Here is a 56,473-nt window from a genome sequence, read left to right as displayed (position 1 = left end):
CGGTCGGGGCGCGCGGCGTGGCACTCCAGATTGCACACGACCGTTACAGGCCGGGTTCGGTGGCGGACAAGTTCGGAGAGGCCAACAGTCGCTCGGCGTTCATCTGTCTGATCGAAACCGCCGACGGCGTGAAGAACATCGACGGCATCGCGGCGCTCGAAGGCGTCGACTGCCTGTGGGTTGGGCATTTCGACCTTTCGGTCTCGCTCGGCATTCCGGGCGACTTCACCAACCCAATATTCATCGGCGCCATCGACGACGTCATCCGGGCCGCTAAAAAGCACAACAAGTCGCTCGGGCGGCTAGTGCCAAATGTGCAGCAAGGGACCGACTACTACGGGCAGGGCTTCGATTTCATCTGTTATTCCGGTGACGTCTGGGTTTTTCACGACGCCATGTCGGACGCGCTCTCGAAACTACGCGCCGGGTGCAAGTGAGGGCGGGCGGGACGATGGCAAATACAAAGTTCAGGGTAGCGCTCTCCGGAGATTTCCGAAAGTCGGATGGTTCCCCTACCTATCCAGATTTCGACCTTGAGCCGCTGCGCAATGCTCCCGGCGTCGAGATGGTGTTTCTTGAAGCAAGCAATCCGATGCGCGCCGAACAGCTTGAAGATTTCGACGCGCTGATCCTGCTCGCTTATCGGTTCGATGCGACCAGCGTGCCAAAGAATGGGCGCCTCGGCGTGGTCGCCCGCTTCGGGGTCGGCTACGATACCGTCGATGTCGAGGCCTGCACCAAAGCGGGCATTGCTCTCGTGATAACGCCCGATGGCGTGCGGCGGCCCGTCGCGATATCGGTGATCACGCTGATGCTGGCGCTGACTGGCAAGCTGATGATCAAGGACAGGCTGACGCGAGGCGGACCGGAAACCTTCAACAAGCGGTCGGACCATATGGGGATCGGGCTGGTTGGCCGTACGCTGGGCTCGCTCGGGATCGGCAATATCGGCGCCGAAGTGTTTCGCATGGCCAGACCGTTTGACATGAAATTCATTGCGCATGACCCTTTCGCGGACAAGGCCGTTGCCGCTGAACTTGGGATCGACTTGGTCGGAATGGACGACCTTTTTCGTCGCGCCGATGTTCTGTCTGTGAGTTGTCCACTGACGCCCGAGACACGCCATATCGTCAGTGCAGAGCGCCTCGGTCTGATGAAGTCTGCGGCTTACTTAATCAACACGGCGCGCGGCCCGATCGTCGATCAGAAAGCGTTGACCAAAGTGCTTCAGGAGCGTCGGATTGCCGGGGCGGGACTCGACGTACTCGAGCAAGAGCCGCCGGACGCGGATGACCCTATCCTGACACTCGACAACGTCATCCTGACACCGCACGCGCTATGCTGGACCGATCAATGCTTTGCCGGCAACGGCGCGGCAGACGTCAAGGCGGTGATCGAGGTGCAACACGGCCGCGAGCCGCGCGGCGTGGTCAATCGCGAGGTGTTGTCGAGCAACACATGGAAGAAGCGGCTGGCTGGTTTTGCCGCCCGCCTGGGATCGTAGAAGGGAGAATTCGGCGCGCCGCCGCAATCGTTACGACGGTTAATGGAGGGGAGCTCGACCGCCGCGCCGCGGGCGAGTGAAGCAAAGGAAGCGGTCGCCGCGATGAACGCAGCCACCGAATGGGAGGAGCAAGACCATGAATGATCGTGATAGACGTGATTTTCAGGCCGGCCTCGAAGCAGAGGTCGACGCATTGCTAAAGGGTGAATCCACCCGCCGAAGCTTCATTACTCGTTTCGGCCAGATGACCGGCATGCTGGCCGCGTCCGGGCCGATCCTCGGCATGATGACTGACTGGGCGATGGCGCAACAGAAGCTGGAACTCGCCGATGCGGCTTCACCGCTCGGCCAGGCACAGGCCCTTGCGTTGAAAGCCTCTACTGAGGGGCCGGCCAACGGTTCGGCCTTCCGCGCTACCGAGGCCGCCAAAAAGTTTCCCGGTGTGACGATCAACATGACGTCCGAGGCAGGACTTCAGGCGCTCGACCCGCGCAACTTCAGCGGCCCGATGTGGGAACAGCTCACCGGCACGAAGATGAACGTCGTCGAGCTGTCCAATCCGGACCAGTATTCGAAGGCGGTCGCCGAACACATCGCCAGCTCGGGCGCCTACGACGTGCTCGACATCTCACCTGCCTGGACGCCTTCGCTGGCCGATGGTGGCGTGATCGCACCGCTCGACGACTTCATCGCGAAATACATGAACATGAAGGACTTCGAGGACTTCCATCCGCTCTATAAGTCACTGCCGACCTACAAGGGCAAGATCTGGGGCTTCTTCGACGACGGTGACATCTTTGCGCTCTACTACCGCAAAGACATCTTCGAAGATCCGAAGTTGATGGAGGCCTATCAGGCGAAATTCAACGCGAAGCTGGAACCACCCAAGACATGGGCCGAGTACAACCAGATCGCGCAGTTCATCACCGATCAGATGGCGCCGAACGTGTATGGCGCCGGGCATTTCCGCAAGGCAGGCAGCCCGGGCAACCAGTTTGATTTCCTTCAGCAGTTCCGCGCCAATGGCGGCAAGCTGTTCGGCGACGACATGAAGGCCGGGCTGGTATCGGATGCCGGCGTAGCAACACTGACGAGCATGAAGGCCTCCAACGCGGCCTCGATCCCGGGGAACAACGAACTCGACGCGGTGTCGCTCTGGGCCGCGTTTCTGACCGGCAAGGTGGCGATGATCTATTCGTGGCCGCCGACTGGCCGCATGGCAGGAAACTACTCGCAATCGGCGACCGCGATCAACTTCATCCCGAAATCGCAGATCGCCGGAAAGGTCGGGTATGCGGTCGTCCCAGGCAATCCGGAGCATGCAGTCGGCTACAATAAGGCGCTGGCGGCCGATTCGGCGAACCTCGAGGCGTCCTACCTGTTCATGCAGTGGGTCACCTCGCCTGAGGTCTCGCTTGCCCGCGTCATGCTCCCCTATGCGCTGCGTGATCCCTACCGCATCTCGCACTACAAGTCGGATCTGTATGGCGGGCTGTTCCCAGGGGCCAAGGAGTACCTTATCAACCTCAACAACTCGGCCAATGTCGGTCTCCTCGATCCGATCATGCCCGGCGCGCAGGATTATTTCTTAAGCCTCGACCGCATGTGCACGGCGGTCTGGGCCGGCGCCGATCCGAAAGCCTCACTTGAGACAGCGGCGGCGGAGTGGAACGAGACCACGGATAGGCTTGGCGTGGACTCGCAGAAGGCGTTCTACACAGAGTTCCTGAAACTGCCGGGAGCAACCGCGGAGAATACCGTGGAGAAACTCGGCTTGGCGGTTAAGCTGTAGCGGCAATCGGGAACGCTGGATGTTTTTCGTTTCGCGCCGCCCCTCACTCCTAGCCTCTCCCCCCGACGAACGGGGAGAGGGGTCCGCCAGCGTAGCCGCTTCGTCCTTCTCGCCGCCGTTTGCGGTGGGAAGGTGCCGGCAGGCGCATCAGGGGCAGTGCAGACGCACGAAACATTCCGCCTACCGCCAGTACGCTAGATAGTCGCGGTCCTCATGCAAACCACCACCATCACCCGGATGACTGCTGCTGGCGCGCCGCCAAAACTCTCTCGCTTCGCGCGCTGGGCCGACCGCAATTTCAAATGGCTGCTGGTCGCGCCTGCCGTCCTTTTGATTTTGGCGCTGTCGATCTACCCGCTGCTGTTCTCGCTCGTCGTGTCGTTCATCAACTATGATTTCCAGGTGCCGGGCCACGCCTTCGTCGGACTGAAAAATTTCTCACGGGTCATCTTCGATCCCGTTGCGCGCTGGTCGCTTTTCCTCACCGCTTGGCTCTCCGCAGTCAGCGTCGCCATCGAGTTCGTTCTCGGATTGCTCGTGGCGCTCACCATGGTGCGGAGCTTTCCCGGGCGCGGCGTAATCATGTCGATCCTAATCGTGCCGCTGTTCATCAGCCCGGTCATCGTCGGCCAGGCCTGGACGCTGCTGCTGCAGCGCCCGTTCGGGCCAACCAACTACATACTGACGCAACTGCTCGGACAGGAAGTCACGATCGGCTGGATGACCGAAAGCCCGTGGCTCTATTTCTCGCTGATCATTGCCGACGTCTGGCAGTGGACCCCGTTCATGTTCGTCATCCTGCTTGCCGGGCTCACTGCCATCCCTCCGAACTTATACGAGGCGGCGGAACTCGACGGCGTCAGCGCCTGGCAGGCGTTCTGGGCGATCACCGTGCCGCATCTCGGGCCCATGATCATGTTGGCGCTGACGTTTCGGCTGCTCGATGCGATCCGCATGTTCGATACGATCTTCATTATGACGGGCGGTGGACCGGGCACACAGACGTACACGGCGTCATACTATCTCTACACGGTAGGATTCACGCAGTTCCACCTGTCGCAGGCGACCGCCGGAAGCTGGTTGTTCCTGATCTTCACCGCTTTCGTCGTGACGCTGCTGGTTCGGCGTCTCCTGAAGACGGAGCCGGTCTGATGGCCGCCGTAGCACCCGCCCGTCGCAGGAAGCGCCGCTCGATCCCGTTCGGCCGTATCCTGCTGCTCGGCTTCTTCTTGATCTTCGTGTTGTGGCCGCTCTACTGGATGTTCAACACGTCGATCAAGCCGAGCGACGACTACCTGACAGTCCCGCCGGTCTGGTTCCCTAGCGCTCCGACGCTCGTCCACTACAAGGCGGCGCTGTTCACCTATCGTGGGCTCGACGGGCTGATCAACAGTCTGATCATTTCGCTTTCGGCCACGGTGCTGTCGGCGCTGCTCGGCACGCTGATGGCCTACAGCCTGGCGCGCTATAACACGGGCGGCCAGCACCTGTCCTTCTGGGTCCTATCGCAGCGATTCCTGCCGCCGATCGGAATCGTCCTGCCGGTGTTCTTGATTTATCGCCAGGTCGGACTCTACGACACGCATGTCGGGCTGATCATCGCCTACACCGTCTTCACGCTGCCGGTATCGGTGTGGATGATGTTCGCCTATTTCCGCGGCATGCCGAAGTCGATGGAGGAGGCCGCGCTCGTCGATGGCTGCACACGATGGGAAGCGTTCTGGCGCGTCGCCGTGCCGCTCGCCGCACCCGGCATCGTCGCGGCAGCGGTCTTCGCCTTTATCGCCTGCTGGACGGAATTCTTCTTCGCGCTGATCCTCACCAGCCGCACGGCCTTTACACTGCCGACCGTATTTCGCGCCTTCATCGGCTTCCAGGGCGCGCAATACGGCGAGGCTGCGGCGCTCGCCATTGTCTCCCTCGTGCCGTCGATCGCACTTGGCGTGCTGGCTCAACGACATCTGGTGCGCGGGCTGACGCTCGGCGCCGTTCGCGGTTAGGACCACCGACATGGCCGAAGTGAAGATCACCGGGCTGCACAAGCGCTACGGCACGTTCCACGCAGTGCGTGGCATCGATCTCGATATACGCGATGGCGAGTTCACCGTTCTCGTCGGGCCATCTGGTTGCGGCAAGAGCACGCTGCTGCGGACCATCGCGGGCCTTGAGGAGATTTCGGAAGGCACGATCGAAATCGGCGGCGAGGTCGTCAACGATTTCAGGCCGCGCGACCGCGACGTGGCGATGGTATTCCAGGACTACGCACTCTATCCGCACATGACAGTGGCCAAGAACATCGGCTTCGGTCTAAAGGCGCGCAAGATGCCGAAGGCCGAGGTCGAGACGCGCGTCGGCGAGGCGGCGCGGATGCTCGGCATTACCCCGCTGCTCGGGCGCTTTCCGCGGCAATTGTCCGGCGGGCAGCGTCAGCGCGTCGCCATTGGCCGAGCCATCGTCCGCAACCCGCGAATCTTCCTTTTCGACGAACCGCTTTCCAACCTCGATGCCCAGTTGCGCGACGAGATGCGCGGAGAAATCAAGCGCCTCCACCAGGACATCGCCACGACGATGATCTACGTCACGCATGACCAGATCGAGGCGATGACGCTGGCCGATCGCATTGTGCTGATGCGCGACGGGGTGATCGAGCAGCAGGGAACGCCTCTGGATCTGTTCGAGCGCCCGGCCTCCACCTTCGTGGCCGGTTTTCTCGGCTCTCCGCGCATGAACTTCCTGGCTGGCACGCTGGCTCTAAGCGGCAGCGTCGCCGCCATACGGCTCTCCGATCTTCTGCTGCCGGTCGCTCCAGGCCGCAACCTTGACGGTGCGACGGATGGCCAGGCCGTCCTGCTGGGGCTGCGGCCGGAACATATGACCCGCGCGCGGGGTGAGAAGCCGGCAGAGGGCATGTTCCGGCAGGAAGCGACGATCGACCTTCTACAGCCAACCGGCTCGCGCAGCTACGCCACCTTCCGGCTCTCGGGCGCGCCGGTGATGGCGGAACTGCAGGCTCATGACGTAAGCCGCCCCGGCGAAAGCCTGCCGATCGATATCAACATGAGCCGTGCTTCCATTTTCGACGCCCTGAGCGAACGCGCCCTATGACCGAGCAGCTAGCACAAGCATTCCGTCTATGTGGAACCGAACAGCCTAGCCCGCCGTCGCGGATACTGCGGGCGGGAACGCTGTCTGTCGAGTTCGACAATGGCGCACTTCGCTATGTGCGTGTCGGCGGCATCGAAGTCCTGCGGGGGATCGCATTCCTCGTAAGGGACGAGAACTGGGGAACCTACACTCCGGCTCTCGAAAATCTCCGGATCGACGAGAAGCCGGAAGCTTTCAGCGTTTCCTACCGAGGGACATGCGCAGACGCGAACAGCTGCATCGTCTATCAGGCACGGATTGAAGGTGCCAGCGACGGTACGCTGTCCTTCGTCGCGGAAGCGGACCCGCAGACCGATCTACTGACCAACAGAACAGGCTTCGTCGTCCTTCATCCCATTGATGTAGCGGGCAAGCCGTTAAAGGTTCTGAAGGAGGACGGCAGCGAGCAGCTGGCGGTGTTTCCTGACTACATCGACCCGAGATGTCCTTTTACCGATATCCGTTCGTTGTCGCACGAAATTGCCCCTGCGGTGTGGGCCACCTGCACCATGGAAGGCGATACCTTCGAAATGGAGGATCAGCGGAACTGGTCCGACGCGTCATACAAGACCTACGTGCGCCCGCTGCGACGACCCTGGCCCTACACCTTGACCAAGCATGAGAGGTTCACGCAGGCCATCAGGCTTCGCGTCTCGGGAGACTTTTCCGCCGGGACGTCTGAGGACCAAGATTCTCCTATCCGGCTCGCGATCGGCGAGGAAATCGGGGACATGCTCCGTATCGGCGTCGGCGTTTCTGCCGAGGCGGCGCAGCATGCGGTGGCCAACCTCGAGCTCATTCGGCATTTGGGCCCCCGGTGGATTGTCTGTCAGATCGATCTCCGGCTTGGACATGGCCAAACTGAACTAGAACGATATGCGGCCTTGGCAGGTTTGACCGGCGCGGGCGTCGTTCTCGAGATCATCACCCAAGGTAAGCTTGAACCCGAGGGCGAATTGCAGCCGGTTGCGGCGGCCGTCCATGCCATTGGCCTCGACCTGGAGGCGGTTTCCGTCTTTCCGGTACAAGACATGAAGTCGATGCAGCCCGACGCCGTGTGGCCGCCAATGCCTACCTTCGAGGAAACGTTTGCCGCCGCGCGACGGGCCTTTCCCGGTGTCGCTCTGGGCGGCGGCATGGCATCCTATTTCACCGAACTCAACCGCAAGCGGCCGCCAAGCGCTGCGCTCGACTACGTCACCTTCACCACTTGCCCAAACGTTCACGCCGCCGATGATGTCTCGGTGATGGAGACACTGCAGGCGCTGCCTCACACTATTCGCTCGACCCGCGCTTTCATGGGCGAGAACCTGGCGATCCGCATTGGACCGAGCCAGCTCGGCTGCCGGGAAAACCCTTACGGAAAGGCAACCGCGCCGAACGATGCGAATGGCCGCGTTTGCCTCAGCCGCATCGATCCGCGGCAGCGTGGACTGTTCAATGCGGCTTGGACCGTCGGCTATGTCGCGGCGTGTGCGTATCATGGCGTCGAGGCCGTTGCACTTGGTGATCTGACCGGTCCGTTCGGACACATCTACAGGCAGGCCGACTTTGTGCAGCCCTGGTACGACCAGCAACATGGCCCAACGATCTATCCGTCTTTCCATGTCATGGCCGGACTCTCGCGGCTCTGCGGGGCGACGCTCTTGTCCGTCGAGACATCGGTCGCCGGGACCATCGCGGCAATTGCCGCCAGGAAGGTCGGGCGGACGACGCTGTGGCTTGCAAACCTAACTCTTAGAACGCGGTCAGTGCAGCTTTCGGACACGACGATCAGCGCCCGCATTGTTCATCTTGCTGCCGGGCAGTTCGAGCAAGCGGCAACCGATCCGAGCTTCATGGAAAACTCTGTGCGTTCGTTTGAAGATCGGGTCATCACGCTTGGTGCCCACGCTGTGGCGCGGCTCGACTTCGACTAATCGTCCTGCTCGTCGCTTTTGGTCTGCGAGGCAATGCTTCTTGCCGAGATCCGATCTCGCCCGAAGGACTTCGCCACCGATCTTCCCGGCTGACTCGATTAACCGCTCCTTCGTCCGGTCGATCTTGCTGGCCAGAATTTGTAACTCGCCGTGTCTGAGATCGTGTGAAGGTAGACGGTAAGCGGTGTGCCGCCGCCACGTTGCTCTCGTCGCTCTAATCTGTGATCGCGTATCCATGGAATAGCACGGGAGTTTCTCCATTGAGACTACGTTGGAGGTTTCTCACGGCCAGGAAGTCTGGACTGGAGGTTCATCGGCATTGGCCAGACGACGTCAAGGCGCAGATCGTTTCGAAGAGCCTTCGGCCAGGCGCGATGGTGAATGAGGTCGCAGAGCGCCACGGCTTGAAGCCGAACCACCTTTCCACCTGGTGGACGATGGCGTGGCAAGGCAAGCTGGTTCTGCCTGCACCTGAGGATGCGGCGGAGTTCGCGGTGCTGGAGCCATGCCCCGCACTAAACGCTGATTTGCCTGGTTGGAAGTCCGTTGACGTTGGCTTCGGAGGTTCCCGAAGCGGCTTGGTGCTGACGCCCGTTTCAGCGCTGTTCCGGCAAAAATGACAGTATCACATACACCGCAAAAGTGGAACAGGGTGTGCTCTACTTTGTGCCAAAGACTCCGCACGAAACATCTCAGCTTGCAAGGGTGATTCGAATATGCATGATCCACTCGGCGCCTTGGGGAGGGGCTTAGGGGATGATGAAATTTGAATGTGCAGCGCTCGGCGCTGCGCTATTGCTTTGTGGGTGTGCAACGCCGCCCGAAAAGATCCAGGCGAGCTATGTTTCGCCAATTCTTTACCAAAATCTAACATGCGAACAGCTGGCACTAGAGGCCACGAATATATCCAGGCGGGCTTCAGAAGCCGCAGGTATCCAGAATAAAAAAGCAGGCCAAGATGCGGCGGTAGTCGCGGTTGGCGTGATTATTTTCTGGCCTGCGCTATTCTTCGCAAGCGGCGACGGCGCCTCGGCCGCTGAAGTGGCTCGGCTAAAGGGCGAGATGCAAGCGATCGAAGATGCATCGACGGTGAAAGGATGCGGGATCGTGTTTCAAAAGCCGACCCCGCCTGCTCCGACGAAAAGAAACTATCCGTGAAGGAAATCGGGGGCTGCGGCGGTCTTAGCGGCTGGCCGAGAGTTTTGGATAGCGTGCCGCCGGGGGTGGGGTAGGGTGAATTCGTCGGTTCTGTGCTGCCACTCGCCGTGTTCTTCGGCGGAGCTCAGGCTGTGAACGTCTACGAGTTCGGGAGTCGCTATACACTCTCTGCAGTTTTCGTAGCGGGCTGCTTCTACGTGCTCTACCGCAGCATGCTCGGGATGCAGGTTCAGCTAAACGATGCGAATAAGAGACTTTGGTATTTGGCGAACCCGGGACGATCGAGCGAAGACAACCCGTACCGGTAGCAGGGGCGCTGTCGTGCCTTCAGTTGGCGAACTTAGTTCCCCGCGAGCGCAGGAACTGCACCCTGCCGCGCCAGAACGGCCAGCACCGCGTTCGTGAACGGATCCGTTGCCCCGGTCGCTGCTTGGTTGCCGAGATGGGCTTTGCATCGGTCGCGACATCAACGCTCTGCCGGCGATGCGCGGTACGGCCATTCCCGCAATGATGCCCGGCAGACCGGCAACCATGAAAGGCGTCTTTTCAAAGATGCCCTGTTTCCCGTACCAGATCACCGTGTAGGCCATTGCTGCTATCCCCTGCAGGCGCTAAATGCAGAACAATCCAGCAACTCAGCGGGTGCTGCCAAGCCTTCCATGGCTCCGTACAGGGCAGCAGTCACTACAGCCAGACGGTCTTCCGGGTTGCCGTTGTCGTTGGCAGCGTCGGTGGCGACTTCATTCGTGAAGTATGCGCCCTCGGGACGGGGCAGGTCTACGGTTTGCTCGCCGAGCTATGCCTCAGGCTTCCTCTTAGCAGGAATCTTCTTGGCTAGCGCCTGTCGATCAGTAGGTGGAGCTGATGTGTCCGGCAGACGGTAAACTGCCATTTCGCCTGCGATCAAGACTGCCATTGTTAGCCAGCATGGTTGACGAAAGATTGATGCACAAGGGCAGACAACAATTTCGACAGCGGTCCTGTCCGAAGAACGAAAAAAATCGCGTCGGCTGGCGGGCGGCTTGCCGGCCACTGGTCCAGCTATTGGGTCTGGAAGCGGGCAACCGACAGGAATTGAACGGCGTTGCCGGCGAACCGGTTGGCTTCGACGATTTCGTTTCCGGTCTGGAAGCCGGTCATATAAATCTCGCTCGGCGAGGTGTGTACGAGATTATAGGCGTAACGCGGCGCTGTCGTTGGGCTCGATACAGTCGCGACTCGCTCGCCGCTGTTCAGTGCCCAGCGGGCGGCTTGCGGCTCGGCCGCGACAGCCACGGATTTCGGCCCGGGCTTCAGGTCGCGAGCGGTAGGCCTGGGTTCCTTAGGAGTCGTTTTCACGCCTGTGCCGAGTACAGCAGCCGGATCCGGTTCAACCTGCGCTGATATAGCCTTGTGCGGCGAAGCGGCTTCGACGCCCGACAGATTGGCGAAAGCCGAGCTCGATTCGGAGGGCATGGTGAGGGACGCGATTTGATATTGGCCGATTGCTAGGTTGGCCTCATCAAGAACGGACTTGACCCCGTCAGGTCGGGCCGGTGCAGGCGGCGAGGGGGGCAGCACAGTGCCAGTGGCCGTCTTGTCAAATTCGGCCGTACTGGCGAGCGCAAGCAATTCGCTCGGCGCCTGATAGACATTCGTGGGCCGCGGCGCAAATTCAGGAACCGGAACCGCGCGCGCGGGCAACGCCGCGATGATCGTTTCCGGCGTAACATTCTCCGGCTCCGGAACCTGCTCTTCGGCAATCTGTGAGCTATCGGCGTGCTTGCTCTTGGCGGTGCTCGCCAGTACCGGCTTCACGTCTCTCGGCTTGGGTGCGGGTGATGCGGACGCGACATCGCTGCTGTCGTCGGCCTCATCATCGCCGCCGCCGAAGAAGGCCGACAGCAGCCCACCGGATTTTTTCGACCCGCCGCCGGCGCTTGCCAATTCGATGGCGGCACCACCGGAGCCCTTGCGGGATTTGTAGGAGGCAAGCGCCTGCTGATAGCCGGGTAGCGGCCTGCCGTCGCTCGGCACATGCAGCGTCTTGCCATTCGGGAACAGGCTCACCAGTTCCTGGCGGCTGATGCCGGGCCAATGGCGCACATTGCCGACATCCAAGTGGACGAACGGCGAACCGGATGTCGGATAGTAGCCGACGCCGCCGCCCTGCATCTTGAGACCGATGTTGCGAAGCTTCTTCAGCGGCACGCCGGGAATATAGAAGTCCATCGCCTTACCAAGCATATGCTGGCTCTCTTTGGCGACACCCCGGCTGCGGCTGCGCAGCATCGAGTTCGTTGCCGGCGAGCGGTAGCCGCAAACGACCTGAATATAGTCGGTGGCGCGGCTTTCCCGATATGCTTCCCAGACCAGGTCCAGCAGACGCGGATCCATCTTGGTCGGCTCGTTGCGACGCCAGTCGCGCAGGATGATGTTGATCTTGCGCAAGCCCGCCTGGTCGTAGCGGCCATTGCGCTTGTAGACGATTTCGGCCTTTTCGCCCGTATGGAGATGATAGAGCTTGAGCGAACGTGTTTCGGCGCTGGCACCGGTCGCAGCCACGGCGAGGAAACCAAACGCAACAAGCACGGCTGCCAGCCATCTCGGCCAGACGCTCATGTAAAAATGCCGCCGTTTTTGCGTCGTTCGACTTTGTTCAAATCAAATGGCCTTGCGCTGCCGTTTGTCCCCGGATTTGCCCAAACGGATGTGTTGTTGTCACATCTGAATATCGACCCTGATGGTTAACCATCCCTTGTTGAGGCGGAAATGAGGTAACACCGTGGCGGCACTCCTTCAGAACCGCCTAGGGCCATTTGGGCAATTCCAGCAATGGGGCAAAGGCAACATACGACGGCGATCCGCCGCCTTATGGGTGGCCAAGATCGCTGACCACGGCCGCTCAGCAAGGCGTTAGACAGTCATCGATCCTTGCGGTAGCGATCTTCAGCGCGTCGGTATCTGGCTGCTTGAGCAGATCGTTGATGCGCTCTCGCTCGCGGTTGAAGGCGATCAGGTCGTCGCCTTTCAGCACCTTGCCGACCGGCAAGCGGACGCGCATCGGGTCGACCTTGGTGCCGTTGACGATCAGTTCGTAATGAAGGTGTGGACCTGTGGATAGTCCGGTTGTTCCGACATAGCCGATCACCTGTCCTTGCCGAACGCTGGCGCCTGGCTCAACGCCTTCGGCAAATCCCTTTTGGTGATTGTAGGACGTCTCGTAACCGTTGGCGTGGCGAATGATAGTCTGGTTGCCGTAGCCGCCAGCCCAGCCGGCCTTTTCGACGACGCCGTTGCCGGACGCGATGATAGGCGTTCCGCTTGGAGCGGCCCAATCTGTGCCTGTGTGCATTTTGACGTATCCAAGAATGGGATGGCGTCGAAGACCGAATCCGGAACCGAACCGGCCATTTGGCACCGGGTTGCGAAGCAGGAATTGTTGTGCGCTGGACCCGCCTTCATCGAAATAGTCGGTAGTGCCGTCCTGCATCTGGAAGCGGTAGAAATTGCGCGTCTGCCCGCTGAAATTTGCCGAGACATAGAGAAGTTCGGACTCGTCCGACGCCTGATTGTCGCCGTCCGGTTGGGAGAACAGCACGTCGAGTCGATCTGATGGATTGAGCCGTGACTGGAAGTCGACACCGGAGGCCAGCAGCTTGACCAGCCGCTGGGTCATGGCCTTTGACATGCCATAGGAATAGGCTGCGCGGTAAATGCCGTCATAGACGTTGGGCAGATTGCCGCGCACCACCACCGGTGGTGAATCTTCGAAAGCCGTGAGCAATCCGGGATTGGGCTCCGGCTCCTGCGCCGGCACGTACTGGCCGCGATCGTCGAGTGCGATGGTGACGATGTGCTGGGTCCGATCATAAACGCTGGTGCGCACCACCTTGGCGTCGTCGCCATGGACTTCGAGCCCGACGCGCAGCACAGTTCCCGCCTTGAGCACGGTCGCGTTCAACAGCTTGCCGATCGCCTCGGCCATGCCGGCGGCGTCTTCACCCGTATAGCCGGAATCAGCAAAAGCCTCGACGATGTCGAGATCTCTGGTGAAGGGAATTATTTCCTCGGCGAAGGCCGGCGCCTGGTCGTCGACGACCGCACGCGGCGTCACGGAGACGTTTTCCCGGACGATTTTAACGTCATAGGAGCCGGCCATGCTCTCGGCGAAGGCGTCGCCGAATCGCTGCGGGTCGACATAGTGGAGCGAAGCGACCTGGACGGCGCCGTCACCGAGATCGGTGCCGGCTTCGCGGACCACCTTTTCCACCTCATCGGCGGAAAGATCGCTCTTTTCGTCGAACGAAGCAGTCTCGAGCGGGAAATCGACGGTCTTCAGAGTCATTTCGCTTTCGACCTTGGCGCCGTAGATCTGGCCGGCGGGCACGGGCGCTGTCGGTTGAGGATCATCGCCGTCGTCGCCGAACACCTGCATCGGGTTGAAAGGCGGGTAGGGGCGATTGGTGGTGTGGCCGGCGGCCAGCCCCATCTTGATTTCCACAAATGGCATGGTGTGGATGACATCACGGTCACCAACCTTGGTGACCATCGGCACTTCCATGCGGCGCCGGTCCTTCGCCTTGGCGATCTGGCGCAGCGCCACCAGTCTGGTCGTCTTGGTGACCTCGCCGGAATCGCCGCCACCTTCAAGGTGGGTGAGCTCGGCGATCTCGGGCGGCGTCGCCAGTTGCTGGCGGCCGTCGACAGCGGCAAACAGCGCGACGCCCATCAGCACGCTCGATGTCACGCCGGTCAGAAAGGTTCCCGACAGCCAGCGCGCCGAAATCTCGCGGCGGTCGGGCGGACCGCTGCGGCCGTCGGCCACCAGCGGCGGCTCATTGCCGAGCATGGCTATGACGTCATCGGTTTTTGGCATGCGTGAGGGCGGCTTCTTCCCCGGCGGATCTGCTTGTCTTTTTGCGGCCAACATTTGCTTGCCGCGGTCAACAAAGTCAACGATGCGGCGTTGCCGAGGCTAACCAGTTGACGGTGTCATACGGCATTGAGGCCGCAGTTGGGTCCAATTGCGGCAATCCAAGCTTGCCGTGGCCACAACTTGGCGCAGCAGGCAATTTCGTGATTGAGACGCCCTAGCGGGCATTTTTGCAGGAGCCATTGCTGCAACGCTGCGCGCAGCGCAGTACACCGACGATTCTCCGCTGTTTGTTGCGACGTGGTATACGATCGCGATCTCCGGCCTGGCGGTGGTCGGCGCCATCGGTGCCAACATGGTCGCGCGCTGGTAGATGTCGTCGTCAGGACGAACTACGCGCGGACAGATGAGAAAGCATCGATCACATATCCGAGAGACAAATCCGCTTCGCTCGGCAGTCACCCGTTTTGGCTTGCAAAAGTCGCGTTTAAGGGTCAGCTTGCGCCCGATGACGACATGGTGGCGATCCGGGCGTCTTTTTGCCCTCCTTGTCGCGGTTCTTGTGACCGCAGGCCTGAACACGTCGGTGGTTCAGGCCAACATCATGTCGGTAAAGATGGCTGGGATGCAGGGAATGGCGGACGGTGCCAGCAACTGCGCTGCATGCCCGAAGAGTTCAGACGGCAGCGGGAAGCCCATTGTCTGCCCGCCTGTTTGTTTGGCCTCTGCGATCGCCTTGCCTTCGCAGGATGCCATTCCTTTGATGGCGATCCAGGTGGTGGATCCTTCTCCGTCGTTATTTTCGCCGCTTCACGGGCGAGATTTCCTTCCCGACCCATACCCTCCCAGACACGCAATTTGACCTGAAACGCTCTCAGCTGGTTCGCCACTGATTTGCGTCCGTTCGCGCGTGCTTGCCATGGCAGCAGCGCAGCGATGATCAGGATGACGGCGGTTTTCGCCGCCTCCCATCTGCCTCGCGGAAGGCCTTTGCGTTGGAACTCGACTTCAAATATCTCGTCTCGCGCCGAAGACTGCTTCGCGCAGGGGCATGCCTGGTCTCGACAGCGGTGATGGGCTCGCGCTTGTCGCTGGCATCCGAAGTCGATGAGCACGAGCTAAACGCAACACACGGCCGGGCCAGCCTCGCCGGCGCCGATGCTCCTTGGACCCCGGTCTGGGCTTATGACGGGATGGTTCCTGGTCCGACGCTCCGCGTACAGCAAGGCCGGCCTGTTCGCATCAGTGTCGTAAATGCGCTGGATGAGAGCACTACCGTTCATTGGCATGGTATCCGGTTGCCGAATGCCATGGACGGCGTGCCGGGGCTGACGCAGGCGCCGATCAAGCCCGGCGAAAGCTTCACTTACGAGTTCACGCCGCCCGATGCCGGCACCTTCTGGTATCACCCGCACGCCGACAGTCTGCAGCAGATCGGCCGCGGTCTTGCTGGCGCTCTCGTCGTCGAGGAGGCTGACCCTATCGTTGTCGACCGCGACCTCCTGTGGACGCTGCAGGACTGGCGGCTCACAAAGGATGGGCAAATCGCACCGGGCTTCGGCAGCATGATGGATGCGGCGATGTCTGGCCGCGTTGGCAACATCGTCACCATCAACGGAGCTCCGCCCGGTGACCAGACTGTGCGGGCCGGCGAGCGCGTGAGGCTGCGCCTGGTCAATGCGGCTCTCGCCCGCATGATGGCGCTGCGCTTCGAAGGCCATCGCCCGATCATCGTCGCTATCGACGGCCAGCCATGCGAGCCACGTGAGCCGCAGGGCGGCAGGATCGTTCTTGCCCCGGCGATGCGTATCGACGTCGTGCTCGACCTGCAGGGCGATCCCGGCAGCCGTCACGCGGTGACCGACGATTTCTACGACGGGCTTGCCTATACGCTGACCAGTTTCGTCTATTCATCCGAGCCGCCACTGCGGGCAAATCCGCTCGACGCGCCTGTGCGCTTGCCGGCCAACCCACTGCCAATCCCGAACCTGGCCGATGCCGTGCGCCAGGAGATCGTCCTGCAAGGCGGAATGATGGGCGGTGGCAAGCTGAAGGGCGTGGGCGGCATGGTGGGCATGGCCATGCCCGGCATGAATGGTGGTCCAGCATGGGCCATCAACGGAATGTCGATGACCGGCGATGGACACGCGGGCATGGCTCCGCTGTTCACCTTGCAACGCGGCGCGAGCTGCCGGCTCACCATGCGCAACGAAACCGCCTGGTGGCATCCCATGCACATCCACGGCTTCAGCCTCTCGCTGCTGGCCCGCAACGGCGAGTCCGTGCCGCACGGGCAATGGCAGGACACCGTGCTGCTGGCGCCGAAAGATACGCTCGAATGCGCTTTCGTCGCCGACAATCCCGGCGACTGGATGCTGCACTGCCACGTCACCGATCACCAGATGGCCGGTCTAATGACCGTCTTTCGAGTCACCTGAACCCTATCCGTTCAACAAAGGAGAACCGTAATGAAAATGACCTACCGCCTTGCCGCATTGGCCGTCGCAATCGCCATGCCGCTCCCGGCCGTTGCCGCGACGATCAATGCGGTCATGTACAAGAACCCGCAATGCAGTTGCTGCGAATCCTATGCCACCTATCTCGAGCACAACGGCTTCAAGGTCGACATCAAGCCGGTCAACAACCTCTCCCAGATCAGCAGCGATGCCGGCGTGCCGGCCGATCTCGAAGGCTGCCACACGCTGATGGTCGACGGCTACGTGGTCGACGGCCTGGTGCCGGTCGATATCGTCAAGAAGCTTCTGACGGAGCGGCCTGCCATCACCGGCATCACTCTGGCCGGCATGCCGGCTGGCGCACCCGGGATGGGCGGCGCGAAGGACGGACCTTTCACGATCTATGCCTTCACCAAGGACGGCAAGGCGCCAACCGTCTACGCCACGGAGTGAGTTTGCATAGCCGGAACGTGTGACCGCCGCAGCGACCAAAGCGAGGTACAATGACGACCCCTGCCATCGACCAGAATGCGGATCCCCCCGCCAAACAGGTGAGAGTGCGCAAGATCCTGCTGTTGCCAGCTGGTATCTTCGCCGGGCTCCTGGTCATCCTTGGGTGGGGCCTCACTCGCAACGCAGAAGAAATCCCTTCCGCGCTTATCGGGAAGCCGGTGCCGGAATTCAGCTTGCCGCCGGTCCAGGGCCGGCAGCTCGGTCTATCGAGCGCCAATCTTCGGGGCGAGGTTTCGCTGGTCAATGTTTTCGCTTCCTGGTGTTTGCCCTGTCGCGAGGAGCATCCCGTGTTGATGGAATTGGCGGCGGCCAAGGAGCTGCCGCTCCATGGCCTGAATTACAAGGATCAGCCAACCGATGCCGCGAAATGGCTCGACACGAGGGGCGATCCTTACACGCGGACCGGTGCTGATTTGAACGGCCGCGTCGCTATCGACTGGGGCGTCTACGGCGTGCCCGAGACGTTTGTGGTCGGTTCCGACGGACGTATTGCCTACAAGCACATCGGTGTGGTGACCGAGAAGATTCTTGATGAGAAGATCCTGCCGCTTGCCCGGCGTCTGAAGGCCGAGGAGCAGCGGCCATGAAGTTGTTAGCCTTTGCACTGCTGGGAGTCTCGCTCATCCTGGCCCAGGCCGCCTCGGCTGCGGGGACACCCCAGGGTTTTGCTGTTCAGGAGCCGTCGAAACCACTTCCGGAGATCCAGTTCGAGGACGGCGCGGGCCAGCCGAGGACGCTTGCCGATTTCCACGGCAAGATCGTGCTGGTCAACATCTGGGCGACATGGTGCGCGCCATGCCGCGAGGAAATGCCGACGCTGGATCGGCTGCAGGCGAAACTCGGTGGGCCCGACTTCGAAGTCGTTGCGCTGTCGATGGACCGCGCCGGCCCGGACGCCGTGAAGAAGTTCTTCGCCGAAAACGGCATCGAGCATCTTGCCCTGAACATCGACACATCGGCCAAGGCGATGTTCGCGCTCGGCGCCTTGGGCCTGCCGTTGACATTGCTGATCGACCGCGAGGGCAAGGAGATCGGCCGGCTGATCGGCCCCGCCGAGTGGGATTTGCCCGAAATGGTCGAATTCATCCGCAGCCACTTCGCTATCAATTGAGAAGGGATTTGCGATGACCACGCTGACCCGAGCTGACGACGCCTCGCCAGGCATATTCTCAACGATCAGGTCTCGTCTCGCCAACCGACGCATCATCATCCTGCTGGCCGCAGCCGGGGTCGCCGGCGGCCTGGGCTTCAACTGGAGCTGGCTGGTCGCCGCGGGGGTGGCCCCCCTGCTTCTCAGTGTTCTGCCATGCGTCGCCATGTGCGCGCTTGGCCTGTGCATGCATCGCGCGACCGGCCGTTCCTGCTCGAGTGAGGACGCTTTCGAAGAAACAGCCGAGAGCACGTACGCGCCGAAAGCGTCGGGCGACGTCAAAGGCCCGCATTGATGACCTTCCGGGCCGATTCCAGGGCGCGTTGGGTTTCGCCGGTTTGGGTTGGGTGGCTATGCGCCCTTCGCCGCCTGATCGCCGTCGCTGCCTTGATACTCGGCTTTGTGCATGGCGCGCAGGCGCACTCGCTCGATGAAGTCGAGGCAATGCTGCAGGAGGACGAGAAGTTTTACCAAGCAATCGACAAGCCGGCGCCCGACTTCACCTTGCGCACGGCGGATGACCGCATCGTTCGGCCCGCCGACCTGCGCGGCAAGGTCGTTGTCCTCCACTTCATCTACACATCCTGTCCGGACGTCTGTCCTCTCCATGCCGAAAAAGTCGCCGAGATACAGGCCATGGTGAACGCCACGCCGATGAAGGACATGGTCCTCTTCGTCACCATCACCACCGATCCGTCGAAAGACAAACCGGAGGTGCTGCGTGGCTATGGCGCGGCGCATGGGCTCAATCCCGCGAACTGGCTGTTCCTGACAACGACGGAGGGCGAGCCCGAGGACACGACCCGCAAGCTGGCAGAGGCCTTTGGCCACAAATTCAGCCTGACCGATGACGGCTACCAGATGCACGGCACCGTCACCCATGTGATCGACAAGGAGGGCCGCTGGCGAGCGAATTTCCACGGCCTGAATTTCCAGCCCGTCAACCTCGTCACCTTCATCAATGCACTCACCAACAATGTCGAAAGTCCGCACCTTGAGCAGGCAGAGGGCTGGTGGGCGAAATTGAAGAGCTTGTTCTGATCCAGTTTCCTGGCGGTGCCCGGAAAGTCCGCCACAACCAAGAGGGAGAATTACATGATCACCAAGGCAAAGCCGCTAAGCAGATACAAAAGCCGCGTCGCCCGTGCCCTTTTGCTTGCTGCTATGACAGGATGGCTCCTGGTCGGCCTTCAAGGCGCTTTGCGGCCTGCGGTGGCGGCGGACGAGACGTCCCAGGATCAGCTCGACCAGCGCATCCACGACTACATCCTCGCGCATCCCGAGGTCATCATGGAGGCGCTGCAGAAACTGGACGCACAACAGCGCGAGACCGAGGCGGCTGCGGGAAAGGCCACTCTCGCGGCGCGAGGCGACGACCTATTCCGCGATAAGAAGAGTCCCGTCGGCGGCAATGCCGAGGGCAACGTCACCATGGTAGAATTCTTCGACTACAATTGCCCTTATTGCAGCCAGGTGATGCCGGTCATGGAGCAGGCGGTAGCCGATGACCCGCAACTCAAGATCGTTTACAAGGAATTTCCCATTTTAGGCCCGGATTCGGTATTCGCCGCCAAGGCGGCGCTCGCGGCTGAGCGGCAAGGCAAATATGCGGCGTTTCACAAGGCGCTGTTCAGCACCAGGACGCGGGTGACCGAGTCGGTCGTGCTCAGGGTTGCGGCCGAGACCGGCCTGGACGTGACCCGTATGAAGACCGATATGCAGCAGGCCGATATCCAGGGCTTGATCGACCGCAACATCGAACTTGCCCAGGCGCTGAGAATTACCGGCACGCCGGGCTTCGTTGTCGGCGAGCAGATCTTTCCGGGCGCAACCGATCTTGCAACCATGAAGAAGCTGATCGAACAGGCGAGGGCTCTGCAGAAATGAAGCGCCTGCCGGCAAGAGAGGGCAACTGAGCGATGCCCGAAATCTCCAACATCGGCGTGCTAGCCGCTTTCGCGGCCGGCATCATCTCGTTCCTGTCGCCCTGCGTGCTGCCGCTGGTGCCCGGTTACGTCTCGTATATCGCCGGGCGGTCGCCGATGTCGATGTCGGCCGAACGCCCAGCTGCGGCCCGCTGGTCGGCGGCGGGCCCCAGCCTGTGTTTCGTGCTCGGATTTTCGAGCGTATTCATCGTGCTGGGTGCGAGCGCGACGGCGCTGGGCCAGTTGGCGCTTGGCTACCGCATCGAGCTCAACATGGTCGGCGGTGTCATCGTCATCCTGTTTGGCCTGTTCCTTACCGGTGTCATCCGTCCGACCTGGATGATGCGGGAGGCGCGGTTTCATGCCGACATTCCCGGTGGGCGGGCGATGTCGGCCTATGTGCTCGGCCTTGCCTTCGCTTTTGGCTGGACGCCCTGTATCGGCCCGATACTCGGCGCCATTCTGACCGTCGGCGCCGGGTCCGCGACCGTTATCGACGGCGTAGCCCTGCTCGCCATCTATTCGCTCGGCCTTGGCGTCCCCTTCCTGCTTGCCGCTCTCTTCACCGACAGCCTGACGCGACGGCTGAAGGCGATGCGACGCACGGGCTCAGTGCTGCAAATCGCCGCCGGCGGCGTCATGATGGCCATGGGGGTTGCCATGATCACCGGGCAGATGTCGGCATTCTCGTATTGGCTGCTCGACCGCTTTCCCATCTTGACGCAAATCGGCTGAACCTTTGGAGGTGCGACATGGTAGAACGATCCAGACTGACTGTTTCCCGCCGGGATTTCACCGTCGGCGCCGGATACATCGCGCTGCTGTTTGGCGCAGGTGTGCCTGCGGCGACCGCCGAGACCCAGACACTCGACGAGCGCTTCGACTACCTGAGCAAGAATGGTAACAGCACATGCATGCCGACATTCGCCGACTCGATCGCCAAAATGCCGGTCACAGCGCGGCTGCGCGGCTCGTGCTGCTCCGAGATGGAGCGCAAGCGCTACGCAAGACAGGTGCAGGGCCTCACCAAATACGCCGCCATTTCGGAAATCCCACCTGACCCTTACGACATCGCAGCGGGCGTCGCTCAGAAGGTCATGCCCTATTACGAGGCCACACTCTCGGCGGGACAGCAGCAAGCCTATCAATACGCTATGGACAAATCGGACGAGAAGGGGCCATGCTGCTGCCAGTGCTGGCGCTGGAAAATGTATGGCGGGCTGGCGAAGTTCCTGATTGTCGAACACACGTTCAGCGGAGAACAGGTGGTGGACGTCTGGAACCTGTCCAACGGCTGCGGCGGTTCAGGTTGAACGAAAGTGCTCGCTTTTCCGGAGGATGATCTCGATGTGGTGTTCCCTCCACTTGTCGAAAAAGTGAGCGCGGCCACCTTTTCTTGCACTGCACAACATGTCACTTTGCGGCCGTGAAATTCTGGTCCTTGTTCCCCCGCCTGCTTTCCATCCTGGCGATCATCATCCTGACGGCCGCGCCGATTGTGACACCATCGGCCGCGGGGATGATGGCTGGCGAGTCGATGGCGGGAATGGAGCAGATGGCCGCCATGCCGGATGGCTTGCCGTGTTGCCCGGACCAGAAGCAATCCGTTCCCGACTGCCAGAAGTCCTGCCCGCTGGCCACATTGTGCGCCGCCAAATGCTTCGCGAACGTAGTTGCGGCCGATCAGCTTGCGCGCGTCCGGGTTTCTGCGACAGCCTCGATTGCACCGGGCAACGACTTCGGGCGCGATCTCCTTGCTGAACCGCCACCACCCCGACCTCCACGTTCCTGAGTTCATCGCCGGCTCGCCTCGAGCCATTTGTCGCCGTGCGGCCGACTGCCGTGCGGGGGAGAGCGCATGGCATTTGCCGTGAACTGACCGCGCAATCGCGCAGAACAACGATGAATTTTGGGAAACTGAAAAATGAAGCTCTTTACATTGAATCGCACGCTGGTGGCGGCGTCGATCGGTCTCGCTTGCGTGGGAGCCACCTCACGGGTGTGGGCCGGCATTGAGGACTACGAGTTCCAACTCGTCCAGAACGAAGTCAAGCAAGGCAATGCGGCGGAAGTGGCCGTCCGCCTCATCGATAAACGTTCGGGCAAGAGCGTGCCGGATGCCGTGATCTTCGCACAGCGCGTCGACATGGCTCCGGACGGGATGGAGATGATGGCCGCGCCGATCGAGCCGCTGCCATCAACGGAACCCGGCATCTACCGCTTCAAGGCGCAGATTCAGATGGCCGGCGGCTGGCGTCTGTCACTCGGCGCCAAAGTCCAGGGAGAAACCGGGTCGCTGGAAAGCAAGTTGGAATTCAAGGCCGTTCCTTGAGCCGGATAATCCGCAGCGGCCTTACCCTCGTCGCCATTGTGGCGGCGGGGGCTGGAGGCTATTGGGCCGGGCACAGCGATATCGCGGTGCCCGGCCTTCACTGGCTCCGATCGGTCCCCTGGCTGGAAAATGCCTTGGCCGGTACGCCGAACTCCAATCCCGCACCATCAGGGCCGGTCATCTACTACCGCGATCCAGACGGCCGCCCAGCCTATTCGGCGGTTCCGAGGAAGAGCGCCGGCGGCCGTGATTTCGCGGCGGTTCATGCAAGCGAAGACCTCAGCTTCGACGTCAAACCCGCCGCCGTTGCTGCCGAGCCGGCCGCAGCCGGAATGGAGTCAGTCGCAGCAGCAAAAAAGCGGGTGCTCTACTATCGCAATCCGATGGGTCTCCCCGATACGTCGCCGACGCCGAAGAAGGATTCGATGGGGATGGACTATATCCCTGTCTATGAGAGCGACGATGAAGACGGTTCCACCGTCAAGGTCGCCCCCGGCAAGCTGCAGCGCACAGGGGTCCGATCGGAAACGGTTGCCGACCGCCTGATCGTACGTGCCGTGCGGGTGCCCGGCACCGTACAGCTCGACGAACGGCGCATCAGCGTGGTCGCAACCCGATCAGAGGCGTTCATCAACAAGGTCGCCGACGTTACCACCGGCGGCAAGGTCACGAAGGGACAACCGCTCGTCCAGCTCTATTCCCCCGAAGTAGCGGCGGCCGGCGCCCAGTTCCTGACCGATCTCAGCAGCGCTGCAAGGGTTGCTGCGGGTGGCGCCCGTCAGCGACTGGAAAATCTCGGCGTGCCGTCGGAGGCCATCTCGGAGATGGAGCGGACACGGAAGGTGCCGTTATCGATGACGTGGCGGGCGCCGCGGGACGGTATTGTTCTCGAACGCAACGCCGTCGACGGCATGAAAGCATCCCCCGGCGAAGTGCTCTTCCGTCTCGCCGACGTTTCCGTGGTCTGGATCATTGCCGACGTGCCTGAATTCGACCTTGGCGCGGTCAAGCCGGGGGCTCCTGTCACGATCCGGGTTCGCAGCATGCCGGGCCAGACGTTCAGCGGCCGCGTCGCCCTGATTTATCCGCAGGTGGCCAAGGAGACCCGCACGACAAAAGTACGGATCGAGATCGCCAACCCAGAAGGCGCGCTGCTGCCGGATATGTATGCCGATGTTGAGATCGCAGCCGGCTCGGGCAACCCTGTTGTGGCGGTTCCCGACAGTGCCGTGATCGACACTGGCGCGCGGCAGCTGGTGATAATCGACAAGGGCGAGGGCCGTTTTGAACCGCGCGAGGTCAAGGTCGGCACCCAGGGCGGCGGCTTCACCGAGATCCGAAGCGGGGTCGCTTCCGGCGATCGGGTGGTTGTGGCGGCAAACTTTTTGATCGATGCGGAGAGCAATCTCAAAGCCGCGCTGAACGGCATGGCTGCGGGAGATGTACAATGATAGCTGGTCTGATCGCGTGGTCGGCACGCAATCTCGTGCTGATCCTGGTCGGCACGGCCTTCGCCGTCGCGGGCGGGGTCTACGCGTTAAAGACTTTGCCGCTTGACGCCATCCCCGATCTCTCCGATGTCCAGGTCATCGTCTACACGGAATACCCAGGCCAGGCACCGCAGGTCGTTGAGGACCAGGTCACCTATCCGCTGACGACAGCCATGCTGACAGTGCCGAAATCGAAGGTCGTGAGAGGCTTCTCCTTCTTCGGCGCGTCTTTCGTCTATGTCATCTTCGAGGACGGCACCGATCCCTATTGGGCGCGAAGCCGAGTGCTTGAATATCTCAATGCAGCCGCACAGCGCCTGCCGAGCGGGGTCTCGCCCGGTCTTGGACCAGATGCAACCGGCGTCGGCTGGGTCTACCAATATGCCGTCGTCGCCAAGGACATGACGCTCGCCGAGTTGCGGTCCCTGCAGGATTGGGTCATTCGCTATTCAGCCTCAAAAGCCGAAGGCGTGGCGGAAGTCGCAAGCGTCGGCGGCTTCGTCAAACAATACAACATCGTCGTCGATCCGCTGCGGCTAAGGGCGCAGGGTATCTCCATCTCCATGATCCGCGATGCTGTCCGCGCCAGCAACCAGGACGTCGGCGGACGCACGCTCGAACTTTCGGAATTCGAGTTCATGGTGCGCGGCCGCGGCTACATCAAGACGCCGGCCGACATCGAGAACATCGTCCTAAAGACAGACCAAGGCGTTCCCCTGCGTCTCAAGGATGTCGCGCGTGTCGAGATCGGGCCGGATGAGCGGCGCGGCATCACCGAGCTGAACGGCGAAGGCGAGGTGGCGAGCGGCATCGTCCTGCAACGCTTCGGCGCGAACGCGCTGACCGTGATCGAAAACGTGAAACAGCGGCTCTCCGTTATCTCAGGCAGCTTGCCCAAAGGCGCGGAGATCGTGCCGGTCTATGACCGCTCGCAGCTGATCGAGGCGGCGATCGAAACGCTCAAGGGGACGCTGTTCGAGGAAAGCATCATCGTCGCTCTGGTTTGCGTGGTGTTCCTGCTTCATCTGCGCAGCGCGCTCGTTGCCATACTGATGCTGCCGGTCGGCATTCTGATCGCCTTTGCCGCCACGAAAGCGATCGGCCTCGGCTCCAACATCATGAGCCTCGGCGGCATCGCGATTGCGGTCGGGGCGATGATCGACGCCGCAATCGTCATGATCGAAAACGCGCACAAGCATCTGGAACGGGCGCCGCCCGGCAAGCCGCGCACCGAAATCCTCATCGAGGCGGCGAGCGAAGTTGGTCCCGCGCTTTTCTTCAGCCTCCTGATCATCACCGTCTCGTTCCTGCCGATCTTCACGCTGGAGTCGCAGGAAGGCCGGATGTTCGGCCCGCTCGCGTTCACCAAGACGTTTTCGATGGCGGCGGCAGCACTCCTTTCCATCACACTGGTGCCGGCGCTCATGGTCATCTTCGTTCGGGGGCGCATAATCCCGGAGCACAAGAACCCAATCAACCGGTTCCTGATCTGGATCTATCGGCCGGTGATCCGTGGCGTGCTTCGCGCGAAGACCCTGACGATCATTCTCGCCCTTGTGGTGCTCGGCGTGAGTGTCTGGCCGGCGCGGCAACTCGGTTCAGAGTTCATGCCCAGCCTCAACGAAGGCACGCTGATGTACATGCCGACGACACTGCCAGGGATTTCGGTGACGAAGGCGGCCGAACTCCTGCAAATGCAGGACCGCATCATCAAATCATTCCCGGAGGTGGCCTCCGTCTACGGCAAGGCGGGACGGGCGATGACCGCCACCGATCCAGCGCCGACCGAGATGTTCGAAACCATCATCAACCTGAAACCGAAGGAGCAATGGCGCCCCGGACTCACCATCGACGGCCTCAAGGCCGAGATGGATAAGGCGCTGCAATTCCCTGGCGTTTCCAATGCCTGGACCATGCCGATCCGGGCCCGCATCGACATGCTCTCGACAGGCATCCGCACGCCGGTGGGTGTCAAAGTGTTCGGCACTGATCTCGCCGAGATGGAGAAGATCGCACGTCAGATCGAAGCAGCGCTCAAGACGCTGCCCGGCACATCGAGCGCCTATGCCGAGCGCGTCATCGGCGGCTACTACCTCGATATCGTTCCGGACCGGGAAGCTCTCGGCCGCTACGGTTTGTCGGTCGGCGATGTGCAGGACGTCATCGCAACGGCGCTCGGCGGTGAGACCGTGACCACGACGGTCGAAGGGCGCGAGCGCTACGGCGTCAACATCCGCTATCCACGGGATCTCCGATCGAGCCCACAGGCCATCGCTACCGACGTGCAAGTGCCACTGCCCGGCAGCGGCGCAGTGCCGCTCGGGGAGGTCGCCAAGGTTGAGCTCACACGCGGCGCCACTTCGATCCGGACCGAGAATGGACAGCTCGCGACCTACATCTTCGTAGACATCAACGGCCGCGATCTCGGTGGGTATGTTGCGGACGCGCAAAGGGCGGTCGCCGAGAGCGTTAAGTTGCCGCCGGGCTATTCGGTCGCCTGGAGCGGCCAGTTCGAATATCTGGAGCGGGCCGCGGCCCGGATGAAGATCGTCGTGCCGGTCACGCTGCTCATCATCTTCCTGCTGCTTTTCCTCAATTTCCGGGCGCTCACCGAGACGATGATCGTCATGCTGTCGCTGCCCTTCGCTCTGGTTGGCGGCGTCTGGCTGATGTGGTGGCTGGGCTTCAACATGTCGGTGGCAGTCGCCGTTGGCTTCATCGCGCTTGCTGGTGTGGCAGCCGAGACCGGCGTCGTTATGTTGATCTATCTCGAGCAGGCGATGGCGGAGGTGAAGGCGGAGCGGGAGGCCGCAGGCAAGCCGTTCACGAGATCCGATCTCTACCAGGCGATCATGCTTGGCGCGGTCGAGCGTGTGCGGCCGAAGATGATGACCGTCGTCGCCATCATGGCTGGTCTGGTGCCGATCCTGTGGAGCACTGGCGCCGGATCGGAGGTCATGCAACGCATCGCCGTGCCCATGATCGGCGGCATGATCTCGTCGACGGTCCTGACGCTGGTGGTGATCCCCGCCATATACGGGCTTGTCAAAGGGTGGCGGCTGTCAACCGAGGTTGCCACTCTCCCGGCCCACGCAGATGCGGCAACCGAACAATGGAGCTTGCGACAAGCAGCCGAATAAGGAGAGGGCACGAAGAGGCGTCGCCGCTGGCGATATCGGCCACCTTTCCGGTACGCTTACGCGCCCTAGTATTGTGGGGGCGTCGGCGAAGCGAGGATGGCATGAAACAGATCATTCTAACTGCATTATTGTTTCTGATAGCGACCCTACCGGCCAACGCCGATGTCAAGGTCGAGGAGAGTTCCACCTATTTCAACCTGCAAGGCCTGACGAGCCGCGAGATACACCAAGATCTGATGCGCAATGCGCCCCGCGAGGGCGGCGAGATCATCGAAGGTGAGGTCGCGGATCACTTCTCGGTCGATTTTCAATCCAGGATGGATGGCCAAGAATGTCGGGCTTTCGACGAGCGTGTAACGCTCAAGCTGAAAATACAGCTGCCTAAGTGGGTTGATGAGAAACGCGCGGCGTCAGCCGTTCGCGTTTCATGGAACCAGTATATGGACAAACTGCTGGCTCACGAGAACCGTCACAAGGAAATTGCCATCTCTGCCGCTCATGCGGTGCACGATATTATCCACACTGCATCCATCAAGGGCTCCTGCGAAGGCCTTGATGCAAAAATAAGGCGGGCCGCGAAACGGACGATTTCCGAGTCGGAGAGGCGACAACAGGCTTGGGACGAGAATGCCGAACAGTTCGGAATTGAATAAATTCGCCGCTCTGGAAACTAAGGCGAGTGGCACAGCGATGACGAGTTGAACGCCGCTGCTTCAATTGGTAGGGCATCGCGGTGGAACAACATTGCGACTGGCTGGTTAATGCGGGAACGCAAGGACGGCCATGCCAAGGTTTCGGTGGATATTCGCAACGCTACTGGTGAGCTACATTGCGGTAATGTCTGCTGCGCCATCTTTCGCTGCGGAGCGCGCTTCTTCGAACGTCATTGACATAGGCTACACCGCTGCATCGGCCGCAAATTCCTGCCAGCCAGGCCAAGTGCACGAGCGTTGCTGCGGATGGCTTCACTGTGTGGCTGGTATTCCCGTTCACGTCCCCACGCTGGAGATTACAGGAGCAGGCTCCAGCGCATCTGCATTCAATACGGATGCGCCGCCATTCTTGACCGTCAACCAGTTGGACAGGCCTCCGAAGTCGTTGACGTGAACTTGTACGCCCGAGGCCGCCTCTCGGCCTTCCTTCAACGAAATTCGGAGACAAACCATGCATACGATCAAGTTTGCAGCTGCATTTGCGTTCGCGCTGACTGGAGCAAACTTCTGGGGTTTTGGCGCAAGCGCTGCTGAGCACACATCGTCACTGCCGGAAAAGTGCCGTCAAGCTGAGGCCAAGCCAATGGCGGGGATGACCGATATGTCAAAGACCGACATGTCCGGCATGGACGAGGCACATCAGGCCTACATGCAATCGATGATGAAGATGAACCCTGACATGATGCAGGGCATGATGGCCAGCGACGCGGATGTGGCGTTCGTCTGCGGGATGATTGCGCATCACCAGGGCGCCATCGACATGGCGAATGTCGAGCTGAAGTACGGCGATGACAAGAAAGCCAAGCAGATGGCCAAAAAGGTCATCGCTGCTCAGAAGGAGGAGATCGCGAAATTCACCAAGTGGGTCGAGGCAGAGGCGAAATGAGCGACCGACGCAATTTGATAAAGAAGGAGAAGCCTCATGCATCACATCAGCACTGAAATGAAAGGCTGTATCGACGAATGCCTGCGCTGCTATCAGACGTGTCTGTCAACGGCGATGGGCCATTGTCTCGAGCTCGGCGGGCAGCACACAGAGCAGAAGCACTTCACCCTGATGATGGCCTGCGCCGAGATATGCCGTACGGCAGCGCATTTCATGCTGCTCGGCTCGGAGCACCACAAACACGTCTGCCGCGAGTGCGCCGAAATTTGTGGGCAGTGCGCGGACGATTGCGAACGCCTCGGTGACATGCAGGAATGCGTCGAAGCTTGCCGGCGCTGCGCTGAAAGCTGCCGGGAAATGGCAGCATAAGGCTAAATCCGAGGAGGCGCGGAGCGTGATTCTCTAACGCTTCGCGCCTTCGGAATCTTGGGTGGCTCCCCGCCTGCCCAGCGCTGCCATCGGCCGCTTCGAAGGATTTGAGCAGCGCGGTCACATTTGGTTGCAACGCAGCATTTCTGCCGAAAGCCGCCTTGACAAATCAAGCGAATACTTGTCCCAAGGGGCACGATGAGAACTTCTGGGCGCATCTCGATTGCTGGAGCCACGCGATTTCGCGCGGCGATGGCACTCGTTTTTCTGCTCGTGACCGTCGTCCAACCTGGCCTGTTCACCAAAGCGAATGCAGCCTTCCCGACCGAGGTGCAGTTGAGCCTCGGTGCCGAAAACCCGATGCACGCTGATAGCCTTCATGGTCATGAGCAGGTTGATAAAGCTTCGGGCGATCATGACCACAAGAAAGCTGGTCACGGCAGCTCCGAGGATGCCTCGGACGACGACTGCGAGGTGCATTGTGCACCGCTCCATGCAGTTCCCGTGGCATGTCCGGCTATTAATTCTGCCGCAACCCGGTGTTTTGCTCCCGTCATCGCGACGGTCCTTCCGCTCGGCGAGTATGCGGAACTGATAAGGCCGCCCAGATCCTGAACTGACGACGCGCCTCCTTAAGGCGCTCGCGTGAAGCGTCCGGAATCCATCCGGCGCTCGCCAACGTTCACGTCGAAATTCAGGGTCACAATGAAAATCGCAAGCCTCGCGGTGCTCGCATCGCTGTCGGTTGTCGGTTGCTCGGCAACCACTCCGCCAGACATCCTTCCCGACTTCAATCCGGCCGATCCCGTCATGGGGCTCGCTGACGCACCATACCGTCCCATCATAGCCGACTATCATCACCGGGAGCCCGCCGACCCGCAGAATTGGCGGCGCCTTAACGACGAGCGCTCGCCCGCCAAGCAGGGAGCCGGATCATGAGCGGCCGGGTTTTGAGAATGGCTGCCGCCATGGGCATTCCGCTGATCGCGGCCGGCTGCGCGACCACCGCTTCACTTGAGGGGATTTCCGATCCAACCGTCGGCTTCGCGGCTGTTGCCGCACGGACCGGACCAGCGATCGGAAAAGAGATCGTATGGGTGCAGTCGAGCGAGAACGCGCGGGCTGTCGCCGCTCGCGTGAAGAGCCTGGTGCAGAAGAAGTCGATCGGTCCAGATGTGGCGGTCCAGGTGGCGCTGCTCAACAACAAGGGCCTGCAGGCCGCCTACTCCGAGGTTGGCCTGTCAGCGGCCGATGTCTGGCAGGAAACGATGCTCGTGAACCCGACTGTTTCTGTCGGCTTGATCGGTGTCGATCCGGTGCGATCGATAGAAGGGGCGGTTGTGAGCAACATTCTCGCGCTGCTCACGCACCAGCGTCGCGTCGCGGTCGCCGACACCCGCTTTCGTCAGGCTCAGCTTCGTGCGGCGGAGGAAACGCTGCGGCTTGCCGCCGATACAAGGCGGGCTTGGATCAATGCGGTGTCGGCCTGGGAGAACGTGTCGTACCTCAATCGGGCGCAAGCCGCCGCGGATGCGGCTTCTGCCCTGGCTCAGAAGCTTGGAGAAACAGGAGCCTTCACAAAGACCGGCCAAGCACGGGAACACGTCTTCTACGCGGAGATTACTGGTCAGGCGGCCGAGGCGCGCCTCGCGGCCCGGACTGCCAAGGAAGAGCTCACCCGTCTGATGGGCCTCTGGGGGCCCGACATCGAATACTCGCTTCCCAACGCGCTGCCGGCATTGCCAAAAGACGCCAAGGCCAAGCGCGCCATTGAAGGCGAAGCGCTGAAAAATCGCGTCGATCTCGCCGTTGCCAAGCTCGAGCTCGAAGCGCTGGCAAGGTCCTATGGCCTGACCGATGCAACACGCTTCGTGAGTGATCTGGAGCTCCTCTCTGGAGCAGAGGTGGAAAGGGAGCAGGAAGAGGACGGCAAAACCGAGACGAGCGTGTCTCCGACCCTCGAAGTCGAGTTCGTCATTCCGATCTTCGACACCGGCAAGGCGCGCATGCGCAAAGCCGAGCTTGCCTACATGCAAGCTGCGAATCGCTTGGCGGAAAAGGCGGTCAATGTTCGGTCCGAGGCGAGATCGGCTTACGATACCTACCGATCGACCTACGACATTGCGCGGCATTACAGGTCGCGGGTGGTGCCGCTCCGCACAAAGATCGAGGCGGAGTCGCAGCTGACCTACAACGGCATGATCACCAACACATTCGAGCTTCTGGCGGACACCCGCGCGAAGATCAGCTCGATCGCGCTTTCCCTCAACGCCAAACGCAATTTCTGGCTGGCCACTGTCGACCTCGGGACTGCCGTCCACGGCGGCGGCAAGGCCGCGGGCGGCGGCGGTGATGCGCCGGCAACGGCAGAGGCGAGCGGCGAAGGCCACTGAATTGAAGGAGAAGAAGATGCTTTCAAGACGACAGCTACTTGGCGCAGGAGCACTGCTCGCTGGCGCCACGGCGTGGACGAAGACCTCGGCAATGGGGTTGCCGGAGGCGGCCGTGATGGACTCACCCGACATGCAGGCGCCGATCTTTCCGAAGAGTGGGCCTGATTACCAGCCGGTCGTGACGCTCAACGGTTGGACATTGCCGCACCGGCTCAACAATGGCGTGAAGGAATTCCATCTGGTCGCCGAACCGGTCGAGCGCGAAATGGCGCCCGGCATGACCGCATATCTCTGGGGCTACAACGGCCAGTCTCCGGGGCCGACGATCGAAGCGGTCGAGGGTGATCGCGTTCGTATTTTCGTTACCAACAAGCTGCCGGAGCACACGACCGTCCACTGGCACGGCATGATCCTGCCGAGCGGTATGGATGGCGTGACCGGACTTACCCAGCCCGGAATTCCTCCAGGCAAAACCTTCGTTTACGAGTTCGATCTCGTGAAGAGCGGCACCTTCATGTACCACCCGCACGCCGACGAAATGGTCCAGATGGCCATGGGCATGATGGGTTTTTTCGTCATTCACCCAAAAGACCCGCAGTTCATGCGGGTGGACCGCGACTTCGTGTTCCTCTTGAACGCCTTCGACATCGAGCCGGGATCTTACGTTCCGCGCATCATGGAGATGACCGACTTCAACCTGTGGGCTTGGAACAGTCGCATCTTTCCGGGGATCAGCCACCTTCCGGTATCGAAGAACGACCGGGTTCGGGTGCGGGTGGGCAATCTCACCATGACCAACCATCCGATCCACATGCACGGCTACGACTTCGAGGTGACCTGCACCGACGGCGGCTGGGTGCGGCCGGAGGCACGATGGCCGGAAGTCTCGATCGACATCCCGGTGGGCGCCATGCGTGCCTACGAGTTTGTTGCCAAATACGAGGGTGACTGGGCCATTCATTGTCACAAGTCGCATCACACCATGAATGCAATGGGACACGATGTGCCGACCTTCATTGGCGTCGACAACTCGAAGGTCACCGACAAGATCCGCAAAGTCCAGCCGGAATACATGCCGATGGGGGATCGCGGCATGGCGGATATGGGCGAGATGGAGATGCCGCTCCCTGACAACACTGTCCCGATGATGACCGGTTTCGGCCAGTTCGGCCCAATCGAGATGGGCGGCATGTTCTCGGTGGTCAAGGTGCGAGAGGGCTTGTCAGCCGACAATTACGCCGATCCCGGATGGTATCAGCATCCGGAGGGTACCGTCGCCTACGAGTGGAAAGGAGACATCCCGGCTCCGACCAAATCAGGCGACGCAAAAACGATGGTCCCGACACAGCAAGGCGACCACGGCAAGCACGGATGAAACTGCAACTATCCTGAAAGGAACCACAATGAGAACTGCAATGCTCACGGCGTTTGCCGTGTTCCTCACCGCGAGTACAGCGTTGGCTGGCGGCAAGCATGCCGGCGGCCACGGCGATGAAGCAGCGATGGCGATTGGTCATCCTGCTGGCGATGCAAAGCCGCTGCGCACCATCAACCTGGTCATGAAGGACAAGGCCGACGGCGGCATGGTCTTCGAGCCTTCCACCATCGCTGTCCGAAAGGGCGAGACAATACGCCTCAAATTCCTGAACAAGGGCCAGCAGGACCATGAGTTCGTGATGGATACCCACGAGAACATTCTCGAACACAAGGAACTGATGGCGAAGTTTCCCGAGATGGAACACGACGACCCCAATGCGGTCCGCCTAGCGGCCGACCAACGAGGGGAAATCGTCTGGACGTTCGCGAATGCGGGTGAGTTCAGCTTCGCCTGCTTGATTCCGGGCCATTACGAATCCGGAATGAAGGGCGCGCTCAAGGTTGCCGCCAAGTAGCAGATATCAACAGAGGATAAATTCATGACTTCCATCATCAAGCTTACGCTGGCCGCGCTGATCGTCTTTGGTGCCGCCAATTCAACTTTCGCGGCTGAATACACCAAGGGTCAGGTGACCAAGGTGGACACCAAGCTGAAAAAGATCACCGTCAAACACGGGGAACTGAAGGACCTCGGAATGCCGGCTATGACCATGGTATTCGTCCTTGCCGATGATGCCATGCTGGAGAAGGTCAAGGCTGGCAAGAATATCGAATTCCTCGCAGAGCGGGTGAACGGACGGATTACCGTCACTGAAATCAAGTAACAGGCTCTGGCCGCAGGTCGCGATCCAGCGGTCTGCGGCTGGCCATCCAGATTACGAGGATGGAACCGCGCAGTACATTTTCCAGAGGTCTTCCTTCCAGTCGCTTTGTCCGGCTCCCGTCAATGCCGAGATCGGAAATTTCCGCATCCCGATGCCCACATAGGCTGGATTGGCGCATCGCACCTGAGCCTGATGGCGCCCAGGATCTACATATTTGGTCGAGCCGTTGGCATCTGTCTCGACCAGGCTTATGCCCACCTCGAAATCGTAATCCTGGCCGCTTGCGGCGCTGTCAGTCGCGACCATGAATTGAACGGAAGTGGCATCCGCGAAATTGGTCCTATGGAAGACCACCTGCTCCGACCCGCTTGAGGGTGTAGCCACCAATACGCCGGCAAGGAATGCAATGGCGCGCATTTCCTCCTCCTGAGGATGAGGCAGACTATCACGTTCGAGCCGAAGCTTGGAATCCAATCTTCATCAAAGATAGCGACCGCCGGCTTTGAAAAATGGTCTTGAACACGCCTTGCGAACAGAGTGACAAGCCTGGCGCTGACTTGAGGCTGGCTGCTAACGCTCTTCGGAATCCGGCGGCATGATGCCTTCGGTTGCCAATTGCCGAAACATCCCGTCCATCCGCTGAGGCGGCAGCTTCGCGCCGCCGTCGAGCCACCAGGTCAGCAACGCCATGTAGGCGCCGACGACGTAGGTGACGACGACGTCGCGTGGGATGACATCCCCGGGATTGCGGTCGGCATTATCGGCAATCTCTTCGCGCACCAGATCGGAAACGATCTGCCGGATTGCACCAAGGCTAACGCCGCCGCCGCGGCTGCCGGCAAGCGCCCGGTAAAGGTCCAGATGGTCGCGGGCGTGTTCGAACAAAGGCAGGCTAAAGGCCAGGTGCCGATCCTTCAAGTCTCCCGGTGCAGGGGCATTCCTCCGCCGATCAGCCAGCAGTTCGCGCAAATGCTCATCCAGGCCGCGGCGCTTCAGATCGTCCTTGCTGGTAAAATGGCTATAGAACGTCGATCGGCCGACATTGGCCGTCTCGCAGATGTCATCGACCGTGATCGCATCGTAGCCCTTCGTCAGGATCAACGAACTCAAGGCGCGCTGCAGCGTCCCCCTCGTGCGCGCAATGCGCCGGTCCATCACCTTATCCGCCATCGCTATTCCCGGCCGTATCGGGAAGATCGTTCGGTACTGGACATTCCGGCAACTCTGTTCGTTGACAAGTTCCGGCCACGATGTCCTTTTTCGGACATTCTGTCCATTTTTGGATCGAAGGATCGCGCAAGGAAATCCGAGATGGACCATGAACGCTACCGTCGCATGCATGGCCGCTCTGGCGCTTCGATGAAGAAGGGGTCATTCGAGGTGCCGTTGAAAGCCAAGGAAGAGATAGCGGACGGCACCTTGGCCTTTTTCTTTGAGAAACCCGAGGGATTTCGTTTCAAGGCCGGCCAGCATGTGCGCATGACGCTCATCGACCCTGCTGAAACCGACGGCGGCAACAGCCGGTTTTTCTCGCTGGCAAGCACGCCTCAGGACGTTGATTTGGTCATCGCAATGAGAATGCGTGACACCGCATTCAAGCGCGTCATGGGGTGCCTGCAGATCGGCGCCAAGGTTCGCATCGACATACTTCTGGATGTTCCGCATGGAGCGTTCGCCCTGCACGAAGACACCGCTAGGCCAGCAGTCTTTCTTGCCGGGGGTATCGGCATCGCCCCAGCCTTGTCGATGATCAAGGACGCGGTGGAGAGAGGGCTGCCGTACAAGATGTTCTTGTTCTACTCGAACCGGCGGCCCGAGGACGCTGCGTATCTCGACGAGTTGCGCAAACTCGCGGAGCAAAGCCCATCTTTCAAATTGATCGCGACAATGACCGAAGCCGGCAATTCGGCAGGGCAATGGAAGGGGGAAACCGGTCACATAGACCGAGCGATGCTGGCCAGGCAGGCCGGAGATCTGCCGTCCGCGATCTACTACGTTTCGGGGCTACCGGAAATGGTCAGCGCCATGAAGTCTGTGCTGGTAGACTCGGGAGCAGGCGAGGACAGCATTCATGCCGAGGAGTTTACCGGTTTCAACCTCAATGAGATCGTCGCCGCTCAGGGGTGGAAGCGACATGTTGCAGCCGCCGCAATCGTGCTGGCCGTGGTCTTGGTGCTCGGAGCGCATGCCGGCGTCGCTGTCTCGATATCGCGCAACGGCCTCGGCGAATTTCTGAATCCGCTTTCGTATGCGGCTATCGGGCTCTTGATTTTTTTAGGGATGATCAAGGTCAGTTTTCTTGCCAGCCTGCATCGCACCGGCAGAAGCTTTTTCGGTCATCTGTTCGGTAATCGCGGCCATCACTGAGCCGGCGCGAACCCAGCCATTGATGGCGAGAAATCGCGCCGACACAATGGTCGGCCGAGATGCGAGAGCTTTCCATGCTCAGGGGCTTGGCAGGACATCCGCCGTCTTTCCCGCCAGACGATACGTTGCTAGCCCGAGCCACTCGTGAGCGGCAATGTCCATCAGCACCAGCCCATCGGCAACGGAATTCATCGGGCGATGGAGGTCGCCCTGTCGCGTACGGTAGTCGACCGGATACGCGACGATCGGGAAATTGGCCGCGCGGAATGAGGCGACGGCCCGCGGCATGTTATAGGCCGAGGTCACCAGCAGCCAGATTTCGCCTGGCTTCGGCTTGGCGACGGCAACGCTTTCCATCGCATTCTCGAAGGTCGTGCGCGACCGCTCCTCAAGCTCGATCCGCTCTTGCGGAACACCGAGTTCGACGAGCAGCCTGCGGGCTCCTTCGGACTCGGTGAATGCGTGGCCGCTGAGGAGATGCCCGCTTCCCCCTGAAAGCAGGATGCGGGCGCCGGGGTATCGCCGCGACAATGTGGCGACGGCGACGACGCGCTCGGCATTGTCGTTCAGCGTGATGCTGCCGCGATCTTCCGTAATGTGTGTATTCACTGCGCCGCCAAGCATGACGATGCCGGCCACTGAAGCCGGCATATCCGTCGGCGGGAAGCGATCTTCGAGCGTCATCACAAGGGCCGAACCCAAGGGCGTCCAGCCGGCCATGATCAGGAGCACAGCCGAGGTGGTGAGCAGCGCCAGGCCGATGCGCCTGCGTCGCACGATCAGGGCCAGTATCCCCAGCGCTGCGAGAAGGCCGATATCGTTCGATGGAAGCAGAACGGTTTCGACCAGTTTCGACACGATGAAAAACATGCTTCGCCCCCGATTTCCTCGACCGCCTTCGCCGGCCAGCAGGGCTGGCCGTCCCAATTCGGCCCGCTTTGATGCTACTGTTCCGTTAAGATCCAGAATGGAACAAGCATGATTCCGATTTCCCGGCCGTGCATGTCAGTGATGTTGCTCGCCGGTGTGCTGGCGCCCAACGTCGCGAACGCGCATCCCCATGTTTTCGCGGAGGCGCGGCTCGCCCTTGCCGTGGACAACAACACTTCGACCATCAGCTCGCTGCGGCACTTCTGGCGCTTCGACGAGCTGTTTTCCAGCGCTGTGATGATGGAGTTCGACAAGGACTCCGATCTCCAGCTCAGCAGCGCCGAGATGCAGGCCGTTTCCGAAACGGTTTACGCGTCGCTGGCGGAGTACAATTATTTTCAGATCGTGACGGTCGACGGGAGGGACATTCCGATGAGTCCCCCACCGGCATTGAAGGCGGAATTCGACAAGGATCAACTGATCATCTCGTTTGAGTCCAAACCAAAAGAGCCGTTGAAGCTCTCAGGGAAGGTCGATTTCGGGATTTATGATCCTTCGTTCTACACGGCGATCGATTTCATCAAGGACGACGACATTGTGGTAGAGGGGCTGCCTGCGACCTGCAAACCCGCCGTGATCCGTCCGAACGCCGATGACGCCATTGCTCAGAACCAGAAAACGCTCACCGATGCGTTCTTCAACGACCCCACCGGAACCGACATGAGCAAGATCTTCGCCACGAAACTCGAATTGACCTGCTTGTCACGGGAATAATCCGCTGCTGCAAACCACGGTCCAATGAAACGCACCTCAATTTACGCCATCCCTCTGCTGCTGATCGGCATCGCCGCAGCGGTCGCCGCGACGCATCTTCCTGACAAGCCCGTCATCGTCGCGCGCCAGTCGTCGATGAAGGAAATGGCCGCCGCAGCAAGACAGATCGCCGGCATGTTCGGCGGGAAGATAGCCTACGATGCGCCGGCATTCAGGCAGGCGGCCGAGACGATCCATCGCCGCACCGGCGTCTTGGCCGCGGAATTCCCAGCGGATTCACTTGGTAGCCCTTCCGCGGCAAAGCAGGAGATCGACCAGTCCCGCGACGAATTCGATGCGCTTGCCAGCCATATCGCAACGCTGGCGAGCGCTCTCGCTGTCGAAGCCGACAAGGCGCCTGCGGACAGCATCTCGAGCGCCATGAGGATGGGGCCCGACATGGCGATGGGTGGCAGCCTGCTTGGAAAACGGGCTGGCGCCGCCAAGGAAGCTGATCCCTCCAAGCTGCCGGCGGAACATCTTCTCCACCTGATCCTGCAGGACTGCACAAGCTGCCATGCGAAGTTTCGTGCGAAGGTGCAGTGATCGGGACGGTCTAGTGTCAGGCCGCCGCTAGGATCCATGCATCATCGCATCCGCGCCGTGATCGCGCACCTGTGCCTCGAACCATCGATGCAGCGCGGCCACGAGCGCTGGATCGCTGGCTGTGAAGCGCAGATGAGCCCCTGCAGGAATGGTGGCGAATGTGACGCCGATGCGCCCGGCACCGGCCCTGAGCTCGGCCAGACCTGGCATCGCAGAACCATGGATGGATGACGGATCCGCATAGTCGCCGCGTGCAAAGGCGTCGGCTTCCTTGCGCAGATGCGCCCGGATCAGCTCCACCTGCGCGGGATCGCCATCGCGCGAGGTAACGGCCTGCGTCCCGCCATCCGACAGCGGCGTGAACACATGCATGCTGCGGGCAAGGTCGAATGGCATAACCGCCGCGCCGAGATGTTCGGCATGCCCTGCTGCATGATCCGCTTGCTGGGCTGCGGCGGGGACGACGCTGAGCAGGGTGGTGAGGGCAATGGCGAGCTTTGCATTCATTGGCGGCGTTCCTTCGATAGGGGAGAATGAACGGGTGAGCTCAACCGCATCCGGCGGCGATCGCGGCTGATCGCGCCGGACCTGGCCAGGTTTGCGAGGGCGCGATAGTAGGCTTCGTGCGTCAGACCAAGCTCGGCAGCAACATCGAGCAGCCGTCCCTCGAACGCGACCTCGCCGGCGGAATCGGCGCGGAGCCGGAGATGCTGGAGGACGCGTTCCTCGGCCGAGCGGATGTTGCGCAATTCGATCAGCGCCCGTGCCGCGTGGAGTTGCTGTGTCACACGCTCGATCCAGGCGAGCGACATGGACGGCGAGGCACCGAAGGCGCGAAGTACTTCCGCCTTTCGGCAACTGGCAACTGCCGCGGCGTCCACTGCCTGCCCGTCACAGTGGTAGTTCTGAGCGAACAGCGCCGCCTCGGCGAAGAGGTCGCCAGTCTGCCCGGTATGAATGACGACGGCCTCTCCGGAAGCGAGATGGCGGACCATCCGTAGGTGCCCGCGCCGGATCAGGAACACGCGATCGGCCGGCTCCCCCTGACGGAACAGGAACTGCCCGGGCAAGAGGGGGCGATCCCTGTCCTCCGCGAACAAGGAAGCCAGATCGAAGCCCGCGGCTCCTTCATTCGTGGAACCACATGACGAATTGGACGACTGGTCGCCGCGTTTTCTCATGGGCCGGACGTTACCGCCTCGGAAAAGCGAAGCATATGATCGAGATCACAAATTCAATCTATGCGATCAACCACATTCCTCCGGCGACGATCGCTGCATAGCGCGCGGCCTTGCCAATCGCGACGAGCACCACGAACAGGCCGAGATGCACGCGAGCAGCACCCGCCGCGACCGTGAAGGCGTCGCCGACGATCGGCAGCCAGGCAAACAGGAGCGTCCAGGCGCCATACCGGCGAAAGGTCCGGCTCGCGCGCTCATATTGGTCGCCCGATATCGGGAACCAGCGCCTGGTCTGCAGCGTGTCGATGCCTCGTCCGAGGACCCAGTTCAACACCGAGCCCAGCGTGTTGCCGACGGTGGCGACCGCAAGGAGCAGGGCAGGGTCGGCGCGTCCCGAGGCGAGCATGCCGACCAAGACGACCTCGGACGACACCGGCAGGATTGTCGCGGCCAGGAAAGCGCTGGCGAACAGGGTGCCATAAAGGGCCAGCGTTTCCATCGTGTTTTGGATTGGCCCGTCCGTTGGCTACGCCTGCACGTCGACAATGCCCATCATTCCTAGCTGCTCATGCTCCAGGATGTGGCAGTGATACATTCTAGGCCCCGGCCGGTCTTGACGCAGCAGCAGGCGCACCGTCTCGCCGCGGGCGACGTTGACGGTATCTTTCCAGGCCCGATAGGCGGGCGCGCTCTTCTTGCCGTCGCGCTCATGTTCCACCACCTGGAACTGCGTCCCGTGCACATGGAAGGGGTGGTCCATGTCGGCCTGGTTAACGACCTCCCAGAGTTCGACCTGTCCTGCCTTCGAGACGACATCGACGCGGGACATGTCGAATGCGGTGCCGTTGATCAGGAACCCCATCTCCATGCCGGTTGCGTTCATGGCCATCGTCTCGGTGAAGACGAAGCGGCGGTTGACCAAAGGGGCGCCGAGTTGCGCCATTGGCCGCAGCGTATCGGGCAGCGGCGGAACCTGTTCAGCCGGCGTTTCCGAAACATTGACCGTCAGCAGCGTGAGGCCCGCATCGGCAGGCCGGCCAGCTCCCATCCAGCCGCGATCGTAGTCGAGCGTGTACAGCGTCACCGGGCCGGGTTTTTCGAAGGAGACGATCAGTTCGAGGCGTTCCGCCGGGCTGAGCAGGATGTCGTCGGCTGCAACCGGCGCCTCCAGCAGACCGCCGTCGGTTCCGATGATCGTCATCGGCGCGCCGTCGAAGGCGAGCCGCAAAAAGCGCGCGTTGGTGACATTGTAAAGGCGGAACCGCCGCTTGGTGCCGAAGGGGACCTCCAGCCTTGGGTTCTTCTGTCCGTTGACCAGCACATGGTCGCCGACGCGGCCATTCATCAGGTCGATCATGGTGTTGTCGGGCATGGTGCCGTCGGCGGCAAGTCGAAGATCGGTGAACACCAGCACCGTGTCGCCATAGGCGGCCGGAACCGGATCGGCCTTCGGCCTGACCAGGAAGACGCCGGCAAGGCCGCGATAGACCTGTTCGGCCGTCTTGCCGTGCGGATGCGGATGATACCAGTAGGAGGCGGCGCTGCCTTCCGGCAGGTCGAAGCCGTAGGTTTTCTCGGCGCCCGACGCAACCGGGTCCATCGGATTGCCGTCCTGGTCGGCGGGCACCGGCATCCCATGCCAATGGATGGTGCTCGCCTCGTTAGGAATTCCGTTGGCGAAAGTGATCTCCACGCGGTCGCCCTCGACCGCCTCGATCAGCGGGCCGGGGCTCATGCCATTGTAGCCGAGGGCCGGCGTATCGAGCCCTTCGGCAAAACGGAGCGTGGCTGGTTCGGCCGAGAGCCTCGCCTTGAACAGGCCGGGCGTGCGGGACTCGTTGACAAGGCGAGGTAGCTCCCGCAACGCTTCGCCTTCCGGCAGCGTTACTGTCTTTCCGGATGGCGCGCCCATGTCGTGACCCATGTGATCGCCCATGTCCATGCCGGGCATGTTGTCCATGTCGTCCATTTTCATCTGGGCGACGGCAGGGGCGCTCGCCAGCGAGGCAAGGCCTGCGAGGAACGTACGTCGATGCATTGCTGATCTCCTCAATCGATCATGAACATAGATGCGAAGCACGGGTCACAAAGCGTGCCGACGCCCGGCCGGATCATTGCGGCGTTTGGTCTGCTTTGGCTTGAGCAAGCCGGCCTCGTGACCGCTGGAAAGATCCTCGATAATCGGGCAATGCGGACGATCATTGCCTTTGCAATGCTCCGCCAGATGCCGGAGTGTCTTCGTCATGTCGCGCAGCTCACGCATTTTCCGCTCCAACTCGGCGACATGTTCCATGGCGATGCGCTTGACATCGGCACTGGCCCGCGAGCGGTCGCTCCAGAGCGCCAGCAAATCCGACATCTGCTCGACCGAGAAGCCGAGATCTCGCGACCTGCGAATGAACCGCAGCGTGTGGACATCGTCCTCCGAATAGACGCGGTAACCGGCACCGGTGCGCGATACCTGCGAAATGAGCCCCGTTGATTCATAGTAGCGGATCATCTTGGCCGAGACGCCAGAGGCGGACGCGGCTTCGCCTATGTTCATGAAGTTAAGCTCCTGCTGAGAATTCCAGATCAAGTGAGCCGCACCGGCACCGGTGCGACTCGATGGATTATTCGGCCGGCATCATTGCTGGTTGGCCCATTTGCCGGCGATCCTCTTCCAGCGGGGCGCGGAAGCGCTTCAGCCGCAACGCGTTCGTGAGCACGAAGACGCTGGACAATGCCATGGCCCCAGCCGCCAGCATCGGCGACAGCAGCGTGCCGTTCACAGGATAGAGCAAACCGGCAGCGACCGGTATCAGCGCCACGTTGTAGGCGAAGGCCCAGAACAAGTTCTGGCCGATGTTGCGCAAGGTCGCCTTTGAGAGCGCGATCGCGTTCGCAACGCCTGTGAGGTCGCCTGACATCAGCACGACGTCGGCGCTTTCGATGGCGATGTCGGTGCCGGTGCCGATGGCGATGCCGACATCGGCAGCCGCCAGCGCCGGCGCGTCGTTGATGCCGTCACCGACGAAGGCGACGCGGGCACCGCCGGCGCCGAGCTTCTTGACCGCGTCAACCTTGCCCTGCGGCAGCACCTCGGCAAAGATCTCATCAATGCCGACGCGCCGTCCGATTGCCTCGGCCGTGCGCCGGTTATCACCGGTCACCATCACGACCTTGAGGCCGAGGCCATGCAATGCCTTGATCGCAGCGGGCGTCGATGCCTTGATCGGGTCGGCGACGGCTATGACTGCCGCAAGCCGCCCGTCGACGGCTGCGTAGAGCGGGGTCTTGCCTTCGTCGGCGAGGCGCGCCGTCGTTGTGGCAAAGGCCGAGATATCGAGGCCGAGTTTCTGCATCATCCGATCGGCGCCGACCTCGACCCTGCGGCCGTCCACGGTTCCCCGCACCCCAAAGCCGGGAACAGCCTCAAAATCCGCGACGGCGGCGAGGGCAACGGAGCGTTGTCCAGCCGCACGTGCAATTGCCTCAGCGACCGGATGCTCCGAGCGCGCTTCCGCCGAAGCGACCAGCCTCAGCACTTCATCTTCCGGCAAGTTGCCGGCCGTGGCGAAGTCGGTCAGTTCGGGGCGGCCCTCCGTGAGGGTGCCGGTCTTATCAAGCGCGATCACAGTGGCGTCACGCAGCGTCTGCAGCGCATCGCCCTTGCGGAACAGCACGCCGAGTTCGGCCGCGCGGCCGGTGCCGACCATGATCGAGGTTGGTGTGGCCAGCCCCATGGCGCACGGGCAGGCGATGATCAGTACGGCAACCGCATTGACGAGAGCGAAGGACAGTGCGGGGTCAGGACCGAAGACCAGCCAGATGCCGAAGGTAAGCACGGCCGCGGCGATCACCCCCGGGACGAACCACGCTGTCACCTTGTCGACAAGCGCCTGGATCGGCAGCTTCGCGCCTTGCGCCGCCTCGACCATGCGGATGATCTGGGCGAGCAGCGTCTGAGAACCGACCTTCGTCGCACGGAACGTGAAGCTTCCGGTTTTGTTGATGGTGCCGCCGATGACCTCGGCGCCGACGCCTTTGGTGACAGGGAGCGGCTCGCCGGTGATCATCGCCTCGTTGACGAAAGACGAGCCTTCGACGATCTCACCGTCGACGGCAATCTTCTCGCCGGGGCGCACGACCACCAGATCGCCGCTTCGCACCTCGGCCAGCGGCACTTCCACCGTGACGCCGTCCTTGACGACATGCGCCGTCTTGGCCTGCAGCCCGACGAGCTTCTTGATCGCCTCGCCGGTGCGGCCCTTGGCGCGCGCTTCGAGAGTGCGGCCGAGCAGGATCAGCGTGACGATCACTGCCGCGGCCTCGTAATAGACGTTGGCGGTCCCAGCCGGCAGCAGGCCGGGTATGAAGGTAGCGACCACCGAATAGGACCAGGCGGCGCCCGAACCCAGGGCGACAAGCGCGTTCATGTCCGGAGCGCCCTTGAGCAGCGCCGGAATGCCTTTTCGGAAAAATCGAAGGCCGGGTCCGAAGAGAACGATCGTGGTCAGCACGAATTGCAGGCGCCAATTCCAGTCCCCAAGCGTCATCATCACCCAGTGATGGAATGCCGGCACCAGATGCGAACCCATCTCCAGAACGAAGACCGGCAGCGTCAGCACGGCGGCGACGCCGAGCACGAGGGTGAGGGCACGGATTTCGGCTTCGCGGCCACTCCGCTCCTGATCGCCAGCGGATTCGGGAGAAATAGCACGAGCCTGGTAGCCAGCCGCAGCGATCTTCTTTTCCAGCGTCTCGGTGTCGACCGCGCCGGCAATGGCGCGAACGGTGGCGCGCTCGGTCGCGAGATTGACGCTTGCGGCGACGACGCCTGGCACAGTCTTCAGGGCTTTTTCAATGCGCGAAACGCAGGAGGCGCAGGTCATGCCCTCTATGGCAAGCTCAAACGTGTTTTCGCGCGCAGCATAACCGGCGGCCGCGACCGCCGCCAGAACCGGTGCGATGTCCACCTTGCCCGAGAAGGTCAGTTCTGCTCGTTCGGTCGCCAGATTGACCGAGGCACTGGCAACGCCAGGCGCCGCCGCGATCGCCTTTTCGACGCGCCGCACACAGGACGCGCAGGTCATGCCGTCGATGCCGATCTGGAAGGTCGAGCTGAAAACCGGGACGGAGCCGGCCGATGTGGATTGAGTCATGGCATTCATGTCCTTGCAACTCCCTCGATGGGTCATCGCAGCTATAGATAAAGGTTCCCATCATGGTAAGGTCAAGGGCATTCTCTCGAGCAATCAGAAAAATGATGAAGGAGGCAGGCACGCCCTTGACCTTCCAACGGTGGGAAGCCTCATAAAGCTCCCATCGGCAACAAAGGAGAGCTGTGATGTTGAAACTGAAAGTACCCGAGATGAGCTGCGGCCACTGCGCCAGCACGATCGATAAAGCTGTAAAAAGCGTCGATCCGGAGGCGCGGGTCGCTGTCGATCTCGCATCATCGACGGTAGCGGTCGAAACCGGTGCCAGCGAGAATGCAATTTGCGAAGTGATCCGTTCGGCCGGCTACGAAAACGAAAAGCTGGCCGCCTGAGACTCTCATCAACGCGGCGGCGGGATCATTGTCCCGCGCGCCGCGTTAGTGCTTGATTGAACCGACTGGCGTGGGGGCGCAAGGTTAAATCATGTTCATCCAGCCGATCGACTATTTCCTCGCCTTCTGGTTCGTACTTGCCGCGGCTTCGACGCTCTGTGTCGGTGTCGATCAATACCGCAACAATCCCGAGCCGGTGGTGATGAAATGGGGCTTCATCCTGGTGACCCTGTACATGGGACCCCTCGGCCTGCTGCTTTATGTGCTTGCCGACAAGGAGCCTCGGCCTGGCGAGCACGAGGATTTCACCAAGCCGCTTTGGAAACAGGGCGTCGGCTCGACCATCCACTGCGTGGCCGGTGACGCGACCGGCATTATTCTTGCCGCCGTCATCACCGCGACGCTCGGCCTGCCGATGTGGATCGATCTGATTGTCGAATATCTCGCCGGCTTTGCCTTTGGCCTGTTCATCTTCCAGTCGCTATTCATGAAATCGATGATGGGCGGCACCTATTGGGAGAATGTCCGCAAGAGCTTCCTGCCCGAATTCATTTCCATGAACTTCATGATGGCCGGCATGGCGCCGGTCATGAGCTTCCTGATGATGGGGCGCGACATGCGCGCCATGGAGCCGACGGAACTGCTGTTTTGGGGCGTGATGTCGCTCGGCGTCATCGCCGGGTTCACGCTGGCCTATCCGGCCAATGTCTGGCTGGTGGCACGCGGCCTCAAACATGGGCTCATGACACAACGGGACGAGGCGGGAGCCCGGCACCGGCCTGCCACAGAGCAGCGTGCTTCGATGCTGATGCAACACCAGCAGCATCAGGCCGCCGCCGCCGCCGATCACCGAGGGAAAGGCCATGACAATCAAAGTGCCGACCACGATTCCCATCAAATGGAGACGGATGCCACGACGCCGCAGATCGCAGCCCTCGGCATGGTCTCACTGGTAGCGCTCGCCATCGGCATGATCGCACCGGCGAACTGGCTCAACATGACGCTCTCGGCGCGCGATGTCGGCGGGGCCATCATGCCCCAAGGCATGATCATGGACCGCGACACTCCGGCCGACACGATGCGCGACATGGCAGCGGTCGATCCGCGCGGTGTGAAAACGTCCTACGACCTTGCCGCCAAAGGCGACCAGGACCTGCCATTCCGGATCCAAAACGGCGTGAAAGTCTTCGACCTAAGGCCGTCGGTAATCGGTTGGCACATCCTGCCAAATGTGACCGTAGACGGCTATGCCTATAATGGCGAAATTCCCGGCCCGCGCATTCATATTCGCCAAGGCGACCGAATCCGGGTCAATGTCACCAATGCGCTGCCTGAGGAGACAACAATCCACTGGCACGGCATGATCCTGCCGAACCAGATGGACGGGCCGGCGGAGATCACACAGCCGCCGATAGAGCCGGGCCAGACCTATTCCTATGAGTTCACCGCGACCCAGCACGGCACCTATTTCTACCATCCACACGCCAAGCCGGACCGAACGCAGGCGCTTGGCCTCTACGGCGCGATGATAATCGATCCGGCGAACCCCGCCGACGAAGTTGCGGCCGACCACGACTATGTCATCCAGTTGCAGGAATGGCTGCTGCGGGAGGGCCTGACCTATCCTTCGATGCCGATGGACGGCGGCATGCCGAACTTCTTCACCATCAACGGCAAGGCCTATCCCTCAACCGAGACCATCCATATGAAGGTCGGCGAAACCTTGAAGGTGCGCTTCATCGGCACCAACAATGGCTTCATCCACCCCATGCACATCCATGGTGGCCCGTTCGAGGTGGTGGCGCGCGACGGTGAGACGATCCCTGCTTCGGCGCGGTTCCTCGCCGACACGATCAATGTCGGGCCGGGCCAGCGCTACGACGTCGTCTGGAAGGCGCGCGAGCCCGGCAAGTGGCTAATCCACTGCCATATCCCGCATCATACGACCAATAACAACGTTGAGGAGAAGGGCGGTGGCGGGCTGATGGTGGTCATCGACGTGGTGTCTTAGGCAACCAGATTGAGGTCAGCAGTCGGAAGAGGGTGCATTGCCGGCTCGCACACCAAATTGATGACTGCATTGACGTTGAGGCTTCCGAATGTTTCGCGCGGATGTGCTGTCCCATCATCGGCTGAGCGACTTGGCTACTTGCGGGGTCAGAAACTTGAATCTCTTCGAAATCCCCCGGATCGATGAAGCTGTGAATTACGAATTCGCCATTGACGGCCCGCATTTGCGCTAGGTCAAAGCTCGTCTCGTCCATTGCGACTACAGGATGTTGCAAAGGATGGCAGTGGGCCGTCCGACGATGGAGACGATCCCAATGAAGCTGATGGCTTCTCTGTCCTTGGCGACGTATCCAGACGCGAGCTCCTCGAAAATCGGAGCGAACGCGGTCGCTCTCGTCCAGCAGATCGACGCGGCGCTGCATGCCGTTGCCATCAATGTCGACATCCCCGACGTTTCGAACGCGCTCTCAAACTACTTGCTGGACCTTCCCTACAAGATACAAGAGGTCGAGGCGACCAGCCGCAAAAGTGGCAAAGACCTGCTCAAGGCAGTCACCCAAGAGGCCGCGCGCGGGGGTGTGACCCTCACCACGCAGGAGTTGACCGCACCACCGGCCCTGATGGGCGATGTTGCCGCGAACCACTCCCGCTATTTCGATGTCTGCCTGGTCGGCTGGGCGCCTGCCAACCAGACGGCGCGAATGCTAGCCGAGGCGATACTGTTCGGCTCGGGTCGACCGACCCTGCTTCTTCCCGACTCCCAGGACGTCGAGGTCCTTGGACATGTCGTTATCGCCTGGGACGGCAGCCGAGTGGCTGCACGGGCTGTTGCCGACGCGCGGGTTTTTCTCGAACTTGCCTCGATGGTCACCGTCGTGACCGTGACCGACGAAAAGCCGCTTCCGGGGCAGGGCATCGGCGAACGCCTTGCGCTGGGCCTGAGGATGCGTGGTCTGGTGGCCGAGGCCGTCTCTATCCAGGCAGGGGACAGTTCAATCGGAACGGCGCTTCAGGAGCATGCTCTCAAGATCGGCGGCAACCTGCTTGTCATGGGCGGATATGGTCACTCCCGCATCAGGGACTTCGTGCTTGGCGGTGCCACCGAAGGCATTCTCGCGGATCTGCGCCTGCCTGTTCTGCTGTCGCATTAGGTTGTGGCGAGATGACAGGCGACACTGATCCTATCCTGCGTTTCCACGGCGCGGCCCATGGCGTCACCGGCTCATGTTATGAGATCGAGAGGCCGCATTCGCGCATCCTCATCGACTGCGGCCTATTCCAGGGGTCGAAGTCCGAACGGGAATTGAACTATGGTGCGTTCCCGTTCCCACCGGAAGCGATTGACGCCGTCATCCTGACGCACGCGCATATCGACCACAGCGGCCTTCTGCCGAAACTGCTCAAACAGGGCTTTTCTGGTCCGATCTATACGACCCGCGCCACCATTGATCTTTGCTCGGTCATGCTGCCGGACTCGGCGCATATCCAGGAAATGGAAGTGGAACACCTGAATCGTCGCAACGCGCAGCGCGGGCGGCCGCCCGTCGAGCCGATCTACAGTCAGCAGGATGCCGCCGCGTGCATGACATTGTTCCGGGCTGTTGAATACGGCGAATGGACCACCGTCGCCGAAGGCCTCCGCGTCCGCTTCTGGAACGCTGGCCATCTACTCGGTTCGGCATCTGTCGAGCTGGAGATCGACCGACACGGTGCGCCGCTGCGCATCATATTTTCGGGCGACATCGGTCCAGGCCACAAGCTGCTCCAGACCGATCCTGAAGGTCCAGCCGGGGTGGACTATCTGATCTGCGAATCGACCTACGGAGACAGGGACCGGCCCGATGTCTCGCCCGAGCAGCGGCGATCGCAGCTCGGCGACGTGGTGCGTGGCGCCGCCGATCAACATGGCCCGCTGATCGTTCCGTCCTTCGCAGTGGAGCGCACGCAGGAACTGCTGGTCGATCTCCATCTGCTCATGACGACCGGCGCCGTGCCGACAGCTCCAGTCTTCGTCGACTCGCCGCTGGCGACGCGCGCCAGTGCGATTTTCGAGCGGCACGCCAACGAAATCGAACAGGGTGACGTGCTGCGCCAAGCTCTCAACTCGAAGGAACTGCGCTTCACAGAGACGGTGGAACAAAGCAAGGCGATCAACCGCCTGAGCGGTTTCTTCGTGGTGATCGCCGCCAGCGGCATGTGCGATGCGGGGCGTATCCGCCATCATCTCAAGGCCAATCTCTGGCGCAGGAACGCCACGGTGATGATGGCCGGATATCAGGCCCAAGGGTCGCTCGGGAGGATCCTGCTCGACGGCGCGCAGCGCGTGCGCATCCAGGGTGAGGAAGTCGAGGTCAAGGCACACATCAGCCTGTTCGACCTCTATTCCGGCCACGCCGACGCCAGTGAACTGGTCGCCTGGCTCAGGGCCCGAACTCCGGTGAGGCAGCAGGTGTTCCTGACGCATGGGGAGGAGGCTGGACTCAACGGCCTGCGTGGCAGGCTTGCAGGACTGATACCCGAAGACAGGATCATTATCCCGAGGCTAGACGATGCTTTCCAATTGACCCCCGGTCGCAGTTTGCCGGTCGAGGTCAACGAGCCCCGCCGTCTGAAGCCGGAAAAGATTGCCCGCCTCGACTGGCACAATGACCTTTCAAAGCTTCTCCTCGATATCAATGAGGCGGTCAGCGCCGCAGCCGACGAACGGGGTCGCGCAGCGATGATCAGGAGGATGCGCAGAGCGCTAGAGGACAAGGACGCGTAGGGGCCGCGAAGCGATGAACTGAACGCGCGCGAGCGCGTTGGTGTCCATTCGCTGCAGATCGACGAACACTGGCTCATGTCGCAGTCCAGGCGACAGGGTGCTAACAGACGATGGGAGCCGGACATGACCGAGCATAACACAATACCAGCTTCCGGCGACCGGCTTTCAGAGCGCCAGCTGCGCGACATTGATGCCTATTGGCGCGCCGCCAACTATCTGACGATCGGCCAGATCTATCTGCTCGACAATCCGCTGCTGCGCGAACCGTTGCGGCTGGAGCACGTCAAGCCGCGTCTCCTCGGCCACTGGGGAACGTCGCCGGGTCTAAGTTTCATTTACGCGCACCTTAACCGCGTCATCCGCCTCAGGGACACGAATGTGATCTACATCTGCGGCCCCGGCCATGGCGGCCCGGCAATGGTGGCGAACACTTATCTCGAGGGCACGTATAGTGAGCTCAATCCCGATATTTCGATGGATGAGCAGGGAATGCGCAAACTGTTCCGGCAGTTCTCGTTTCCCGGCGGCATCCCGAGCCATGCCGCACCAGACGTGCCCGGCTCGATCCATGAGGGCGGCGAGCTGGGCTATTCGCTTTCGCATGCCTATGGCGCCGCCTTCGACAATCCCGATCTGGTCGTTGCCTGTGTTGTCGGTGACGGTGAAGCGGAAACAGGGCCACTCGCCACCGCATGGCATTCCAACAAATTCCTCAACCCCGCGCGCGACGGGGCGGTTCTGCCGATCCTGCACCTGAACGGCTACAAGATTGCCAATCCAACCATCCTGGCCCGCATTCCCGAAGACGAATTGCGGTCGCTGTTCGTCGGCTACGGCTATGAGCCGTTGTTCGTAGAGGGCTATGAGCCGGCCCTTATGCATGAGCGAATGGCGAGCGTGCTCGACGATGCGTTTGATCGGATCCAGGTTATCCAGCATGCGGCACGCAACGGATCTGCGGCCATCGCGTCACGGCCGAGATGGCCGATGATCGTGCTGCGCAGCCCCAAGGGGTGGACGGGGCCGAAAGAGGTTGACGGCCTGAAGACCGAGGGCTTTTGGCGGTCCCACCAGGTTCCGTTGTCAAGTCTTGCGGAGAACCCCGCCCATCTCAAGCTGCTTGAGGAGTGGCTGAAAAGCTACCGCCCAGAAGAGCTGTTCGATGCCGCCGGCGCTCCTGTCGCCTCGATCAGCGCCACGGCACCGCAGGCATCAAGACGGATGAGCGCCAACCCGCATGCCAATGGCGGCCTGCTGCGCAGGTCTCTCGATCTGCCGGCGTTGCAAGATCACGCGATTGCGCTCGGGCGCCCTGGCGCCATCAAGGCCGAGTCGACGCGGGTTATGGGCAGCTTCCTGCGTGATGTCATGCAGTTGAACGAGGCCTCGAAGAACTTCAGGATCGTCGGCCCGGACGAGACTGCCTCAAACCGCCTTCAGGACGTGTTTGAAGTGACCGAGCGTGGCTGGATGGAAAAAACCCTGCCCGAAGACGTTCATCTCGGGCGTGATGGCCGGGTGCTCGAAATCCTCTCCGAGCACACCTGCCAGGGCTGGCTGGAGGGCTACCTGCTCACCGGACGCCATGGCCTGTTTTCCTGCTACGAGGCGTTCATCCACATCGTCGATTCCATGTTCAACCAGCATGCGAAATGGCTGGATGCTTGCCGCGACATCCCTTGGCGGCGGCCGATCGCATCGCTGAATTATCTGTTGTCGAGCCATGTCTGGCATCAGGAACACAATGGCTTCAGCCATCAGGATCCCGGCTTCATCGACGTTGCTCTCAACAAGAAGGCCGATGTCGTGCGGGTCTACCTGCCGCCGGACGCCAACACCTTGCTGTGCGTGACCGACCACGTGCTGCAGACATGGAACCGCATCAACGTCATCGTCGCCGGCAAGCCACCGTCATGGCAGTGGCTGTCGATGGACAAGGCAATCGTTCACTGCAGGGCAGGGATCGGCATCTGGGACTGGGCGTCGACACATGATGGGGCTGAGCCTGACGTCGTAATGGCTTGCGCCGGCGATGTTCCAACCCTCGAAACTCTGGCCGCCGTGCAGATCCTCAGGCAACAGGTTCCTGATCTCAGGATCAGGGTGGTCAATGTCGTCGACCTGATGACGCTACAGCCAAAGGAATATCATCCGCACGGTCTGTCGGATCGCGATTTCGATGCGCTGTTCACCGCCGACAAGCCGGTCATCTTTGCCTATCACGGCTATCCCTGGACGATCCACCGCCTGACCTATCGACGCACCAACCATGACAACATCCATGTCCGCGGCTACAACGAGGAGGGCACGACCACGACACCCTTCGACATGACGGTGTTGAATGGCCTCGACCGGTTTCATATCGTCAAAAGCGTCCTCGACTGGGTTCCGCGATTGAAGAGCATGCGGGTCGGCCTGAAGCAGGCGATGGACAGCAAGCTGCTTGAACATCGAGCCTATATTCGCGCCCATGGACAGGATATGCCGGAGATCCTTGAGTGGAAGTGGGAACAGGATCCTGATGCGGCGCCGAAGCGTCCGGATTGATCGGGTCCTCGTTCGCAAGCGCATAGGGGCGGCAACACATCGGATAGCTTGATGACGGATGCGATCCTTGTTCTGAACGGCGGTTCTTCGAGCCTGAAGTTCGCCGTCTTCGAGCGACTTGAAGAACTCCCGCTGCTGCTGCGCGGCAATGTCTCCTCTCTCGGTCAACAACCGCGGCTGCGTGTCGAGCCCGCGGCCGGCGGGTCCAAGATCGACAGGAGCCTGGGCGAAGCACCGATCGATATGGGTAAGGCGTTCGCCGCGGTTGCATCCGTGCTCGCCGAAAACGATCTTCTGCACCGCATCAACAAAGTAGGGCACAGGATCGTTCACGGTGGGCGTGACTTCACCGGAGCGACGCTGCTTGACGAACGCACGCTCAAAGCACTGCGCCTGCTCGAGCCGATGGCGCCTATCCATCAACGGATCAATCTCGAGATTGTCGCGCTGGCCACGAAACTCTTGCCGCAGGCTCTCCAGATAGGGTGCTTTGACACGGCGTTTCATTCAGCCCGGCCGGAGCTCGCCAAAATCTACGGGCTGCCGCGCGCGATGACTGAGACGGGCATCGTTTCCTACGGCTTTCATGGGCTGTCCTACAGCCACATCGCTGCGAAGCTGCGTGGCCGATATGGCGCACGGGCCGGCGGTCGGGCCATCGTCGCCCATCTCGGCAGCGGCGCCAGCCTATGCGCTATGCACGCCGGACAAAGCGTCGCCACGACGATGGGGTTTTCGACGCTCGACGGCCTGGTGATGAGCACGCGTTGCGGCGCGCTCGACCCAGGCGTCATCCTTCACTTGCTGCAGGAACGGCGGATGTCTGCAGAAGGATTGGTCACGCTTCTCTACGAGCAATCCGGACTGCTTGGAGTGTCTGGAATATCGGGTGATATGCGAACACTGATCGCCTCAGAGGATCCCGCCGCCGCCGAGGCTGTCGATCTATTCGTTTATCGAATCGGACGTGAGATAGGATCGCTGGCCGCTGCCATGAGAGGACTGGACACGCTGGTGTTCACGGCCGGCATCGGAGAAAACGCGCCGTTGATCCGGGAGAGGATTTGCGTTGCCGCTGCCTGGCTTGGAGTCGGTCTCGACGAGGAGCGAAACCGAGAAGGCGAGGAGGTGGTCAGCAATGCGACTTCCCGCGTCGATGTCCTTGTCATTCCAGCGGATGAAGAAAGAGCTGTGGCCGCGGAGATGCTCGTCTTTCGATCTTCCGCGTCCACAACGGCCCGGGAAGGACCGCTCTAACTCCTTGTTTTCACGCAATTCCGGACGGAAAACCGCTCACACTTTTCCTGGAATTGCTCTAAGCCGCTGACCGCACCCCCAACTCTCGCCGAACCAGAACACGCACAGCCCCTTTTTCTGCAGGGCTTTAGAATAACGCCGTGGATGGTGTGAAACTTGCTGCGAAGGAGACTTAGAGTTGCACCGCATTTCCGCCTGATTGTAAATCACGCTCCGCTACGGACACGCCGTCAATGACTCTGTCACTCGGGTGCAGCACCACGCGATCGCCTGCGACAAGGCCTGACAGAACCTCTGCCGTCCGACTGTTTCGCTGGCCGATCTTGATGATGGTCGCCCGTGCATGGCCATCCCTGACCGCGAACACCGCCCAGTCGTCCCCTAGTCGGAACAGGGCGCCCACCGGCACGGCCAGGATGTCATCGGCTTTCCAAATCGTGACATGCACGATCACCCGATAGTCATGTCCCAGCTGCGACCATTTCGCGGGAGGGTCGGTGAGGTCTATGGTCGTGCGGACGCGTTGTTCCTCGATGCCAAGTGCGGAAACCTTGGTGAAACCGGCCGGATCGACTCGGGAGACGCGGCCCTGGAGGGGCGGTCCACCCCAGTTGTCAATCATGACGGGTGCGCCAGGCTTGATCCGGACAGCATCGGTCGACAGCAGATCCGCGACGATTTCGAGATCGAGTGGATCGCCGATTTCGATCAGCGGCGCACCGGCCTGGACGACTCCTTCGCTCTCCTGGATGATCATCAGCACGCTGCCTGTCACGGGAGCGCGCAACTGGATGCAGCAGGCCGGATCCGGCTCCGGCGCGCTGCCCGACTGTTCGCCAAGTCGCGCTGCAACGCTGTCACGTTCGTTTCGGCGGACCTCCAGCTGAGCCTTCGCACTGGCCAGCGCTGCTTCATTGGTTTCGACGTCGAACCTGGCTCCGTCGAGGGCTTTAAGAGAGATCGCCTCGGTCCGCGCGAGCGCTTCGGCTCGCCCAAGCTCCGTTCGCGAAAATGCAAGCGCAGCCTCGATCCGACGCATCTCGGCCTCAGCAAGGTTTACCGTTGCATCGGCCGCAGCCAGCGCCGACCGCAGTTCCTCGTGGGTGCGCGCATCGTGAAAGCTTGGCAGCATTGGTTGCATCACCGCCATGACCGTTTCGTCCTTGGTGACCTGGTCTCCGATGTGGCGGGGTGGAGATATTCGCAGGACCTTGCCGGTGATCGGGGCCGAGACTGTATAGACGTGACGCACGTGCGTTTTTGCTTCGTCGTCGATCGTGACCTCCATGGGACCTTTCGTCAGCGTTGCCAGATCCACTGCAACCGGCCGCGGCCATGCGAACCAGACGGCGCCCGTGGCCAACGCCACCAAGGCCGCAATGCCCAACGTTCGCTTCATCCAGATCGTTTGCATGGTTCAATCCCGCGTCTTGAGAACGGCGATAAGGTCCAGCTCGTTGAGCCGAAGGCGAACGAGGAGGGCAGAAAGGGCGGCGGCGGCGATCACGATCGAACTGGCGAAGACGTAAGTGGATTGCTCGACGATCAGGCGCACCCGCATCAATTCGCCGGCCAGGTTCTTCTGCATGATCCAGGCGAGGCCATAGCCAATGAGCCATCCGGGTGGCTGTGCGATCAATGTGAGCAGAGTGAGTTCAAGGAGGAGGATGCGCAGCACTTCTCCCCGGGTGAAGCCGAGGACGCGCAGGCTGGCCAGCTCCCGCGCCCGTTCGGAAAGCGAGATGCGGGCGCTGTTGTAGACGACACCAAACGCGATGACAGCAGCCAGCCCGGTGTAGATGCTCGCCATTGTCGTGATCAGCAAGGCAACCAGTTTGCGGAAATTCGCAAGCGATACACGCTGCAGCGCCAGACCACCGACAATCGGCATGTCCTTGACAGCCGCATAGAAAGCCTCCCGGCTGTTCTGGTCCAAACTGACATTGATGCTGTTTAGTGACGGCGCTTCGCGTATCAGGCGCGCGAGCGTCTCTGAATCCATCATCCCGCGGATGCCGAAGTAATCTTCGACCAGCGCCGCCACAGGGACAACAACAGTCCGCCGCGTCCCTTCGAGCAAATCGACCTCGACGGAATCGCCGACCCTCACTCCGAGGATACTGGCAAGCATGCTCGAAATCGCCAGGCCCGCTTCCGGCAGGACGACAGGGCGCAAGTCGACGTCGATGATGCGGTTGAGATCGGCGTCACGCGGCCTGCCGCTGATCATGATGCGGCGCTCGACGTTTCCGTTCCTGATGAGGACAGGCACCTCGCGGTAAGGCTCGGCGGCGAGAACGCCCGGAAGCCGCGCGATCTGCAGGACGACGTCCCGCGGGCGCTTTTCCACGAAACTCACGGTGGCGTCCTGACGGTCGGCCAGGAAATAGGTCACGTCGATGAGCTGCTCCATCGCGTCGCCGGTGAAAAGTGAAACAATGAGGATCGCTGTCGCCAGTGCAATTCCAAGCGATGTGAACAACGATCTGACTGGATGGCGAGTGATGTTGCGCAACATCATCGTGGTCGGTTGCGACATGAACCTATCGACTGCGAAGCCCGCCGGCAGCAGTTGCCGATAGTGCGGAGGCGCCGGCGCCTGCATCGCGACGGCGGGCGCCAATCGTACGACCTCGCGAAGCGCG

At 61.3% G+C, this 56,473-nt stretch carries 54 protein-coding genes and 1 pseudogene (2 of these 55 cut by a window edge); 40 read left to right on the top strand and 15 right to left on the bottom strand.

Annotated elements, in window-relative coordinates; translation table 11 throughout:
- From EOA16_RS17685 to EOA16_RS17645, 9 genes are all read left to right on the top strand, one after another.
- Positions 1 to 437: the 3' portion of an aldolase/citrate lyase family protein gene (locus EOA16_RS17685; protein ID WP_127259421.1), read on the top strand. Its footprint begins 340 nt before the window's first position; only the last 437 of its 777 coding nucleotides appear in the window; the start codon falls outside the window, past its left edge; the stop codon is at positions 435 to 437.
- A 14-nt stretch (positions 438 to 451) separates the two neighbouring features.
- Positions 452 to 1,504 (top strand): NAD(P)-dependent oxidoreductase, encoded by a 1,053-nt coding sequence (locus EOA16_RS17680; protein ID WP_127259420.1) that lies wholly within the window; start codon positions 452 to 454, stop codon positions 1,502 to 1,504.
- 136 nt (positions 1,505 to 1,640) lie between these two features.
- Positions 1,641 to 3,296, top strand: a complete 1,656-nt coding sequence (locus tag EOA16_RS17675; protein WP_127259419.1) for an extracellular solute-binding protein — start codon at positions 1,641 to 1,643, stop codon at positions 3,294 to 3,296.
- A 213-nt stretch (positions 3,297 to 3,509) separates the two neighbouring features.
- Positions 3,510 to 4,448 carry a sugar ABC transporter permease gene (locus EOA16_RS17670; protein WP_127259418.1) on the top strand — a complete coding sequence of 313 codons (939 nt, stop codon included), beginning with the start codon at positions 3,510 to 3,512 and terminating at the stop codon, positions 4,446 to 4,448.
- Positions 4,448 to 5,296 carry a carbohydrate ABC transporter permease gene (locus EOA16_RS17665; RefSeq protein WP_127259417.1) on the top strand — a complete coding sequence of 283 codons (849 nt, stop codon included), beginning with the start codon at positions 4,448 to 4,450 and terminating at the stop codon, positions 5,294 to 5,296. The genes EOA16_RS17670 and EOA16_RS17665 overlap by 1 nt, the downstream gene beginning before the upstream one ends.
- 10 nt (positions 5,297 to 5,306) lie before the next feature.
- Positions 5,307 to 6,401 (top strand): sn-glycerol-3-phosphate ABC transporter ATP-binding protein UgpC, encoded by a 1,095-nt coding sequence (ugpC, locus tag EOA16_RS17660; protein ID WP_127259416.1) that lies wholly within the window; start codon positions 5,307 to 5,309, stop codon positions 6,399 to 6,401.
- A complete protein-coding gene (locus tag EOA16_RS17655) occupies positions 6,398 to 8,359 on the top strand; it encodes a hypothetical protein (RefSeq protein WP_127259415.1) in 1,962 nt (653 codons plus the stop codon). Before ugpC ends, EOA16_RS17655 begins: the two co-directional genes overlap by 4 nt.
- A gap of 221 nt (positions 8,360 to 8,580) precedes the next feature.
- Complete coding sequence (locus EOA16_RS33550; RefSeq protein ID WP_127259414.1) at positions 8,581 to 8,979, top strand: transposase; 399 nt, start codon at positions 8,581 to 8,583, stop codon at positions 8,977 to 8,979.
- Positions 8,980 to 9,115: 136 nt separating this feature from the next.
- Positions 9,116 to 9,517 (top strand): hypothetical protein, encoded by a 402-nt coding sequence (locus EOA16_RS17645; RefSeq protein WP_127259413.1) that lies wholly within the window; start codon positions 9,116 to 9,118, stop codon positions 9,515 to 9,517.
- Positions 9,518 to 10,558: 1,041 nt separating this feature from the next.
- Here EOA16_RS17645 and EOA16_RS17640 read toward each other — a convergent pair.
- Both EOA16_RS17640 and EOA16_RS17635 read right to left on the bottom strand, forming a co-directional pair.
- Positions 10,559 to 12,118: a YcbK family protein gene (locus EOA16_RS17640; protein WP_127259412.1), complete on the bottom strand. Its 1,560-nt coding sequence runs from the start codon at positions 12,116 to 12,118 to the stop codon at positions 10,559 to 10,561.
- Between the two features lie 283 nt (positions 12,119 to 12,401).
- Entirely contained in the window at positions 12,402 to 14,375 is a 1,974-nt protein-coding gene (locus tag EOA16_RS17635) for a M23 family metallopeptidase (protein WP_164754299.1), read from the bottom strand.
- A gap of 211 nt (positions 14,376 to 14,586) precedes the next feature.
- On the opposite strand from EOA16_RS17635, the pseudogene EOA16_RS17630 reads away from it, so the two are divergent.
- Positions 14,587 to 14,745: pseudogene (locus tag EOA16_RS17630) on the top strand (NrsF family protein); the annotation flags it as partial.
- 218 nt (positions 14,746 to 14,963) lie between these two features.
- On the opposite strand, the gene EOA16_RS32710 reads toward EOA16_RS17630, so the two are convergent.
- The gene (locus EOA16_RS32710; protein WP_164754298.1) at positions 14,964 to 15,128 is read right to left on the bottom strand and encodes a hypothetical protein; all 165 of its coding nucleotides are present in this window, start codon (positions 15,126 to 15,128) and stop codon (positions 14,964 to 14,966) included.
- 239 nt (positions 15,129 to 15,367) lie between these two features.
- Between EOA16_RS32710 and EOA16_RS17625 the strand changes: the two genes are divergently transcribed.
- The 16 genes from EOA16_RS17625 to EOA16_RS17550 all read left to right on the top strand — a co-directional run bounded on the left by EOA16_RS17625 (position 15,368) and on the right by EOA16_RS17550 (position 29,346).
- A complete protein-coding gene (locus EOA16_RS17625) occupies positions 15,368 to 16,810 on the top strand; it encodes a multicopper oxidase family protein (protein WP_245455966.1) in 1,443 nt (480 codons plus the stop codon).
- 30 nt (positions 16,811 to 16,840) lie between these two features.
- Positions 16,841 to 17,281, top strand: a complete 441-nt coding sequence (locus EOA16_RS17620) for a DUF411 domain-containing protein (protein ID WP_127259410.1) — start codon at positions 16,841 to 16,843, stop codon at positions 17,279 to 17,281.
- 50 nt (positions 17,282 to 17,331) lie between these two features.
- Positions 17,332 to 17,928, top strand: coding sequence for a DsbE family thiol:disulfide interchange protein (locus EOA16_RS17615; RefSeq protein ID WP_127259409.1), 597 nt, complete (start codon positions 17,332 to 17,334; stop codon positions 17,926 to 17,928).
- Positions 17,925 to 18,452: a TlpA disulfide reductase family protein gene (locus EOA16_RS17610; RefSeq protein WP_127259408.1), complete on the top strand. Its 528-nt coding sequence runs from the start codon at positions 17,925 to 17,927 to the stop codon at positions 18,450 to 18,452. Before EOA16_RS17615 ends, EOA16_RS17610 begins: the two co-directional genes overlap by 4 nt.
- 13 nt (positions 18,453 to 18,465) lie before the next feature.
- Complete coding sequence (locus EOA16_RS17605) at positions 18,466 to 18,786, top strand: hypothetical protein (RefSeq protein WP_127259407.1); 321 nt, start codon at positions 18,466 to 18,468, stop codon at positions 18,784 to 18,786.
- Complete coding sequence (locus EOA16_RS17600; RefSeq protein ID WP_127259406.1) at positions 18,786 to 19,532, top strand: SCO family protein; 747 nt, start codon at positions 18,786 to 18,788, stop codon at positions 19,530 to 19,532. The genes EOA16_RS17605 and EOA16_RS17600 overlap by 1 nt, the downstream gene beginning before the upstream one ends.
- A 54-nt stretch (positions 19,533 to 19,586) precedes the next feature.
- On the top strand, positions 19,587 to 20,378 hold the full coding sequence (locus tag EOA16_RS17595) for a DsbA family protein (RefSeq protein WP_127259405.1): 792 nt from the start codon (positions 19,587 to 19,589) through the stop codon (positions 20,376 to 20,378).
- Between the two features lie 32 nt (positions 20,379 to 20,410).
- On the top strand, positions 20,411 to 21,151 hold the full coding sequence (locus tag EOA16_RS17590) for a cytochrome c biogenesis protein CcdA (protein WP_127259404.1): 741 nt from the start codon (positions 20,411 to 20,413) through the stop codon (positions 21,149 to 21,151).
- A 17-nt stretch (positions 21,152 to 21,168) separates the two neighbouring features.
- Entirely contained in the window at positions 21,169 to 21,729 is a 561-nt protein-coding gene (locus tag EOA16_RS17585; protein WP_127259403.1) for a hypothetical protein, read from the top strand.
- Positions 21,730 to 21,857: 128 nt separating this feature from the next.
- Positions 21,858 to 22,208, top strand: coding sequence for a hypothetical protein (locus EOA16_RS17580; RefSeq protein WP_245455965.1), 351 nt, complete (start codon positions 21,858 to 21,860; stop codon positions 22,206 to 22,208).
- A 132-nt stretch (positions 22,209 to 22,340) separates the two neighbouring features.
- Positions 22,341 to 22,748 carry a FixH family protein gene (locus tag EOA16_RS17575; RefSeq protein WP_127259401.1) on the top strand — a complete coding sequence of 136 codons (408 nt, stop codon included), beginning with the start codon at positions 22,341 to 22,343 and terminating at the stop codon, positions 22,746 to 22,748.
- Positions 22,745 to 24,199, top strand: a complete 1,455-nt coding sequence (locus EOA16_RS17570; protein ID WP_127259400.1) for an efflux RND transporter periplasmic adaptor subunit — start codon at positions 22,745 to 22,747, stop codon at positions 24,197 to 24,199. Before EOA16_RS17575 ends, EOA16_RS17570 begins: the two co-directional genes overlap by 4 nt.
- On the top strand, positions 24,196 to 27,378 hold the full coding sequence (locus EOA16_RS17565) for a CusA/CzcA family heavy metal efflux RND transporter (RefSeq protein WP_127259399.1): 3,183 nt from the start codon (positions 24,196 to 24,198) through the stop codon (positions 27,376 to 27,378). The genes EOA16_RS17570 and EOA16_RS17565 overlap by 4 nt, the downstream gene beginning before the upstream one ends.
- 101 nt (positions 27,379 to 27,479) lie before the next feature.
- Positions 27,480 to 28,031 (top strand): DUF922 domain-containing protein, encoded by a 552-nt coding sequence (locus EOA16_RS17560; protein WP_164754297.1) that lies wholly within the window; start codon positions 27,480 to 27,482, stop codon positions 28,029 to 28,031.
- Positions 28,032 to 28,542: 511 nt separating this feature from the next.
- A complete protein-coding gene (locus tag EOA16_RS17555; RefSeq protein WP_127259397.1) occupies positions 28,543 to 28,977 on the top strand; it encodes a DUF305 domain-containing protein in 435 nt (144 codons plus the stop codon).
- Between the two features lie 36 nt (positions 28,978 to 29,013).
- Positions 29,014 to 29,346 carry a four-helix bundle copper-binding protein gene (locus tag EOA16_RS17550; RefSeq protein ID WP_127259396.1) on the top strand — a complete coding sequence of 111 codons (333 nt, stop codon included), beginning with the start codon at positions 29,014 to 29,016 and terminating at the stop codon, positions 29,344 to 29,346.
- A 120-nt stretch (positions 29,347 to 29,466) separates the two neighbouring features.
- Here EOA16_RS17550 and EOA16_RS17545 read toward each other — a convergent pair whose 3' ends face one another.
- Positions 29,467 to 29,784, bottom strand: coding sequence for a hypothetical protein (locus EOA16_RS17545; protein ID WP_127259395.1), 318 nt, complete (start codon positions 29,782 to 29,784; stop codon positions 29,467 to 29,469).
- A gap of 207 nt (positions 29,785 to 29,991) precedes the next feature.
- Here EOA16_RS17545 and EOA16_RS17540 point away from each other — a divergent pair, with 207 nt between their 5' ends.
- Genes EOA16_RS17540 through EOA16_RS17520 form a run of 5 tightly spaced genes read left to right on the top strand, consistent with a single transcriptional unit; the run spans position 29,992 to position 33,940 of the window.
- Positions 29,992 to 30,285: a hypothetical protein gene (locus EOA16_RS17540; RefSeq protein WP_245455964.1), complete on the top strand. Its 294-nt coding sequence runs from the start codon at positions 29,992 to 29,994 to the stop codon at positions 30,283 to 30,285.
- Positions 30,282 to 31,739, top strand: coding sequence for a TolC family protein (locus EOA16_RS17535; RefSeq protein WP_127259394.1), 1,458 nt, complete (start codon positions 30,282 to 30,284; stop codon positions 31,737 to 31,739). The genes EOA16_RS17540 and EOA16_RS17535 overlap by 4 nt, the downstream gene beginning before the upstream one ends.
- A gap of 16 nt (positions 31,740 to 31,755) precedes the next feature.
- On the top strand, positions 31,756 to 33,114 hold the full coding sequence (locus EOA16_RS17530) for a copper oxidase (RefSeq protein ID WP_127259393.1): 1,359 nt from the start codon (positions 31,756 to 31,758) through the stop codon (positions 33,112 to 33,114).
- Between the two features lie 28 nt (positions 33,115 to 33,142).
- Positions 33,143 to 33,631 carry a cupredoxin family protein gene (locus EOA16_RS17525; RefSeq protein ID WP_127259392.1) on the top strand — a complete coding sequence of 163 codons (489 nt, stop codon included), beginning with the start codon at positions 33,143 to 33,145 and terminating at the stop codon, positions 33,629 to 33,631.
- 24 nt (positions 33,632 to 33,655) lie between these two features.
- The gene (locus tag EOA16_RS17520; protein WP_127259391.1) at positions 33,656 to 33,940 is read left to right on the top strand and encodes a copper-binding protein; all 285 of its coding nucleotides are present in this window, start codon (positions 33,656 to 33,658) and stop codon (positions 33,938 to 33,940) included.
- A 51-nt stretch (positions 33,941 to 33,991) separates the two neighbouring features.
- Here the strand turns inward: EOA16_RS17520 and EOA16_RS17515 are convergent, their stop codons facing one another.
- Both EOA16_RS17515 and EOA16_RS17510 read right to left on the bottom strand, forming a co-directional pair.
- The gene (locus EOA16_RS17515; protein ID WP_127259390.1) at positions 33,992 to 34,357 is read right to left on the bottom strand and encodes a hypothetical protein; all 366 of its coding nucleotides are present in this window, start codon (positions 34,355 to 34,357) and stop codon (positions 33,992 to 33,994) included.
- Between the two features lie 153 nt (positions 34,358 to 34,510).
- The gene (locus EOA16_RS17510; RefSeq protein WP_245455963.1) at positions 34,511 to 35,110 is read right to left on the bottom strand and encodes a TetR/AcrR family transcriptional regulator; all 600 of its coding nucleotides are present in this window, start codon (positions 35,108 to 35,110) and stop codon (positions 34,511 to 34,513) included.
- Between the two features lie 141 nt (positions 35,111 to 35,251).
- On the opposite strand from EOA16_RS17510, the gene EOA16_RS17505 reads away from it, so the two are divergent.
- A complete protein-coding gene (locus EOA16_RS17505; RefSeq protein WP_206517341.1) occupies positions 35,252 to 36,307 on the top strand; it encodes an FAD-dependent oxidoreductase in 1,056 nt (351 codons plus the stop codon).
- Positions 36,308 to 36,385: 78 nt separating this feature from the next.
- Here the strand turns inward: EOA16_RS17505 and EOA16_RS17500 are convergent, their stop codons facing one another.
- A complete protein-coding gene (locus EOA16_RS17500; protein WP_127259389.1) occupies positions 36,386 to 37,177 on the bottom strand; it encodes a YdcF family protein in 792 nt (263 codons plus the stop codon).
- 132 nt (positions 37,178 to 37,309) lie between these two features.
- Between EOA16_RS17500 and EOA16_RS17495 the strand changes: the two genes are divergently transcribed.
- Both EOA16_RS17495 and EOA16_RS17490 read left to right on the top strand, forming a co-directional pair.
- Positions 37,310 to 37,951 (top strand): DUF1007 family protein, encoded by a 642-nt coding sequence (locus EOA16_RS17495; RefSeq protein WP_164754304.1) that lies wholly within the window; start codon positions 37,310 to 37,312, stop codon positions 37,949 to 37,951.
- A gap of 24 nt (positions 37,952 to 37,975) precedes the next feature.
- Positions 37,976 to 38,536 (top strand): cytochrome c, encoded by a 561-nt coding sequence (locus EOA16_RS17490; protein WP_127259387.1) that lies wholly within the window; start codon positions 37,976 to 37,978, stop codon positions 38,534 to 38,536.
- A 27-nt stretch (positions 38,537 to 38,563) separates the two neighbouring features.
- Here the strand turns inward: EOA16_RS17490 and EOA16_RS17485 are convergent, their stop codons facing one another.
- The 6 genes from EOA16_RS17485 to EOA16_RS17460 form a co-directional block, all read right to left on the bottom strand.
- Positions 38,564 to 39,043: an aspartate carbamoyltransferase gene (locus tag EOA16_RS17485; protein ID WP_127259386.1), complete on the bottom strand. Its 480-nt coding sequence runs from the start codon at positions 39,041 to 39,043 to the stop codon at positions 38,564 to 38,566.
- Positions 39,040 to 39,717, bottom strand: a complete 678-nt coding sequence (locus EOA16_RS17480) for a Crp/Fnr family transcriptional regulator (RefSeq protein WP_127259385.1) — start codon at positions 39,715 to 39,717, stop codon at positions 39,040 to 39,042. The genes EOA16_RS17485 and EOA16_RS17480 overlap by 4 nt, the downstream gene beginning before the upstream one ends.
- Before the next feature lie 58 nt (positions 39,718 to 39,775).
- Entirely contained in the window at positions 39,776 to 40,216 is a 441-nt protein-coding gene (locus EOA16_RS17475) for a YqaA family protein (protein ID WP_127259384.1), read from the bottom strand.
- Positions 40,217 to 40,243: 27 nt separating this feature from the next.
- Positions 40,244 to 41,755, bottom strand: a complete 1,512-nt coding sequence (locus EOA16_RS17470) for a multicopper oxidase family protein (RefSeq protein ID WP_127259383.1) — start codon at positions 41,753 to 41,755, stop codon at positions 40,244 to 40,246.
- 45 nt (positions 41,756 to 41,800) lie between these two features.
- Positions 41,801 to 42,262 carry a Cu(I)-responsive transcriptional regulator gene (gene cueR / locus EOA16_RS17465; protein WP_127259382.1) on the bottom strand — a complete coding sequence of 154 codons (462 nt, stop codon included), beginning with the start codon at positions 42,260 to 42,262 and terminating at the stop codon, positions 41,801 to 41,803.
- Positions 42,263 to 42,329: 67 nt separating this feature from the next.
- Positions 42,330 to 44,861, bottom strand: coding sequence for a heavy metal translocating P-type ATPase (locus EOA16_RS17460; RefSeq protein ID WP_245455962.1), 2,532 nt, complete (start codon positions 44,859 to 44,861; stop codon positions 42,330 to 42,332).
- 185 nt (positions 44,862 to 45,046) lie between these two features.
- On the opposite strand from EOA16_RS17460, the gene EOA16_RS17455 reads away from it, so the two are divergent.
- The 6 genes from EOA16_RS17455 to EOA16_RS17430 all read left to right on the top strand — a co-directional run bounded on the left by EOA16_RS17455 (position 45,047) and on the right by EOA16_RS17430 (position 53,828).
- The gene (locus EOA16_RS17455; protein ID WP_127259380.1) at positions 45,047 to 45,250 is read left to right on the top strand and encodes a heavy-metal-associated domain-containing protein; all 204 of its coding nucleotides are present in this window, start codon (positions 45,047 to 45,049) and stop codon (positions 45,248 to 45,250) included.
- Between the two features lie 91 nt (positions 45,251 to 45,341).
- On the top strand, positions 45,342 to 47,261 hold the full coding sequence (locus EOA16_RS17450; RefSeq protein ID WP_127259379.1) for a DUF4396 domain-containing protein: 1,920 nt from the start codon (positions 45,342 to 45,344) through the stop codon (positions 47,259 to 47,261).
- 313 nt (positions 47,262 to 47,574) lie between these two features.
- Positions 47,575 to 48,411, top strand: coding sequence for a universal stress protein (locus EOA16_RS17445; protein ID WP_127259378.1), 837 nt, complete (start codon positions 47,575 to 47,577; stop codon positions 48,409 to 48,411).
- Between the two features lie 11 nt (positions 48,412 to 48,422).
- Positions 48,423 to 50,024, top strand: coding sequence for an MBL fold metallo-hydrolase (locus EOA16_RS17440; RefSeq protein WP_127259377.1), 1,602 nt, complete (start codon positions 48,423 to 48,425; stop codon positions 50,022 to 50,024).
- Positions 50,025 to 50,147: 123 nt separating this feature from the next.
- Positions 50,148 to 52,571, top strand: coding sequence for a phosphoketolase family protein (locus tag EOA16_RS17435; protein WP_127259376.1), 2,424 nt, complete (start codon positions 50,148 to 50,150; stop codon positions 52,569 to 52,571).
- A 51-nt stretch (positions 52,572 to 52,622) separates the two neighbouring features.
- On the top strand, positions 52,623 to 53,828 hold the full coding sequence (locus tag EOA16_RS17430) for an acetate/propionate family kinase (protein WP_127259375.1): 1,206 nt from the start codon (positions 52,623 to 52,625) through the stop codon (positions 53,826 to 53,828).
- A gap of 172 nt (positions 53,829 to 54,000) precedes the next feature.
- Here the strand turns inward: EOA16_RS17430 and EOA16_RS17425 are convergent, their stop codons facing one another.
- Together EOA16_RS17425 and EOA16_RS17420 are read right to left on the bottom strand one after the other, a co-directional pair.
- A complete protein-coding gene (locus tag EOA16_RS17425; RefSeq protein ID WP_127259374.1) occupies positions 54,001 to 55,242 on the bottom strand; it encodes an HlyD family efflux transporter periplasmic adaptor subunit in 1,242 nt (413 codons plus the stop codon).
- A 3-nt stretch (positions 55,243 to 55,245) separates the two neighbouring features.
- Positions 55,246 to 56,473, bottom strand: the 3' portion of a protein-coding gene (locus EOA16_RS17420; protein WP_127259373.1) for an FtsX-like permease family protein. Its footprint extends 1,136 nt past the window's final position; the window shows 1,228 of its 2,364 coding nt (coding positions 1,137–2,364); its start codon lies off the right edge, out of view; the stop codon is at positions 55,246 to 55,248.

Origin of the sequence: Mesorhizobium sp. M7A.F.Ca.US.008.03.1.1 (assembly GCF_003997495.1) — a bacterium.
GTDB lineage: Bacteria > Pseudomonadota > Alphaproteobacteria > Rhizobiales > Rhizobiaceae > Mesorhizobium.
This window is presented reverse-complemented; position numbering and strand designations above follow the sequence as displayed.

What these genes read in the sequence shown, in the direction of transcription:
- EOA16_RS17535 (WP_127259394.1), top strand. Translation starts at nt 30,282, where the DNA reads ATGAGCGGCCGGGTTTTGAGAATGGCTGCCGCCATGGGCATTCCGCTG.
- EOA16_RS17495 (WP_164754304.1), top strand. Translation starts at nt 37,310, where the DNA reads ATGTCAGTGATGTTGCTCGCCGGTGTGCTGGCGCCCAACGTCGCGAAC.
- EOA16_RS17425 (WP_127259374.1), bottom strand. Translation starts at nt 55,242, where the DNA reads ATGCAAACGATCTGGATGAAGCGAACGTTGGGCATTGCGGCCTTGGTG.
- EOA16_RS17435 (WP_127259376.1), top strand. Translation starts at nt 50,148, where the DNA reads ATGACCGAGCATAACACAATACCAGCTTCCGGCGACCGGCTTTCAGAG.
- EOA16_RS17680 (WP_127259420.1), top strand. Translation starts at nt 452, where the DNA reads ATGGCAAATACAAAGTTCAGGGTAGCGCTCTCCGGAGATTTCCGAAAG.
- EOA16_RS17655 (WP_127259415.1), top strand. Translation starts at nt 6,398, where the DNA reads ATGACCGAGCAGCTAGCACAAGCATTCCGTCTATGTGGAACCGAACAG.
- EOA16_RS32710 (WP_164754298.1), bottom strand. Translation starts at nt 15,128, where the DNA reads ATGGCATCCTGCGAAGGCAAGGCGATCGCAGAGGCCAAACAAACAGGC.
- EOA16_RS17455 (WP_127259380.1), top strand. Translation starts at nt 45,047, where the DNA reads ATGTTGAAACTGAAAGTACCCGAGATGAGCTGCGGCCACTGCGCCAGC.
- cueR (WP_127259382.1), bottom strand. Translation starts at nt 42,262, where the DNA reads ATGAACATAGGCGAAGCCGCGTCCGCCTCTGGCGTCTCGGCCAAGATG.
- EOA16_RS17505 (WP_206517341.1), top strand. Translation starts at nt 35,252, where the DNA reads ATGGACCATGAACGCTACCGTCGCATGCATGGCCGCTCTGGCGCTTCG.
- EOA16_RS17595 (WP_127259405.1), top strand. Translation starts at nt 19,587, where the DNA reads ATGATCACCAAGGCAAAGCCGCTAAGCAGATACAAAAGCCGCGTCGCC.
- EOA16_RS17575 (WP_127259401.1), top strand. Translation starts at nt 22,341, where the DNA reads ATGAAGCTCTTTACATTGAATCGCACGCTGGTGGCGGCGTCGATCGGT.
- EOA16_RS17445 (WP_127259378.1), top strand. Translation starts at nt 47,575, where the DNA reads ATGAAGCTGATGGCTTCTCTGTCCTTGGCGACGTATCCAGACGCGAGC.
- EOA16_RS17610 (WP_127259408.1), top strand. Translation starts at nt 17,925, where the DNA reads ATGAAGTTGTTAGCCTTTGCACTGCTGGGAGTCTCGCTCATCCTGGCC.
- EOA16_RS17485 (WP_127259386.1), bottom strand. Translation starts at nt 39,043, where the DNA reads ATGAATGCAAAGCTCGCCATTGCCCTCACCACCCTGCTCAGCGTCGTC.
- EOA16_RS17520 (WP_127259391.1), top strand. Translation starts at nt 33,656, where the DNA reads ATGACTTCCATCATCAAGCTTACGCTGGCCGCGCTGATCGTCTTTGGT.
- EOA16_RS17515 (WP_127259390.1), bottom strand. Translation starts at nt 34,357, where the DNA reads ATGCGCGCCATTGCATTCCTTGCCGGCGTATTGGTGGCTACACCCTCA.
- EOA16_RS17500 (WP_127259389.1), bottom strand. Translation starts at nt 37,177, where the DNA reads ATGTTTTTCATCGTGTCGAAACTGGTCGAAACCGTTCTGCTTCCATCG.
- EOA16_RS17525 (WP_127259392.1), top strand. Translation starts at nt 33,143, where the DNA reads ATGAGAACTGCAATGCTCACGGCGTTTGCCGTGTTCCTCACCGCGAGT.
- EOA16_RS17550 (WP_127259396.1), top strand. Translation starts at nt 29,014, where the DNA reads ATGCATCACATCAGCACTGAAATGAAAGGCTGTATCGACGAATGCCTG.
- EOA16_RS17665 (WP_127259417.1), top strand. Translation starts at nt 4,448, where the DNA reads ATGGCCGCCGTAGCACCCGCCCGTCGCAGGAAGCGCCGCTCGATCCCG.
- EOA16_RS17460 (WP_245455962.1), bottom strand. Translation starts at nt 44,861, where the DNA reads ATGACTCAATCCACATCGGCCGGCTCCGTCCCGGTTTTCAGCTCGACC.
- EOA16_RS17605 (WP_127259407.1), top strand. Translation starts at nt 18,466, where the DNA reads ATGACCACGCTGACCCGAGCTGACGACGCCTCGCCAGGCATATTCTCA.
- EOA16_RS17670 (WP_127259418.1), top strand. Translation starts at nt 3,510, where the DNA reads ATGCAAACCACCACCATCACCCGGATGACTGCTGCTGGCGCGCCGCCA.
- EOA16_RS17620 (WP_127259410.1), top strand. Translation starts at nt 16,841, where the DNA reads ATGAAAATGACCTACCGCCTTGCCGCATTGGCCGTCGCAATCGCCATG.
- EOA16_RS17585 (WP_127259403.1), top strand. Translation starts at nt 21,169, where the DNA reads ATGGTAGAACGATCCAGACTGACTGTTTCCCGCCGGGATTTCACCGTC.
- ugpC (WP_127259416.1), top strand. Translation starts at nt 5,307, where the DNA reads ATGGCCGAAGTGAAGATCACCGGGCTGCACAAGCGCTACGGCACGTTC.
- EOA16_RS17490 (WP_127259387.1), top strand. Translation starts at nt 37,976, where the DNA reads ATGAAACGCACCTCAATTTACGCCATCCCTCTGCTGCTGATCGGCATC.
- EOA16_RS17600 (WP_127259406.1), top strand. Translation starts at nt 18,786, where the DNA reads ATGACCTTCCGGGCCGATTCCAGGGCGCGTTGGGTTTCGCCGGTTTGG.
- EOA16_RS17480 (WP_127259385.1), bottom strand. Translation starts at nt 39,717, where the DNA reads ATGAGAAAACGCGGCGACCAGTCGTCCAATTCGTCATGTGGTTCCACG.
- EOA16_RS17510 (WP_245455963.1), bottom strand. Translation starts at nt 35,110, where the DNA reads ATGGCGGATAAGGTGATGGACCGGCGCATTGCGCGCACGAGGGGGACG.
- EOA16_RS17640 (WP_127259412.1), bottom strand. Translation starts at nt 12,118, where the DNA reads ATGAGCGTCTGGCCGAGATGGCTGGCAGCCGTGCTTGTTGCGTTTGGT.
- EOA16_RS17565 (WP_127259399.1), top strand. Translation starts at nt 24,196, where the DNA reads ATGATAGCTGGTCTGATCGCGTGGTCGGCACGCAATCTCGTGCTGATC.
- EOA16_RS17590 (WP_127259404.1), top strand. Translation starts at nt 20,411, where the DNA reads ATGCCCGAAATCTCCAACATCGGCGTGCTAGCCGCTTTCGCGGCCGGC.
- EOA16_RS17470 (WP_127259383.1), bottom strand. Translation starts at nt 41,755, where the DNA reads ATGCATCGACGTACGTTCCTCGCAGGCCTTGCCTCGCTGGCGAGCGCC.
- EOA16_RS17635 (WP_164754299.1), bottom strand. Translation starts at nt 14,375, where the DNA reads ATGCCAAAAACCGATGACGTCATAGCCATGCTCGGCAATGAGCCGCCG.
- EOA16_RS17530 (WP_127259393.1), top strand. Translation starts at nt 31,756, where the DNA reads ATGCTTTCAAGACGACAGCTACTTGGCGCAGGAGCACTGCTCGCTGGC.
- EOA16_RS17645 (WP_127259413.1), top strand. Translation starts at nt 9,116, where the DNA reads ATGATGAAATTTGAATGTGCAGCGCTCGGCGCTGCGCTATTGCTTTGT.
- EOA16_RS17440 (WP_127259377.1), top strand. Translation starts at nt 48,423, where the DNA reads ATGACAGGCGACACTGATCCTATCCTGCGTTTCCACGGCGCGGCCCAT.
- EOA16_RS17675 (WP_127259419.1), top strand. Translation starts at nt 1,641, where the DNA reads ATGAATGATCGTGATAGACGTGATTTTCAGGCCGGCCTCGAAGCAGAG.
- EOA16_RS17450 (WP_127259379.1), top strand. Translation starts at nt 45,342, where the DNA reads ATGTTCATCCAGCCGATCGACTATTTCCTCGCCTTCTGGTTCGTACTT.
- EOA16_RS17430 (WP_127259375.1), top strand. Translation starts at nt 52,623, where the DNA reads ATGACGGATGCGATCCTTGTTCTGAACGGCGGTTCTTCGAGCCTGAAG.
- EOA16_RS17615 (WP_127259409.1), top strand. Translation starts at nt 17,332, where the DNA reads ATGACGACCCCTGCCATCGACCAGAATGCGGATCCCCCCGCCAAACAG.
- EOA16_RS17555 (WP_127259397.1), top strand. Translation starts at nt 28,543, where the DNA reads ATGCATACGATCAAGTTTGCAGCTGCATTTGCGTTCGCGCTGACTGGA.
- EOA16_RS17475 (WP_127259384.1), bottom strand. Translation starts at nt 40,216, where the DNA reads ATGGAAACGCTGGCCCTTTATGGCACCCTGTTCGCCAGCGCTTTCCTG.
- EOA16_RS17560 (WP_164754297.1), top strand. Translation starts at nt 27,480, where the DNA reads ATGAAACAGATCATTCTAACTGCATTATTGTTTCTGATAGCGACCCTA.